Consider the following 50,303-nt stretch of genomic DNA (forward strand, 5'->3'; position numbering starts at 1 on the left):
GGCGCGGGTTCCAGTTCGGCAGGCGGCACACACATGAGGCCGAGCACAGGAATATCGGCGTCGCGTGCGGCAGCGATCAGTGCCGGCGTGTCGGCGATGGCACAGCCGCCCTTCTGCTCCTCCGCGCCGATATTGACCTGAATGAAGCAGGGGATGCGCTTGCCGGTTGCATTCATCGCCTTCGCCAGCGCGGTCAGGAGCGAGGGCCGGTCGAGCCCGTGGATGACGTCGAACAGGGCGACCGCTTCGGTCGCCTTGTTCGATTGCAGCTGACCCACCAGATGCAGTTCCACATCGGGCCATTCGTCCCGAAGCGCGGGCCATTTGTCCTGGCTTTCCTGCACGCGATTTTCGCCGAAGACACGCTGGCCGGCTTCTATGAGCGGGCGGATGGCCGGAGCATCATGCGTCTTGGACACGGCGATGAGGCGGATGTCGTCGCCGCTGCGATCCGTCAGGCGGGCGGCGCGATCCATGGCTTCGCGGACGGCGGCAAGGCGAAGGGCGGCATCGTCAACAGGGGTGTCGGTCGTCATCGGCGCTGCTATAGGCGAGGGTCATGTCCGCCCGCCACCGCAAAAAGCAGCCCATGCTCTGGCTGATGACGGATGAACGCGTGCCCGATGCTGCGCTGCTCGCGACTGCGGCGCGGTTGCCCAAGGGCGCGGCCGGGATCGTCTTTCGCCATCATGCGACGCCTGTGGCACAGCGGCGCGCCCTGTTCGACGCGCTTCGACGGATCGCGCTTGGGCGGCGGCTGATCCTGTTGCTTGGTGGTACGGCGCGGCAGGCGGCGGCATGGCGCGCCGATGGCGTGCATGGGCGCGACCGGCGGCGCGCGGCCCGGCCGCTCTTGCGCAGCGCGCCAGTGCATGATGTGCGGGAAGCCGTCGCGGCGCGCGGCGTCGATCTCTGTTTCGTCTCGCCGCTCTTTCCCACCCGATCGCATCCGGGTCGCTCGACCCTCGGCCGTGTCGGATTTGCGATGATCGCCAGCCGGATCGACCGGCCGGTGATCGCCCTGGGCGGGATGAAAGCCACGCATCGATACATGCTGGGCGGCATCGGCGCTGACGGATGGGCGGCGATCGACGGACTGACCGGCTATTAGGTCCAGTCGACCCGCGTCCAGCCACGCTCGGCTGCCAGCCTGGCCAGCGGCTTGTGCGGATTGGCGGCGAAGGGCAGGTCGGCGAATTCCAGCATCGGCGCGTCCGACACATGGTCGGAATAGGCGCGGATATGCGCCTGTCCGCGGTCGATTGCCTCGGCTGCCATCCATGCCTTGATCATGCGCAGCTTGCCGGTGTCGTAGCAATTTTCCCCGGCGATCTTTGCGCGGACATACCGCAGATCCTGGCTCAGATGATCGGTAGCAATCACGGCGTCGAAGCCCAGGCGGTGCGCGATCGGCTCGACATAGAGGCGGTAGGAAGCGGTGGCGATCACCGAATCGGCATAGCTTTCGACATGCGGCATGAGCTTCGCCCGCTCCACATGATAGCCGATCATCAGCGCCTGGTTGAGTTCCTTGAGCCGCTGGCGCGTGACGAGCTTTAGCACATAGGCCAGCATCAGCAGGATGACGCAGGGGAACAGCAGCAGTCGCCACGGCGCCATGCGGCGCGCCACATGGAGGAGGAAGCCGGTATAGGTGCCGCTGAACGTGACCGTGCGGTCCATATCGTAAATCGCCAGCCGATGCGTCGTCATGCCGTATCCGAAACTTTTGTCCATGCCCTTCGTTCTGGCTTGCGGATGGGCCGTTTCGGCTTGCCGTGCAACCGATAATGGACCACTAAATCCATCGCATGAACAAAGCCGCTGATCTTGCCGAAGACGCGCGCGATGGCGGCAGCGTGCTCCGCCTGTCCGGGTCCATGGCCATTGCCTGTCTGCGCGATCTGCCGAACCGGCTGGACGCGGTGCAAGGACCGGTGCAGGCGATCGACCTGAGTGATGTCGATCATATGGATACGATCGGCGCATGGACGGTCCACCGCACCGCCCGCCGCCTGGGGTGCGAAGTCACCGGCGCCAATGACGATGCCGCGCGTTTGATCGCTGCGGTGGGCGAACTGGACGAACCGGTGTCCATCCGGCCCGACCATATCCATCCCATGCGGCGCGTCGTCGGCCAGATCGGCGAAGCGGTGACGGCGGCAGGATCGACTCTGGTCGGTCTGGTCGGATTTTTCGGCGGGACGCTGGTGGCGAGTTGGAACATCCTGCGCCATCCGCATCGCTTTCGCGTCAATGCCGTGGTGCAGCGGTTCGAAGTGGTGGGCGTTTCGGCGCTGGGCATCATCGGCTTGATGAGCTTTTTGATCGGCATCGTCATCGCGCAGCAGGGTTCAGTGCAGCTGCGCCAGTTCGGCATGGAGATGCTGACCATCAACCTGGTCGGCCGGCTCACCTTTCGCGAACTTGGCGTGCTGATGACCGCGATCATGGTGGCTGGGCGGTCCGGATCGGCCTTCGCGGCGCAACTCGGGACGATGAAGCTGACCGAGGAGATCGACGCGATGCGGACGATCGGCGTTTCTCCGATGGAGGCGCTGGTGCTGCCACGCACGCTGGCTGTCGTCGTGATGATGCCCCTGCTTGGCTTCTATTCCTCCATCGTCGCCATCATCGGCGGCGGTTTTTTGTGCGCGGTATCGCTGGAAATTCCGCCAATCACCTTCGTGCAGCGTCTGCGGGAGGTCGTGCCCATCACTGACTTGTGGGTCGGCCTGATCAAGGCCCCCGTCTTCGGAATCATCATTGCGCTGGCCGGCTGTTTCCAGGGGATGCAGGTCAAGGCCAATGCCGAGGAGGTCGGGCTGCGGACGACCGCCGCGGTGGTGCAGGCGATTTTCCTCGTCATCGTGATCGACGCCTTCTTTGCCGTTTTCTTCACCTGGGTCGGGTGGAATTGATGAGCGAGGAGAATATCCAGGCGGCCGAGGAGCAGCGTGTCGAGCAAGCGTTCGAGCATAGCGACATCGCCATCAAGGTGCGTGGGTTGCGCAACAGCTTCGCTGATCAGGTCGTGCACGAGCATCTCGACCTCGACGTGCGCAAGGGCGAGATATTGGGCGTGGTCGGCGGATCGGGCACCGGCAAGTCGGTGCTCATGCGCTCCATCATCGGCCTGCAGACGCCCGATGAGGGCGAAATCTGCGTCTTTGGCGAATCGATGATCGGGCGTCTGGATGACGAGGCGCTGGCCATACGGAAGCGGTGGGGCGTGCTGTTCCAGGGTGGCGCGCTGTTTTCGACGCTGACGGTGGCGGAAAATGTCGAGGTGCCGATCCGCGAATATTATCCCGACATCGGCCCGCAGCTGCGCGACGAGATCGCCGCCTACAAGATCCGCATGACCGGCCTGCCGACCGAAGCGGGCCCCAAATATCCGGCTGAATTGTCCGGCGGGATGAAGAAGCGCGCTGGCCTCGCCCGTGCGCTGGCGCTTGACCCGGATCTCCTCTTCCTGGACGAGCCGACCGCCGGCCTCGACCCGATCGGAGCGGCGGCGTTCGACGAACAGACGCGCCAGTTGCAGCAGACGCTGGGTCTCACCGTCTTCCTTATCACCCACGATCTCGATACCCTCTATTCGATCTGTGACCGGGTGGCGGTGCTGGCCGACCGGAAGGTGATCGCCGTCGGCAGCATCAAGGAACTGCTGGCGACCGATCATCCGTGGATCCAGGAATATTTCAACGGCCCGCGCGGCCGCGCCGCAACGGCCGCGGTCACGCGCGAAAAGAACAGGGCGGCGGACAGCCCGCCGGACGGAAGGCGATAGGATATGGAAACCCGTTCCAACCATGTACTGGTGGGCACCGTCACGCTGCTGCTGATCGCGGCCATCATGGCCGCCGCCTTCTGGTTTTCCCGCCTGTCGCAGGGCGACAGTCAGGAATATGACATCTTCTTCAAACAGTCGGTGAACGGCCTGGCGAAGGGGTCCGCGGTCAACTATTCAGGCGTGCCGTCCGGACAGGTCGAGAAGATCGAACTGTGGAAGCGCGATCCGAGTTTCGTGAAGGTGCGCATTTCCGTAAAGGATGGCACGCCCGTTCTGCAGGGGACGACAGCCACCATTTCTGGCGTCGGCTTTACCGGCGTGAGCGAAATCGTGCTGGACGGCGCGGTCAAGGGCGCGCCGCCGATCCTGTGCCCGGTCGAAAATGTGCTGGCCGCCTGCCCCGACGGCGTGCCGGTCATCCCCACCAAGCCCGGCGCTCTGGGCGAGCTGCTCAACAATGCGCCCCAGCTGCTGGAGCGGCTGTCCACGCTGACCGAGCGACTGACCGAGCTGCTGAACGACAAGAATCAGCAGTCGATCGCCGGCATATTGGCCAATGTCGAGCGCGTATCCGATGCGCTGGCGGATCGGAGCCCCGAAATCGCCGCCACGCTGGCGGAAGCGCGTATCACGGTACAGCGGACCGGCGTTGCGGTTGAACAGATCGGCAAGCTGGCCGCGACGACCGATTCGTTGCTGAACGACGAGGGCCGGCCCTTGATGGCGGACCTGCGCAAGAGCGTGCAGGCCGCATCGCAAAGCATCGACACGCTCAACAAGACGATCGCAGAGGCGCAGCCGGGCGTGCGCAGTTTCAGCAATCAGACCATGCCGGAGGTCAACCAACTGGTTCGCGATCTGCGCGAGATGTCCCGATCCTTCCGCGGGGTCGCGGAAAAGCTGGACCAGCAGGGTGCCAGCTCGCTGGTCGGATCGCCCAAGCTACCGGATTACAAGCCATGATGAGAGAGATGCGGACCATGATCCATGCGAAACGCCGGGGCTTGAAAGCGTCCGGCCTGTTGGGAGCGGCTGCGGGCGCGCTGCTGTTGTCGGGATGCGTTTCGATCGGCGCGAAGCCGCCGCAACGGTTGCTGACGCTGGATGCCACCCACAAGGTTCCGGCGGGGACGACTCGCGTGGCCGGGGAAGGACGTACGCTCATCGTTGCCGACCCGGAAGCGCCGCGCATGCTGGACACGGTGCGCGTGCCAGTGCAGCTCGGCGCCACGTCGGTCGCTTATGTGACCAAGGTGCAATGGGCGGACACTCCGCGCCATCTGTTCCGTCGCCTGCTGGCGGAAACGATTTCGGCGACGACGGACCGGGTCGTGCTGGATAGCGGTCAATTCTCCGGCGACGGCGGACAGCGCCTGTCCGGGGAATTGGTCGCTTTTCAGATCGACGAACCGAGCGGCAGCGCGATCGTCACCTATGATGCCGTCCTGACCACCCCGGCGGGCAAGGCGCTGGCGCGGCAGCGCTTCACGGCCAGCGTGCCTGTGGGCGGAAAGATCGAGGCGTCCACGGTCGGCGCGCCGCTGAACGCTGCGGCGAACAAGGTGGCGTCCGACGTCGCCGCATGGGCGGCGGCGGTGAAGGACTGAAGCCCGTTGCTTGCTGGGCACCTGATATGCGGGTGCCCGGGCAGCAGGGTCAGGTGAGGCTCTTGCTCGCCTGTTCGGTCACGTCCTTCGACAGGCCCGGTTCCGCCAATATGCGCTGAAGCTCCGCTCGCATCAGTGACGCGCGGCCCTCGTCGAACCGCTTCCACCGGCCAAGCGGTGGCACGAGACGCGCGGCGGTTTGCGGGTTGAGCTTGTCCAGCGCGATGATGCAGTCGGCAACCATGCGGTATCCCTTGCCGGACTTGTGATGGAACGCCCACTGATTGGCCGCGAAGGCCCCGAACAGGGCGCGCACGCGATTGGGATTGGCGAGCGTGAAATCCTTGTGGCGGGACAGCGCGGCGACATGGTCGGCAGTGTCGGGATGGAGCGAAAAGGCCTGTGTCTGGAACCATTTGTCCAGCGTCAGCGCGTCGTCGCAATAGCGGTTGTAGAAGATGTCGAGGGCTGCTTCCCGCTCCGCGCTGCCCCCGTTGGCGAGCGTTCCCAACGCCGCCTGACGTTCCGTCATATTGTCCGCCTCGCTAAACTGCGCGAAGGCGATAGACGCTCCATCTGACGCGCCCGAGGCGACAAGGTAATGAAGCGCCGCGTTGCGGAGCTTGCGCGCGCCTTTCGCGGCGGGCGAGGTCGAAAAGCCGTTGGCTTTGGTTCCGGCGTGGACTTCGCGCCACAGATTTTCGAGATCAACGCCGATGCGCGCCTGAAGCGCCTCCCGAGCCCTATGGATGGCGTCAGGCTCTACCCGCGCCATCTGGTCGCCCAGATAGGCTTCGCTGGGCAGGCGGATGACCTCCGCCACGAAGGCCGGATCGAGCGCAGTGTCGGTCAGGGTGTAGCGGATGGCGTCTACCACGGCCTGCTCGTCCGCTGGCTGCCCCGAGGTCAGGGCGAGGAGCACGTTGACCATCAATTGCTGCATCGCTTCATAGCGGGCGAACGGATCATCATCATGCGCCGACAGGAAGGCGAGATCGGCCTGGCTGCGGTCGGTCTGCACGATCACCGGTGCCGAAAAGCCGCGATTGATCGACAATATGGGCGGCGAGGCAAAGTCGGGAAACACGAAGCTTTCCCGCGCTTCTGTCAGGATCAGCAGTTCGTCGCCATGATGCGTTGCGGTCGCCGGATTGAACAGCGCCACGCGTAAGGGGATCGCCATCGGCTGCTTGACCGGCTGCCCCGGTGTTGAGGGAATGGATTGTTCGAGGACCAGTTCGACGCTCTGGGTGGCGGGGTCATGGGTGAGGGACGCTTGCACCAGGGGCGTTCCTGCCTGCTCATACCATAGACGGAACTGCCCGAGATCCAGACCTGCGCCATCCTCCATGGCCCGGACGAAATCCTCGCAAGTCGCGGCCTGCCCGTCATGGCGATCGAAATAAAGATCCGTGCCCGCCCGGAACCGTTCCGGACCGGCAATCAGCGCCATCATGCGGATAAGTTCGGCACCCTTGTTGTAGATGGTCGCGGTATAGAAATTGCTGATTTCCATGTAGGATTCGGGTCGGACAGGATGGGCGAGCGGCCCATTGTCCTCCGGAAACTGCGCCGCGCGCAGCACGCGCACATCTTCGATCCGCTTGACGGCATGGGAGCCCATGTCAGCCGAGAAATTCTGATCGCGAAATACCGTAAAGCCCTCCTTCAAGGAGAGCTGGAACCAGTCGCGGCACGTGACGCGATTACCCGACCAATTGTGGAAATATTCATGAGCCACCACCCCTTCGACGCCGTCATAATCGACGTCGGTCGCCGTTTCGGGATCGGCCAGGATGTAACGCGAATTGAAGATGTTGAGGCCCTTATTCTCCATCGCCCCGAAATTGAAGTCCGCGACGGCGACGATGTTGAACACATCGAGATCATATTCCCGGCCATAGACGCGTTCATCCCAGGCCATGCTGTTCTTGAGCGCTGTCATCGCATGGCTGGTACGCGGCAGGTCGCTTTCCTTCACCCAAATGCCAAGCCGAACCGTACGCCCGCCAGCGGTGACAAACTGGTCGGCGTTGCAGGCAAGATCGCCCGCCACGAGCGCGAACAGATAACAGGGTTTCGGGAAAGGGTCGTGCCAGACCGCCCAATGCCGTCCGTCATCCAGTTCCCCCGTATCGATCGGATCGCCATTGGCCAGCAATATCGGGAAGCGCGCCTTGTCGGCCGTCATACGCACGCTATAGCGTGACAGCACGTCGGGGCGATCAGGGAAGAAGGTAATGCGGCGAAACCCTTCTGCCTCGCATTGGGTGCAAAGCAGGCCGCCGCTGGCATAGAGTCCCATCAGCTTGCTGTTGCTTTCGGGGACGAGCTCGACCAGCGTTTCGATGTGATGGGCATCGCCGGGCAGCGTCAGGATAAGCGCGCCTGCTTCGAGATACCAGGATTGGGGCGAGAGGGGTTGACCATCCACCCTTATTTCCAGCGGAACAAGGCCGTCGCCGTCCAGCCTGAGCGGCTGATCGTGATCGCCATTGCGCGTCACGGACAATTGCGCGCGAACCCGTGTCAGGACAGGGTCGAGATCAAATTCCAGATCGATCTGCGGGACGAGCCAGTCCGGCGCGCGATAGTCGCTGCGGCGAATGACGGAGGGCGCGGCGGAAGTGGTGGAAAGCATGTCGGCCATGCTTGCAACCTAGGGGCGGCGCCGGAAAAAGCCAGTGGCGCAACGGCATTTATGCGTGGCGCTTGTCCCCTCCCCCGCCTTGTGTCAGATGCGCTCGCCCGACAGACGCTGGCACAGCATGTCGAGCTGATCCAGATTGGAATAGCGGAGCGCCAAGCTGCCGCCCGCGGATGCGCCATCATGCGCAATCTCGACCTTCAGGCCCAATATGTCGGCGAGATGCTGTTCGAGCGCGGCGATGTCGGGGTCCTTTTCCAGCGAGGCTCCTGCTCGTCGACGCGCCGACGGTGCATCCTCGCCAGTCTTCACCCGTCGGACAAGTTGCTCCGTATCGCGAACCGAAAGACCTTTGGATTCAACCTGTTGTGCAAGTCGTTCGCAATCGGGCGCACCAATCAACGCGCGCGCATGACCCATGCTGATCCGGTTGAACATGACCTGTTCCTGCACCGGCTTGGGCAATTCGAGCAATCGCATGAGGTTGGCGACATGGCTGCGCGACTTGCCGACAATGCGGCCGAGCGCTTCCTGGCTATGGTGGAACTCCGCAATCAGCTTGCGATAGGCCTCGGCTTCTTCGATCGGATTTAAATCTTCGCGCTGGATATTTTCGATCAGCGCGATTTCCAGCGTTTCCTGCTCGTCGAAGTCGCGCACGATGGCGGGTATGCGGTGCAGCTGCGCCCTTTGCGCGGCGCGCCAGCGGCGTTCGCCTGCGATGATCTGGAACCCGCCGCCATGAGGGCGGACGATGATGGGTTGGATGACGCCGCGCTTTGCGATGCTGTCGGCCAGTTCCTGAAGCGCGCCATCATCGAAATGACGGCGCGGCTGTTCCGGATGCGGATGGATCAAGGCTACTTCGATACTCTGCACAGCCTTGCCATTGGCCGGAGCAGTGACCGATGCCACAGGCTCTTCCCGCGAGACATCGCCCAGTAGCGCGGAGAGACCGCGACCCAGTCCTTGCGGGCGCTTGGCTGCCTTCGGCTTGTCAGCCATATTCTCGCTCAAGCTGCGACCTCCTGACGGGGCAAGCGGGCAATCAATTCGCGGGCAAGGCGCATGTACGCCTCGGAGCCCGAACAGCGGAAATCGTAGATCAACGCTGGAACGCCATGACTGGGAGCTTCGGACAGGCGCACGTTGCGGGGAATGACGGTCGAAAATACGAGATCGCCAAGGCAGGCCCGCACATCGTCCGCCACCTGATCGGTCAGCCTGTTCCGGCGATCATACATGGTCAGGGCCACACCCATGATCGAGAGGCCGGGATTAAAGCGACCCCGAATGCGCTCGACCGTCTGCAACAATTGCGACAGCCCTTCGAGCGCGAAGAATTCACATTGCAGCGGAACGAGCAGCGATTGCGCGGCAACCATCGCGTTTATGGTCAGAAGGCCGAGAGAGGGTGGGCAGTCGATGAGGCATATATCCCAGCGGCCGGATGGCGCTTCGGACAATACCCTCTCCAGCCTGTGGGTACGCTCTTCATACTCGATCAGCTCGATCTCGGCCCCGGACAGGTCCTGCGTTGCAGGAACAAGGTCGAGCTTTGGTACACGCGTGGTGACGATACTGTCCTCAAGCGCACAGTTGCCGACAAGGAGATCGTAGCTGGAATAGTTACGTTCCGCCTGGCCAACGCCAAGTCCCGTCGACGCGTTGCCCTGCGGATCGAGATCGACAAGCAGGACGCGCAGGCCAGTAGCCGCCAGACCAGTGGCAAGGTTTATCGCGGTCGTCGTCTTGCCCACGCCGCCTTTCTGATTGGCGATAGCGATACGGATCATGGACGATGTTTCCCTTTGCCAATCGGGTGGACACCGCGAGCAACGATGATCGCGCTGTCGCGATCCGTTACGCTGGGTTCCACGTGAAACACACCTTGCCACGACCCGCGCACCGCCTCCAGTTCATTTTCAGCACTTCGGCCTTTCGGCAGCACCCAACAGCTATTTTTGTTCGCCAGATGGGCAGCGGACGCCAGAAGCTTTGGAAGGGGCGCATAGGCTCGGGCGCTGATGACCGCCGCGTTCATGGCCGGCGCAACTTCCACCCTGCCTCCGAACACTTTGGCGTGATCAAGGCCGAGCTGATCAATGACACTATTCAGGAAGTCGACCCGCTTGCGGCGCGTTTCGATCATCAGCATCGGCCGCTGGTCCAGGCAGGCAATGACGAGGGCGGGGAGGCCTGCGCCCGAACCCAGGTCCACCCAGCTTCCATCTCCCGCATCTTTGGCCAGCAATAATAGTTGCGCCGAATCGACAACATGCCTGGCCCATATATGGGGGACAGTCGAAGCGGCGATGAGGTTCTGTTCCTTCGACGCCTCCAGGAGCAGGGAGACATAGTCTTCCAGCCGCTGCCATGTTTCACGTGAAACATCGAATTCGGCCTGCAACCATGCCCGTGCATCGTCTTCGGTCACGCAGCCTCGCGACGGGCATGGACGAGAATGGCTGCCAACGCAGCGGGAGTCACGCCGCGGATACGGGACGCTGCGGCAAGCGTTTCCGGTCGGGCGGCCTCGAAGCGTTCAATCATTTCCAGCGAAAGCCCCCCTATGCTTCGATAGTCGAGGGCCGCAGGCAAAGCGACGCGTTCGTTGCGTCGAAGCTCGGCAACCTCTGCCTCCTGCCGTTGAAGGTACGGCGCGTAGTGGGCGTCTTCCAATATCTCTTGCCGAAGGTCGAAAGGGGCCTTGCGGAGGGCAGGAGCGAGTTCAAGCAGCAGCGAAGGATCGACTTCGGGAAACCGGGCCCATTCAAAAAGGCTGCGACGCGAGCCATCCTGCCGAACGGCCGCGCCGAGTCGTGCAAGCTCGGTGGCGGTCTTTTGGGATGCCAGATCCTGTTGGGCTACAGCACGAAGCTCGTCACGTTCGGCGAAACGCGCGGCGCGTTCCGGGCCGATAATGCCATGCGCCAAAGCCAGCGCGCCGAGGCGCGTTTCGGCGTTATCAGCGCGCAGACGCAACCGATATTCGGCGCGCGCGGTGAGCATGCGATAGGGTTCCGTCACCCCCTGAAGCACCAGGTCGTCGATCATGACACCGATGTAGGAGCTGGTTCGATCAAGGATTATGGCTGGAAGATTTTTGGCAAACGCAGCCGCATTGACGCCAGCCACCAGCCCTTGCGCCGCTGCCTCCTCATAGCCGGTGGTGCCGTTGATCTGGCCGGCGCAAAACAAGCCCGGAAGGGCTTTGACCTGCAACGAGGCATCGAGGGCACGCGGATCGATATGGTCATATTCGACCGCATAGCCCGGCGTCACGATCCTCGCCCGTTCCAGTCCGGCCATGGACCGGATCATCGCAATCTGAACGTCAATCGGAAGGGACGTGCTGATCCCGTTCGGATAGACGAGATGGTCATCGAGCCCTTCCGGCTCCAAAAATATCTGATGGCCGTCACGGTCCCCGAACCGCATCACCTTGTCTTCTATCGAGGGGCAGTAACGGGGGCCCCTGCCCTCGATCGCTCCGCCGAACAAAGGCGAGCGATCGAGGCCGGCCCGAATGATCGCATGCGTTTCTTCATTCGTGCGCGTGATCGCGCAGGCCAGCTGCGGAAGAGTCCGGCCGGGCGACATAGTCGACATCGTCCAGTCGCCCATGTCGGACGGCTGTGTCTCCAGGCGCGCCCAATCGATCGTGCGGCCATCCAGCCGCGGCGGCGTTCCGGTTTTAAGACGGCCGATCGGCAGATCGAGTGCCCGTAACTGCTGGCCTAACAGAGTGGCAGCCTGTTCTCCAACGCGTCCGCCTGTTTCCCGCTCTTCCCCCCGAAACAATTTGCCACCGAGGAAGGTGCCAGTGGCCAGCACGACGGTGGGTGCATGCACGGTGCGGCCGTCCACAAGAGTCAGTCCCGCCACCGTGCCATTGGATAGCAGCAGAGCGCTCGCTTCCCCCTCCAGAATGTCGAGCCCCTCGACCGCGTCGAGCAATTGGTGGATTGCCGCGCGATACCGTTTCCTGTCGGCCTGAATACGGGGACCCTGAACCGCCGCGCCTTTGCTGCTGTTGAGCATCCGATAATGGATAGCGGCTGCGTCGGCTGCCCGCGCCATAAGGCCGTCCAGCGCATCCACTTCCCGGACCAGATGCCCCTTGCCCAAGCCTCCGATTGCCGGGTTGCAGGACATCGCGCCCACCGTTTCGCGGCTGAACGTGAGAAGCGCGACAGAAGCGCCCTTGCGCGCAGCCGCAGCTGCCGCTTCGCAACCGGCATGGCCGCCGCCGACGACGATCACATCATAGCTTGTTCGCATAGGCACGCCCTTACCAGAAAAGGCGGGCTCCGGTCAAAAGCGTTCCACGTGGAACATCGATCATTTTCCGATGCAGAAGCCGGAGAAGAGTTGATCCAGCATGTCTTCGGTGCCGGCCAATCCGGTGAGTTCGTCAATAGCGCTGCGGGCCAATCGCAGCTCCTCCGCGACGAGCAACATGTCTTTCTGGACCGATAGAGCGGCATCCAGATGACTTGCGATCCGGCTGAGATGACGCCGCTGCCGGTCATGCAAGGCATAGTCATCCTCGCCGGGCAGCAACAGGGATGCCCGTTGCAGCAAGAGCGCGACGAGCGCCTTCATCCCCTCCCCTGTAACCGCCGACAGCCGAAGCCCCGGCCTGTCATCCTTGATCCGGTCCGCCTGCGCCGCGATCAGGATCGCGTCGTCGCGAGGAAGATCGCTGGCATTACCGAGCCAGAGGATGAGATCGGCGGCGTCGAGAGCGGCCTTGGCACGGTTGATCCCGATTGCCTCGACCGGGTCATCGGTCTGCTCCCGCAACCCCGCCGTATCCGTCAGGAGGAAGGCCACGCCGCCGAGTGCGGCGGGAACCTCAATGCGGTCCCGCGTCGTCCCGGCGATATCCGACACGATCGCAGCGTCCCGACCTGCGAGGGCATTGAGCAGCGTGGATTTGCCTGCGTTGGGCGGACCAGCCATCACCAGCCGGACGCCATCCCGCAACCGCTCGGCTGACGGAGCATTCAACGCCTGCACGACATCATCCCGGAGGGCGATCACATGCGCCGAAATGTCGGCTTCAATGCCCTCAGCAGGCACATCGTCCTCATCAGAGAAATCAAGGGCTGCTTCCGCCATGGCAGACAATTGTAACAGGCGCGCCCGCCATCCCGCGATCCTCCTGGAAAAATGCCCTTCCGCCATGAGGAGCGCTGATCGGCGCTGGCTTTGCGTTTCCGCCGCCAGCAGATCGGACAAACCTTCCACCGCATTAAGGTCCATGCGGCCGTTCGCAAAAGCGCGCCGTGTAAATTCGCCCGCTTCCGCTCGCCTCAACCCGGCAATTTGGGCCAGGGCGCCCTCCACCGCCGCGATGACGGCGCGCCCGCCATGGCAATGTAGTTCCGCCATGTCCTCGCCCGTAACGGTCGATGGCCCGGGCAACCATAGGATCAGGCCACGGTCGAGGGCTGAGCCGTCCTGCGGATCTTTCAGCAAGGCAAGGCTCGCCACGCGCGGCGGCGGCAGTCTGCCGGCCATGGCCTCAAGTGCCTGCCTGGCGTGGGGGCCGCTGATGCGGAGGACGGCGATGCCAGCGGGCGGTCGCCCGCTCGACAGGGCGAAGATGCTATCGGTCACGCGGCTGCTATTTCTTTTCGTCTTTCGTCGTGCCCATGCCTGCAAGGCCAACGTTCATCATTTGCTGAAACAGGCGCATCCCTGCATCGCCCAGGGGAGAGAAGCTTTTGAACAAGGTCTCCATCTGCTCGACGCTGCCCACGCCGTCGAAGCCGTCCAGCATGGTCTTGATATATTTTTCGTGAATGGGCGTCACGTCGGGAAGGCCCAAAAAGGCACGTGCCTCGGCAGGGGTGCAATCGACGTCTACGGTTACTTTCATGTCCCGCCTTTCAATAGCTTTCCGGCACGATCTTTCAGGGTCATGCCGCAACAGGGCGCGCCGATGCAAATTTAAAAGAAATCGGGCGTTGCGCGGGCCGCGTGATCCGCCAATATGCGCCAATCAAAGCTGCAAAGGACATTGTAATGGGCGAATTCGTGGCGGTGAAGACTCTGGAAGGAGATGCGCAGTTCGACGCCTATGTGGCGGTTCCGGAAGAAAAGGCCAGCGCAGCGATCATCGTGATCCAGGAAATATTTGGCGTGAATGAAGGGATCCGACGCAAGTGCGACAACTGGGCCAAGGCGGGCTACCTTGCCTATGCGCCGGACCTGTTCTGGCGAATTGCGCCCCATATCGAGCTGGATGCCGATGTGCCGGAGCAAATGGAGCAGGCGCTCGGCTATATTCCACGGTTCAATCAGGATCAGGGCATTCGTGACCTGGAAGCGGCGATCAAGGCAGCGCGGGCTGCGCTTGGTGGCACGGGCAAAGTCGGGGTCGTCGGCTACTGCCTTGGCGGCCGTCTCGCCTTCATGTCCGCATGTCGGACCGACGGCGACGCGTTCGTCGGCTATTATGGGGTCGGAATCGACGGTCTGCTGGGTGAGCAGCATGCCATCGGCAAGCCGACCATGCTCCACATCCCGACAGCTGATCATTTCGTTCCCGCGGAAACGCAGCAGGCAATGCATGACGGGCTGGCGGACAACCGGCACGTTACCCTTCATGATTATGAGGGGCTGGATCACGGCTTTGCCGCCGAGATGGGCAATCGCCGCGTGGAAGACGCAGCGCAATTGGCCGATCGCCGGACGGCGGACTTTTTCGCAGAGCATCTCGCGTGAGCGGAGCCGCCTGGCGAATGGTCATTCGCGTCAATGGCGGTCCTGACGTCATGGAGCGAGAATATTTTGACCCCGGTGCGCCGGATCAGGGCGAGGTGCTTATCGAGAACAAGGCGGTCGGCCTCAACTATATCGACACTTATTTCCGAAGCGGGCTCTATCCTGCCGATCTGCCCCTGACGCTGGGATCGGAAGCCGCCGGGGAAATCGTTGCGGTCGGCCCTGGCGTATCCGGGTTTTCAGTGGGCGACAGGGTCGCGTGCGCCACGGCGCGGGGCAGTTATTGCACCCATTGGCGGGTTCCGGCGACGCAGGTGGTGCATCTGCCCGATGATATCAGTTTCGAAGATGCCGCGGCGATGATGCTGAAGGGCATGACCGCCTGTTTCCTGGCGGAGGATGTCTGGCCGCTTAAAGCCGGGCAGACGGCGTTGGTCCATGCCGCCGCTGGCGGGGTCGGCTCAATCCTGGTGCCTTGGCTGCGAGACAAGGGCGTGGTGGTGATTGCCCACAGCGGCTCGGCGGCGAAGGCGGCGTCCGTTGCCGCGGACTTCAGCCTGCACGCACCGATGGATGATCTTGCCGCGCAGGTACGTGAGCGGACCAACGGGGAAGGTGTCGACATTGTCTATGATGGCATCGGGAAGGCGGGCTGGAGTGCGTCGCTTGCATCGGTGAAGCCACGCGGTCTTCTGGTCAGTTACGGCAATGCGTCGGGTCCGGTCCCGCCGGTCAACCTGCTCGACCTCAGCCGGGGAGGATCTCTCTATGTGACGCGGCCGACGCTGTTCAATTATGTCGCGACGCCGGAAGAGTTGGCGCACACCGCGAGACGGTTGTTTGACCGAATGGAAAAGGGTGTGGTGGGGGCGGTGATCGGCCAGCGCTACGCTCTTGCCGATGCGGCGCAAGCACATCGCGCACTGGAATCACGGCAAACGGTGGGGTCGACCCTGCTGATCCCCTGACTTCCCTCGCATCAAAAAAGGGGGGGCCGCCATCATGGCGCCCCCCCTTTGTCTTATTCCGATCAGGCAAAGAGGGACAGCAAGCCGACTTTCTGATCCACGAAGCCGTCGTAGATCATCTTCACCGCGACATAGACGATGACTGCGAGCCCAAGATAGGCGATCCAGCGGAACCGTTCGATATAATGGGCGATGACATTGGCGGCGATGCCCATCAGTGCGACGGATAGAACCAGTCCGATCATCAATATGCCGGGATGATCCCGCGCAGCCCCCGCGACTGCCAGCACATTATCGAGGCTCATCGACACATCGGCCACGGCGACGGCCCATGCCGCGCCGGCGAAGCTTTTCGCCGGACGCAGGCCCGACACATCGTCGTCGCTTGGGTCTGCTGTGTCGGCCCCGCGTTTCGGATGCAGTTCGCGCCACATCTTCCAGCTCACCCAAAGCAGAAGCAAGCCGCCCGCCAGGATCAGGCCGACGATCTGCATCAATTGGCTGACCACCAAGGCGAAGGCGATGCGCAGCACCAGCGCGGCAAGAATGCCGATCAGGATCACTTTCTTGCGCTGATCGGCAGGCAGGCCCGCCGCCAGCGCGCCGACGACGATGGCGTTGTCGCCGGCCAGCAGCACGTCGATCATCAGCACCTGCACAAAGGCTGATAGAGCGGATGGTGACGTTATATCACTGAAATCATTGATGATATGCTGCCAGATTTCGGCGGGAGAGCCGATACCCTGAGCGGCGGACGCAGCAGTGGCAAGAAGGTCCAACATCGTGGCCTAACGTCTCCGTCTCTTACTGGTTCATCGTCGCAAAGAAATCCTCGTTGGTCTTGGAATCCTTCATCTTGTCGAGGAGGAACTCCATGGCATCCACCGTGCCCATCTGCATGAGGATGCGGCGCAAGACCCACATCTTGCTGAGCGTCGGCTTTTCGACCAGCAACTCTTCCTTGCGGGTGCCGGACTTGCCGACATCCAGCGCCGGGAAGATGCGCTTGTCCGCGACCTTGCGATCCAGCACGATTTCGGAGTTACCGGTGCCCTTGAATTCTTCGAAGATGACTTCGTCCATGCGGCTGCCCGTGTCGATCAGCGCGGTGGCGATGATGGAGAGGGATCCGCCTTCCTCGATGTTGCGCGCCGCGCCGAAGAAGCGCTTGGGCCGCTGGAGCGCGTTGGCGTCGACACCGCCGGTCAGAACCTTGCCCGAGGAAGGGACGACCGTGTTGTAGGCGCGGCCGAGGCGGGTGATCGAATCGAGCAGGATCACCACGTCCTTTTTATGTTCCACCAGGCGTTTGGCCTTTTCGATGACCATTTCGGCGACCTGGACGTGGCGCGTGGCGGGTTCGTCGAAGGTCGACGACACGACTTCGCCCTTCACGCTGCGCTGCATGTCGGTGACTTCTTCCGGCCGTTCGTCGATCAGCAGGACGATCAGGAAGACCTCCGGGTGATTGTCGGTGATCGCCTTGGCGATGTTCTGGAGCATCACCGTCTTGCCGACACGGGGCGGCGCGACGATCAGCGTGCGCTGGCCCTTGCCCTGGGGCGAGACGATGTCGATGACGCGGGCCGACTTGTCCTTGATCGTTGGGTCGAGCGTGTCGAGGCGCAGTTTCTGCTCGGGATAGAGCGGCGTCAGATTGTCGAAATTCACGCGGTGGCGCACGGCATCGGGATCGTCGAAATTGACCGTGGTGAGCTTCGTCAGCGCGAAATAGCGCTCACCATCCTTGGGTGCGCGGATTTCGCCTTCCACCGTGTCGCCGGTACGCAGCCCGAACTTGCGGACCTGGTTGGGAGAGACGTAGATGTCGTCGGGGCCGGCGAGGAAATTCGCCTCGGGACTGCGCAGGAAGCCAAAGCCGTCAGGCAGCACTTCGATGGTGCCCTCGCCCATGATCTGTTCGCCATTTTCGGCCTCGGCCTTCAGAATCGCAAACATCAGGTCCTGCTTGCGCAGCGTCGACGCGCCTTCCACGCCGAGTTCCTCGGCCATGGTGACGAGGTCTGCGGGCACTGTTTTCTTGAGGTCCTTGAGATGCATGTGCGAGTCGGTCCGATGCGGAGGGTGGGAAAATGGGCCGGAAAGGAGGGAAATAGTCTGGCCGAGAGCCAAGGATCCTCGTTCCGGACGGACAAGGATGAGACAGAACTGCGTTTAGCGACAGGCCGCCCATGTCGTCAAGGCGGGATCGTGGCGGTGAAGGACGGAATTGCGCCTGTTTCCAACCGCGGCGCCGAGCGGTGGCGCTGGCGCGATGGCCTGTCGGCGTGATATAGTGTGCCAGGAGAGGATGGAAAGACCATGACGCGGTTCCCTGTGCTTGTGGGCGTGGCGCTGGCGGTCGCCGGGCCGTCGGTGGGGCAGGTCGCGCCAACGCTGGATCCCGATGTTCCGCCTGCGGTGGTTCGCACTGGTCCGCCCGCCGATGATCGGGTGACCGTGCCGATCCGGATCGATGGCAAGGGGCCATGGAACTTCGTCATCGACACAGGATCGCAGCGTACAGTCATAGCGCGTGAACTGGCGCAACGTCTGGCCCTGCCGCCCCGTAGCAATGTGACCATCCTGAGCATGACTGGTCGGTCCGAAGCCAGCACGGTCGCGGTACCCAGGCTGGACTTCGCCGGGGGGACACTGGACGACATAGAGGCGCCGGTGCTGGAAGGCGAACATCTGGGCGCGCCGGGGCTGCTGGGGCTGGACAGCCTCCACGCCAAGCGCGTGACAATGAACTTCCGCACGGGCCAGATGGAGATCGCGCGCAGCAGCCGGCGCGCGCAAGCGGCGGACCCGGACACCATCGTCGTGGAAGCGCGCCGCAGGCGCGGGCAGTTGATCCTGCTCGATTCCGAAGTGAATGGCATGCGGGTGAACATCATGCTCGACACGGGCTCGCGCTATAGCGTTGGCAATCTGGCGCTCCGCGACAAGCTGGTCGCGAAGAAGCGCGCGCCCGAGATGCTGACGGCCGTGCTCACCAGCGTCACCGGCGGCACGCTGACGGGGCAGATCGGGCAGATCCAGTCCGTCCGGCTTGGCCGCGTCAACCTTGTCCGCGTGCCGGTGATATTCGCTGACGCCAGTCCATTTGCCGAACTGGGGCTGCAGGACAAGCCGGCCCTGATGCTGGGCATCAGCGCACTGCGCATCTTCGATCGGGTGGCGATCGATTTCGGCCGCGGCAAGGTCGATTTCCTGCTGCCTGACGCAAGTGCAGCGCAAAGCATGAAGATGGCTGCCAACGATCAGCGAAGACGGTGAACCGCGTGAGCGGTCGGGCGCGTCAGGGGGTAGGCGGAGGCCGTTGCTGCTGACGCTGGCGATCGCGTCCAAGCACATTATCGATCCACTGCTGGTCTATGCGCGGTGGTTGCGGCCGATCCTGCGGGTCGACCTCCATCTGTGGCTCGTCCGACTCGTCCCCGGATTCACGGGGCTGCAGCCGTTCGATGGGCAAGCCATTCTCATCGACCATCATGCCGGGATCGGGGGTGTTGTAATAGGCCTCCTCGTCGGGCTCCAGCTGCCATTCCGGAAGCGTGACTTCCGTTTCGAATTGTTCGACGGGGCGCTTGGCGACGGCGACCTTCATGTAGGCGGCGAAAGCGCGAGCCGGGGCGCGGCCACCCTGCAGCACGCCGACGGCCCGGGCATCGTCGCGGCCCATCCAGACACCAGTGGTGATGCCGCTGGAAAAGCCGAGGAACCAGCCATCCTTGTTGCTGGTCGTGGTGCCGGTCTTGCCCGCCACCGGCCGGCCGATCTGTGCCGCGCGGCCGGTACCGGTGCTGACCGCGGTCTGCATGAGGTCGGTCATGCCTGCGGCGACCCAGGGGGCGACGAGAACGCGGCTGGTATCGTCCTGATGCTGGTAGAGGAGACGTCCATCGGCGGTGGTCACCTTCGTGATGCCGTAGGGCGCGACTGCGATCCCCTTTCGCGCGATCGAGGCGAAGGCGCGCGTCATATCGATCAGCCGCACGTCCGACGTGCCGAGCACCATCGAGGGATGCGTGTTGATCGGCGTCGATATGCCGAAGCGGCGCGCCATATCCGCGACGGTCGGGAAGCCCACCTCGACGCCCAGCTTGGCCGCCACGGTGTTGATCGAATAGGCAAAGGCCGTGCGAATATCGATGTCGCCGGCGAACTTGCCGTTGGCATTGCGCGGGCTCCATCCATTGATCGTCACAGGTTCGTCGGTGATGCCGGTGTCGGGTGTGTAGCCCGCCTCAAGCGCGGCCATGTAGACAAAGATCTTCCACGCCGATCCGGGCTGGCGGGTGGCGGTGGTCGCGCGGTTGTAGTTGGATGTTACATAGTCAAGCCCGCCGACCATCGCCCGTACCGCGCCGTCCCGGTCGAGGCTGACCAGCGCACCCTGCGTACCGGACGGCACGTTGGCCTTGATCGCCGCCGTCGCCGCATTTTGCGTGGCCGGATCGATGGTGGTATAGACTTCCAGCGGTTCGTTGGGTTCGTCGATCAGCACGTCCAACTGCGGCAAGGCCCAGTCGGTGAAATAGCGTACGCTGTTCTGCGGCGGTTCTGGCGCCATCTTCACGCCACCTAAGTCGGCGGCCGCCCGTTCAGATGCCGAAATCTTCTCATTTTCCTGCATCAGGTCGAGCACGACGCCCGCGCGACCGATCGCGGCGTCGGCATCAGCCGTCGGTGAATAGCTGGACGGAGCCTTCACCAGCCCTGCGATGATGGCGGCTTCGGGAAGGTCGAGGCTGGAGGCGGGATGGCCGAAGAATTTGCGGCTGGCGGCATCGATCCCATACGCGCCTCCGCCGAAATAGACCTTGTTAAGGTAGAGTTCGAGGATCTGCCGCTTGGAGAATTTACGCTCCAGCGCAAGGGCAAGCACGATTTCCCGGACCTTGCGACCGAAGCTGTAGCTGTTGTTGAGGAAGATGTTTCGCGTGACCTGCTGCGTGATGGTCGATGCGCCCTGCCAGCGTCGCCCGGTCCCGCGCCGTTCGATCGCCACCCATGCGGCGCGCGCCATGCCGACCGGATCGACGCCGGGATGCAGGTAGAAGCGCTTGTCCTCGGTGGAGATCATCGCATCCACCATGACCTGCGGGATCTGGTCGTAATTCATCCAGCGGCCGAAACTCGGCCCCAGCGACACGATCACGCTGCCGTCCGCCGCATGGACGCGGATCATCTGGCCATTGGGAGAGGATTTCAGGCTGTCATAGCTGGGCAGCGACTGCATGGCGATAACGACGGCGATGACAAGCGCCAGCAGGCCTGCCACTGCGGCCGCCAGGCCGACCTTCAGCCCGCGCATCAGCCACTTTCTTGCGCCCGTGGGCGCTGCCCTGCTCTTACCTGATCCTGCCATCTATGCCGCCCCGAATAGGCGCTAATCCCCACGTCTGCCAGCGCAAATGCTGCAATCACGCATGAAAGCTGCGCATGCGCTCTTCATGCGAAGAGCGGATTTATCAGCGATGAACGCAGGACAGGCGGATCATTTCGATTCGGCGCGGGATTTGAAGTCGAGGCTGGCGCTGTTCATGCAGTAACGCAGGCCGTTGACGCCAGGACCATCGGGGAAGACATGGCCCAGATGGCCCTCGCATTTGGCGCAGCGCACTTCGGTACGGAGCATGCCGTGGCTTGAATCGCGGACCTCTTCGACCGCATCGATGTCGACGGGCGCGGTAAAGCTGGGCCAGCCTGACCCGCTGTCATATTTCTCCTCCGCATCGAACAGTTCTGCGCCGCAGCCGGCGCAATAATAGACGCCATCCGCTTTGTTGCCATTATATTTGCCGGTGAAGGCGCGTTCCGTGCCGGCCTCCCGCAAGACATGATATTGTTCAGGCGAAAGGCGCGCGCGCCATTCGGCGTCGGAAAGAGTGAGCTTGTCCATGCCGGCAATATGGTGCCAGCGGGAAATGCGATCAAGCCCGCTCCCGCGCCGCCTGGCGGGCGATGGTCAGCAATTCCTGCCTGACCATCAGGTCGCCCGTTCCCCTGCCCGACCGGGTCGCGCGTTCCGCGTCCAGCAGCCGCTGGATCACGCGAGCGACGCCGGCTGCGTCCCATTGCCGCACCTGGCGGGTCACCAGGCCCTTCTCCTTCCAGAACACCGCCTTGCCCGCCGCCTCCACCGCGCCTTCCAGGCGCCCGCTGGCGTCGAAATCGGCGCGGATGTGGGCGATCAGCACCGCGCGCGTGAGCAACGGGCGGATGACCGACGCCATCGCCGCCCCCGTTTCGGCAAGGCGCTGCAGTTCCTTGTGCATCGCCTTCAGATCGCCGCCCAGCACCGCGTTGACCAACGGCCCGATCTCCGTGTCGGGATTGTCGGCGGACAGGGCCTCCAGCGCTTCGGCGGTCGCTTCGCATGGTCGCTCCGGCGCCGCGTCGAGATAGAGGATCAGTTTTTCGACCTCGCCCGCCATCAACGCCCGGTCGCCGTTGGCGAGATCGACGATGCGGCGCGCCAGTTCGGTCGGCAGGCGCAGTCCGCCTTCCCGCGCGATGCCGATCGCGATCTGCTCCGCTTCCCGCGCGTCGGGCTGATAGGAGATGAGCGCCAGCGCCGCCTTGTGGTCGAGCGCCAGTTTCAGCAGCTTCGATGTTGGCTTGAGCGCGCCCGCCAAAGCGATCACGGGATTTCCGGCAGCCTCCGCTTCCAGCAGGGCGGCCAGTGCTGGCGCGGATTCGTCGCCCATCCCGGTTATGCGGACCCAGCGCCGGTCGCCGAACATGGAGAAGGATGCCGCTTCATCCGCAAGCCGGGCCGGATCGTCCTTCAGCGTGGCGCCGTCCAGGTCCACCCGCTCCGCCTGCGGTCCCATTCCGCGCTCCAGCCGCTTCGCCAGGGCAGCGCTTCCAGCCTCGTCGGGACCGTAAAGCAGGAAGAAGCGGATGTCGGCGGGCGGCGTATCCAGCGCCCGCTCCATCTGACCGCGATTGGCCTTCAAGGATTGCCGGCCTTGCGCGAAAAAAGGGCGAGCCGGGTGACGATCTGGTCCGCGACCGTCTGGGACAGGCGCTCGAGCGCGGTATCTTCGGCCGCGATGGTCGCATATTCGCTGGACGTCACGTCGATGCCAGCGTCCGATCCCGCCGTCGCGTCCAGAACCTGCGTGCCTGTCGCTTCGTCCACCAGCTGGTAGCGGGCGCGCAGCGTGCGGCGTTCACGCGTGACGGCGGCGTCCGCGCGCAAACCAAAGCCGCTGATCTGATCGTCGAGCTTCACGACCAGCCGATAGCGCGGGCCGCTGCCGCTGTGCATGGCGGCCAGCCGGTCGTTGAGCGCATTGCGGACAAGCCAGCCACCTTTTCCGTCGATCGGCGCAACCTCCACATTGCCCAATGCCTGCGCAACGGTACCGTGACTGCCGCCGCCATAGACAGGACGCAGGCCGCAGCCGCTGAGGGTGGCAAGGGCGATGGGGAGCAGGAGCCAGGACTTCATGCCAATCTCCATAACCGTTCGCAGCTGACCTGTCGAAGGGCTTCGACAGGTCAGCGACTGATGGCGTTCAGATGACCAGATTGACCAGCCGGTCGGGAACGACGATCACCTTCTTGGGCGTTGCCCCGTCCAGGATGCGCGCGACATTGGGCGCCGCGATGGCGAGCCGTTCCAGCTCCTCCTTCGACGTCCCCTTGGGCACCGTGATGGTGTCGCGCAGCTTGCCCATGACCTGACAGGCAATCGTGACCTCATCCTCGACCAGCAGCGCTGGATCGACGGCGGGCCAGGCGGCGTCGGCGATCAGTCCCCAATCCTCATTGAAGGCGTCGCCCATTTCCGCCCAGCCTTCCTCGGCCAGATGCGGCGTCATGGGCGCAACCAGCAGCGCGAGCGCACGGATCGCGGCGGTACGCGACGCGGAGGGCTTCGCTTTTTCGATGGCGTTCACCAGCTCATAGATCTTGGCCACGGCCTTGTTGAAGCCCAGCGCCTCGATATCCTTGGCCACGCCGTCGATCGTCTGGTGCAGCTTGCGGTCGAGCGGCTTGTCCTGTCTTTGCGCCGACAGGTCCGCTTCGCCGAACAGCCGCCAGACGCGATTGACGAAGCGCCAACTGCCCTCGATTCCGGCCTCGGTCCAGGGCAGGTCGCGTTCCGGCGGGCTATCGGACAGCATGAACCAGCGCACCGCGTCCGCGCCATATTGGGCGATGATGTCGTCTGGATCGACGACATTCTTCTTGGACTTGGACATCTTCTCGACGCGGCCGACCGTCACCGGCGCGCCGCTCTCGATATGGGTATAGTCGTCGCCCGACTTCTTCACTTCACCCGGCGACAGCCAGCTCCCGTCGCCGGCCTTGTAGGTTTCGTGCGTCACCATACCCTGCGTGAACAGGCCGGTGAAGGGTTCAGCAAAGTCGAGCTGCCCCATATGCCGCAGAGCGCGGGTCCAGAAACGGGCGTAGAGCAGATGCAGGATCGCATGTTCCACGCCGCCGATATATTGCCCGACGGGCAGCCATTGCTCGACCGTCGCACGGTCGAACGGCTTGTCCTTGGGCTGGCTGGCGAAACGGATGAAATACCAGCTGGAATCGGCAAATGTGTCGAGCGTGTCGGTTTCGCGCACGGCCGGCTTGCCGCACTGGGGACAAGCGACATGCTTCCAGGTCGGATGGCGATCCAGCGGATTGCCGGGAATGTCGAAGCTGACGTCTTCGGGGAGGACGACCGGCAACTGATCCTTGGGCACGCCGACGGGGCCGCAGCTGTCGCAATGGATAACCGGTATCGGCGTCCCCCAATAGCGCTGGCGCGAGACGCCCCAGTCGCGCAGGCGAAACACCGTCTTACCCTCGCCCCAGCCTTCGCCTTCCGCGCGAGCGATGACGGCGGCCTTGGCCTCCTCCACGCTCATGCCGTCGAGGAAGCGCGAATTCACGAGGCGGCCGGGACCGACATAGGCTTCGTCGTGGATAGGCTTGCCCGCTTCGCCATCGGCTGCGACCACCCGTTCCACGGCGAGCATATATTTGCGCGCGAAATCGAGGTCGCGCTGGTCATGCGCCGGCACACCCATCACCGCCCCGGTGCCATAGTCCATCAACACGAAGTTGGCGATGAAGACAGGCAGCTGCCAATCAGGATCGAAAGGATGCGTGACTGAAAGGCCGGTGTCGAAGCCCAGCTTCTCCGCCGTTTCCAGCTCGGCGGCGGTGGTGCCCCCTTCCTTGCACTTCTCGACGAAGGCGGCGGCATCCGCGTTGTTCGCTGCCACGGCTTGGGCAACCGGGTGGTCGGCCGCGATCGCGACGAAGCTGGCGCCGAAGATTGTGTCGGGCCGGGTCGAATAGACCTCGATTCCCGCACCCGCATCCAGTCCTTCCAGCTCTTCCCTTTCCGGAAAGGGCGCGAAGTCGAAACGGAATTGCAGGCCGACCGACTTGCCGATCCAGTTTTCCTGCATCAGCTTCACCTTTTCGGGCCATTGGTCGAGGCTCTTGAGCCCCTCCAGCAGATCGTCGGCGAAGGCGGTGATCTTGAGGAACCACTGGGAAAGCTTGCGCTTTTCGACAAGCGCGCCAGACCGCCAGCCACGACCGTCGATCACCTGTTCGTTCGCCAGCACGGTCATGTCGACCGGGTCCCAGTTGACCGCGCTTTCCTTGCGATAGACCAGGCCCGCCTTCAGCATGTCCAGGAACAAGGCCTGTTCATGGCCGTAATAGTCCGGCTCGCACGTTGCCAGTTCGCGGCTCCAGTCAATCGCGAAGCCCAGCTTCTTCAATTGCGCGCGCATGTTGGCGATATTGTCGCGGGTCCAGCTGCCCGGATGGACCTTCTTTTCCATGGCGGCATTTTCCGCGGGCATTCCGAAGGCATCCCAGCCCATCGGGTGGAGCACTTCATGCCCCGTCATGCGGCGGAAGCGCGCCAGCACGTCACCCATGGAATAGTTGCGGACATGGCCGATATGGATGCGCCCGGACGGGTAAGGGAACATCTCCAGCACATAGCTGCGAGGCTTCGGGGACGCGTCATCCGCCTTGAAGCTCTGCTTCTCATCCCAGGTCGCCTGCCAACGGGCGTCGGCCTCAAGCGGGTTGAAGCGCCTTTGCATGTCTCGTCCTTACAAATGCAATCGGGCTGGGCCTTGCAAAAGCCCAGCCCCTCGTGATCGGATGGTGTAATCGGATCGCGGGGCCGCCTGTGCTCCCGAACGGGGCAGGGTTAGCCAGCGATCGCCATGCGGCGCAGGTCCCGCGCCTTGGTGAGGATGATCTCCTCCAGCTTCTGCGTGGTGGCGGCCTTGACCGGCGCATCGACCCACTGCCCGCCCTGATTGACCTGCCGGCTCGCCGCGACGCGCACGGCGTCGGCGCGCAGATCCTGATCCAGGATGGACACGGTCAGCTTCATCCGTTCGCCCGGCGAGTTGGGATTAGCATACCAGTCGGTCACGATCACGCCGCCGTTCGAATCGGTTTGCACCATGGGCATGAAGGACAGGGTGTCGAGCGACGCGCGCCAGAGATAGGCGTTGACGCCGATGGTCGTGACCTTAGAGGCAGCGAGATCCGCCTTGGGACGGTCCTTGGCCCCGCCGCCGCAGGCTGCAAGGGGCAGGCTCGCGGCCAGCAGCAGGCCAGCGGAAAAGGGAGCGGAAAGGCGGCGGACCATCAGGCATGTCCTAGCTTGAAAAAGACGAAAAACTGCCCGCTTCTATAGTGGCCGTGCCGCGCGGGGCAAGGGGGACGGTGCATGGCCGTGATACAGGCGCCAGGCATCATGATCATCTTCTGTGTATTCGATGCAACAGCTCCGACAAAAAGGCGTTACGGCACTAGCCAGTGGCGTCTTTGTGGGTGTAGTGCGTCTTGAAATATATATCGGCGGGGACAGATTCGGGTCATGGGCATGCGTAGGGGACATTTGGCAGTGGCAGGCGCGGCGGTGGCCGTGGCCGGCTTCATGCTGTCTCCCGCTTTCGGTGCCGTGGCCGACATGGTCCACATGCGTGGCGATAGTCCGGTATCGCTGGGCGCGCTGGGCAGCATTTCCTCCTTTACGCCGACCATCAAGGATCCACGGCTGGCGGCGGCCTATGCGAAGATCGCAGCCAAGGCGAGCGGGCAGGGCTTCCGTTTCACGCCGACCAGCGGATCGCTCAGCGGTCAGCGGTCGATTACCGTCATGGTGCGCGCAAGCGACGATCGCGTCGCGGTGAACCGTACGATCGATCCGATCAATATCACGCCGGTCGCATTCAGCCTGAACGGGGCGCATAGCTGGCGCAAGTTCGCGCTGCCTGAAGCAGTGGGCCGCAAGGCTCTGGACCCTGTTCCGGTCGAAACGATGGTCGACGCCAAGAATTTCGCGCTGGAGGACGGCAAGAAGGACCGGTTCAGCACGAAGGTGCTGCTGGAGACCCGGCGTGAGCCGGCAGCGACGGTTCGCAATCCGTCAGCTGACAAGGATTATTCGCTGGATCTTGCCAGTTCCTACTCGCTCACTCGCAACCTGAACGTCACGGCCGGCGTACGCTACAACAATAGCGTGGCGGGTCGTTTGACACCGATGACGGATGAGCGGCAGGACAGCCAGGCCGTCTATCTGGGCACGATCTTCAAATTCTGATCCCGCTCGGCTTTGGCCAGCGCTTTCTGATGTCGCTTGATGAGCAATCGCGTCGATCCCGCGCGCCCGTCCTGCCCTCTCCGATCTGCGCCGCGACGGAAGCCACTAGCCGGCTTGGCGCGGTTCAAGCCATCTCCCGCACCAGCGAGGGCATTGGGGTGCCGGCGAAATGGCATGTCAGATTGCTCATCAGCGTCTCTGCCATACGCGCGACCGCTTCGTGCGTCGCCCCGCCGGTATGCGGCGTTAGCACTATATTGGGCACGTCGATCCAGCGCAGGGGGTCAGTAGGTTCGGGATCGAACACGTCCAGCGCCGCGCCACCGAGCCGGCCCGCCTTCAACGCGTCGACAAGCGCCATTTCATCCACCAGCTGACCGCGCGCGACATTGACCAGCAAGCCACTGGGACCGAGCGCCGCCATGATGTCCGCATCGATCATCCCGCGATTGCTTTGGTCGGCTCGCGCCGCGACCAGCAATATGTCGCTGTCGCGCGCCAGGGCGTCGAGCGCTGCGGCACGCGGCCAGGGGAGGCCCGGCTTGTCGCGCGGTCCCCACCAGGCGATCGACATCCTCATCGCCTGCGCGCGCTCGGCCACGGCGGCCCCGATCGCGCCCATGCCGACGATGCCCAAGCGCGCGCTGCCCATCGAATGGGTGCGGGTCTTCGCCTCGATCGTCCATTCGCCCGCCCGCAAATGCCTGTCGCCGCCCACGATCCAGCGGCGGTGGGCGATCATCAGACCGATGGCGTGATCGGCGACATCCTCCGCATTGGCATTGCCCGCATGCGCGACCGCGACGCCCCGCCGGCGGGCGAGATCGAGATCGACGCCATCATAGCCTACAGTGAAGCAGGCGATCAGCCCCAACCGGGGCATCGCATCCATCAGCGTCACCGGGAACGAAAATTCCCCTGCCCAAACGGCCGCATCGACTTTCGCAAGCGCGTCGGGCGCAGGCGATTCCCATAGCACTATGACGTCATAATTGGCCCGCAGCAGCGGCAACAGGGGCGCCAGCAGGGGCTGGCCCACCAGCAGCATCGGTCGGCCCATGGATCAGCCGATCTGCCGAAGCGCCTGGGCGAAGTCGGCGATCAGGTCGTCCGCATCCTCGCAGCCGATCGATATCCGCACCATATTGTCGCTGATCGCCAGCGCCTTCTTTCGCTCGGCCGGCACCGAGAGATGCGTCATCGCCGCGGGGTGACTGGCCAGCGTCTCCGTGCCGCCCAGGCTGACCGCCAGCTTGGCGATCTTGAGCGCGTCGAGGAAGGCGAAGGCTTCCGCTTCCCCGCCCTTCAGATAGAGAGAAAAGGTCGATCCCGCGCCGGTGCAATGGCGACGATAAATGTCCGCCTGCCGCGCCGTTTCCGGAAAGCCCAGATACACGACTTTCTCCACTTGTGGCTGCTCCTTCAGCCAGGCGCAGACCTTCGCGGCATTTTCGCCTGCCCGGCTCATGCGCAACTCCAATGTTTCGAGGCTGCGCAGCAGCATCCAGGCGCTGTGCGGGTCGAGGATGGTGCCGATGGTGTTGCGCATCAGGCGGATCGCGTTGATGAGCGCGTTGCTGCCCAGCACCCCGCCAGCGACCAGGTCGCTGTGGCCGCCCGCATATTTGGTGAGGCTGTAGATGACGAGATCCGCGCCATGAGCGATCGGCTTGTGCCACAGCGGCCCGAGGAACGTGTTGTCGATGGCGATTGGGGGAACAAGGTCTTCGCCGGCGAATAGCGAGTCGCGCTGCGCGACTACCGCCTCCAAGTCGACCAGGACGTTGGTCGGGTTGGCGGGGCTTTCGAGGTAAAGCAGCGCCACCCTGCCCAGCCCCTTCGCCTTTTCGATGACCGCGCCAATCTCTTTCTCAGTCGCCCCGGCCGGGAAATCGAGCCACTGAACGCCGAACTTGCCGAGGATGCGGCCAATCAGGGATTCGGTCGCGGCATAGAGTGGCGCGCTATGGACGATCACGTCGCCCGGCTGCACCAGCGCCAGCAATGTCGTTGCAATCGCTGACATGCCGCTGGAAAAGAGCAGCGCATCCTCCGCCTCTTCCCATACAGACAGGCGATCCTCGCAAATTTCCTGGTTGGGACCGTTGAATCGGGAATAGACGAGGCCCTCCGCACCGCCGGGACGGATGCCCGTCACGCCCTCGAAATGGCGCTTGCCAGCGGCAGCGCTGTCGAAGGCGAAGGTGGATGTCAGGAAGATCGGGGGCTTGAGCGATCCTTCGGATAGGGTCGGGTCATAGCCATGGCCCATCATCAGCGTCGCCGGCTTCAGGCGGCGTCCATCGATCTCCATGATCGGGGCCTTGGGACGGCGGCGGTTGCGGCTGGGTTCTGCGCCGGACAGGTCGGCTTCGGTTTCGCCGGTCATGCTCAAATCTCCTGCTTCGTACGGCGTCTGATGCGCCGTTCATCCTGATGCGAAGCATAAGCATGGAGTGCGGCAAGGGCCAGAGGAGTTTGAAATAAACTGTCGCCGTTGGGTATCTATATTTCGAGCATGACGAGGCGCTTTCCTGCCGGGCCGGTCGTTCTTACATGCTTCTCATGCCGTCTTCCCTTCCTCAGATCCTCGACCAGTGGTTCGCGTCGCGCGGGTGGCGGCCGCGTCGCCACCAGCTGGAGATGCTGGGGGCCGCCGATGCCGGTGCCCACGCCCTGCTCGTCGCTCCGACTGGTGCGGGCAAGACGCTCGCGGGATTTCTGCCGACGCTGTGCGACCTGATCCTGAATCCTGTTGATCGGCTGCACACGCTATATGTTTCGCCGCTGAAGGCGCTTGCCGTGGATGTCCAACGCAATCTGCTGACGCCGATCGCGGAGATGGACCTGCCGATCCGGGTAGAGACGCGCACAGGCGACACGCCATCCGACCGGAAGGCACGCCAGCGGGTGAAGCCGCCGCAAATCCTGCTGACGACGCCCGAGTCGCTGTCGCTGCTGCTCAGCTATCCCGATGCCGCCCTGCTGTTCGCGGACCTTAAGACGGTGATCGTGGATGAAGTCCATGCCTTTGCCACGCAGAAGCGCGGCGACCTGCTCAGCCTGTCCATGGCGCGCCTGCAGGCGATCAATCCCGGCCTGCGCCGTGTCGCCCTGTCCGCCACCGTCGCGGACGTGGACGCTTACCGCGCCTGGCTCGCGCCGGATGGCGACATCGACGCTGTAACGGCGGTGCTGGGGGAGGAAGGGGTCGATCCCAATGTTACCATATTGATCCCCGAAGGCCGGATCCCCTGGTCAGGCCATTCGGGCAAATATGCGGCAAATCAGGTAATGGCGGAAATTGCGGCGCGGCAGACGACGCTCGTCTTCTGCAATACGCGCGGCCTTGCGGAGTTGATCTTTCAGGAACTCTGGTCTGCCAACGAGGCGAACCTGCCCATCGCCATCCATCATGGCAGCCTGTCCATTGAAGCGCGGCGCAAGGTCGAATCGGCCATGGCGGCTGGCAAGCTGCGGGCCTTGGTGGCGACTGCTTCGCTCGATCTCGGGGTCGACTGGGGCAATGTCGATTGCGTCATCCAGATGGGGGCGCCCAAGGGCAGCTCCCGTTTGCTGCAGCGGATCGGGCGCGCCAATCACAGGCTGGACGAAGCGAGCGAGGCGATCCTGATCCCTGGCAACCGGTTCGAATATCTGGAGGCCCGTGCCGCTCTGGACGCGGTGGAGGCAGGGGAGCGGGACGCCGACGATTTCCGGGCGGGCAGCCTGGACGTGCTGGCCCAGCATGTGATGGGCCTCGCCTGCGCCGGTCCGTTCCGGGCGGAAGAATTGTTGGACGAAGTCCGATCCGCCACTCCCTACAGCGCTCTTGGTCGAGAAGCCTTCGATCATGTCCTCCATTTCATCGAGGGGGGCGGCTATGCCCTGCGCGCCTATGATCGCTTCAAGCGGCTGACGCATGATGCGGATGGCATGTGGCGCGTATCCCATCCGCGTTTCGTGCAGCAGCATCGCCTGAATGCCGGTATCATCGTCGATCAGCCCGCCCTGGCTGTGCGGTTCGCCAACGGCCGCAAGCTTGGCACGGTCGAAGAAGGGTTCGCCGCCCAACTGCGCGTCGGCGACAGCTTCTTCTTTTCCGGCATGGCGCTGGAGGTGGTTCGGATGGATACGACCGACCTTGTCGTGCGCGCCACGTCCAAGCAGGCGCGCATTCCGAGTTGGGGTGGCACCCGCATGGCGATGTCGACCCGGCTGGCCGACCGGGTGCGGCATTTTCTGGCGGAGCCGGAAGAATGGCCCCGTTTTCCGCCCGATGTGCGCGAGTGGCTGGAAATGCAGAAGCTGCGCTCTGCCCTGCCCGAGCCCGGACAGTTGCTGGTCGAGACTTTCCCGCACGAAGGCCGGCATTATCTGGTCTGTTACAGTTTCGAAGGCTGGAATGCGCATCAGTCGCTGGGGATGCTGCTCACTCGAAGAATGGAAAGCCAAGGGCTGATGCCGCTTGGCTTTGTATCCAATGACTATGCGCTGGCTGTGTATGGGATGAAACCGGTGCTCGATCCGCAGAGCCTGTTTTCCGCCGACATACTGGATCATGAATTTGTCGACTGGGTCGAACAGTCGAGCCTGTTGAAGCGCGCGTTCCGCGACGTGGCGGTGATTTCCGGCCTGATCGAGCGACAGCATCCCGGCAAGCGCAAGACAGGCCGGCAGGTTACGTTCTCGACCGACCTGATCTACGACGTGCTGCGCAAATATCAGCCCGATCATTTGCTGCTCAAGGCCGCCTGGGCGGACGCGCGTGCGCGCATGACCGATGTGGGGCGTCTTGGCGACCTCATTGACAGGGCGAGTCAGACGATGCTGCACGTCACGCTCGACCGGGTGAGCCCGCTCGCGGTGCCGGTGCTGATTCTGATCGGGCGCGAGCAGGTGGCGCAATCGGCGGCGGAAGATGCGCTGCTGATGGAGGCCGAGGCGCTGGTGGCGGAAGCGATGCGCGCGGACTGATTACTTGCCGAGGCCGTTCAACGCGGCGAAGGGATCGTCGCCGGCATCTTCATTCCAGCGATATTCGGCACGGTGCGCGACCCAATGCGCCATGTCCTTCCCGTAGAGTTTGGCGATCAGGGCGAGCGCCATGTCGGTCCCCGCCGACACGCCGGAGGAGGAGATATATTTGCCATCCTCGACCCACCGGGCGCGCGGCACCCAAAGCACCCGTGCGCCCTGCGACGTCGCCCATTTCCAGGCCATCTTGTTGCTGGTCGCCTTGACCCCGTCGATCAGGCCGGTCTTTGCAAGAACCCCCGACCCGGTGCAGATGGTCGCCACCTGCGGTGTCGCCTGCGCTATCGCACTGATCGAAGCCAGGAACTCGACATTGTTGACCTCGCGCCTTGTGCCGATGCCGCCCGGAATCATCACGATGTCGAGCTTGGGCGCATCGGCGAATCCGACATCGGCAATGGCGGCCGGCCCGGCACCACTCTTCACCGGACCCGCCCTTGGGCCGATCATGACGATCTCCACCCGGTCCTTGAGCATTCCGAACATTTCCAGTGGCCCGAACACGTCGAGCAGTTCGAAGCCGTCGAAAAGGACCATGCCGAGCGTCTTCTTCGGTCCGCTGGGCGGAACAGGCGGCTGCGTCGATATCTGCGCGGCGGCGGTTGCAGCCATCGACAAGCTAGGGACGATGGTGGCCGCAGCGATCAGCATGTCGCGACGGGTGGAATCGGCGGTCATGGCATCGTCCCTTTCTTCAGGCGGTCCGATCCGCATAACGATCAGCGGGGCTCTTCCCGCATGTCTTCACGAACGCCGCCGCATCCTTTCAATGTCCCCTCGCCAAAGGCGATCTGTACGCGATCGGACCAGATGGCATCGCTCATCCCGTCGCTACAGGGGCCTTGGGTCGCGGTGAGGGTGAAGCCGTCGCCGCGGTAGCGGATCGCCCGATCATTGCTCTCCTGCACGATCGCAAAGCGCAGGGGCGGATGGTCCGGCCGCTCGAGCATGGCCGTGGAATCCTGTATCGTCACGGCCCAAAAAGGCTCGGTGCCGATCGCACGATAACGCATTACCTTGCCTGCGCTTGTCCGCGTGTCAGCGGATGTTTCACGTGAAACCAAAGGCTTGGATGTCGGGCGAGGCGGCGCTTTTGGGTGAACGTCACGGGTCTCGCCACTATGGTCGATCGGCGGGACGACCCTGTCCGCCGGTGTTGCCTTTTCCGACCGATTGTTGTCGGCGGGCTGCTGCCCACTGCCGCAGGCACCCAGCAAAATGAGGCATGCCAGCGCGGACAGGTGCCTCACGCGCTCAGCGCCTCCCGCCGGAAGCAAGTGGAGGCGTGATCATTCACCAGCCCGACTGCCTGCATCCAGGCGAAGACGATGGTTGGGCCCACAAATTTGAACCCGCGCTTCTTCAGATCCTTGGAGACCACAACGGACAAAGGCGTCTGCGTTGCGACGGTTACTCCATCGCCCTGTAACGGAACGCCACCCACGAAGGACCAGATATAGGTGGAGAAATCCTCGCCAGCGTCCCGCATCGCGCAGAAAATGCGCGCGCCTGTAATCGTCGCCTCGATCTTCGCGCGTGCCCGCACGATGCCGGCATCGCCCATCAGCCGCTCGACATCGGCGGGACCGAAAGCGGCCACCCGGTCCGGATCGAAACCGGCGAAGGCGGCGCGAAAGCCCTCACGTTTGCGCAGGATGGTGATCCAGGCCAACCCCGCCTGGAATCCCTCCAGCATCAGCGTCTCCCAGAGCATGCGCGAATCGCGCTGGGGCACCCCCCATTCCTCGTCATGATAGGCGCAGTACAGCGGGTCGGTTCCGGCCCAGCCGCAACGGACCCGCTCCATCGCATCAGACATCCAGATTGGCGACGTTCAGGGCATTGTCCTGAATGAATTCGCGTCGCGATTCGACGACATCGCCCATGAGTTGCGAGAAGATTTCGTCGGCCACGTCCGCCTGCTCAACCTCGACCCGCAGCATGGAGCGATTATCGGGGTCCAGCGTGGTTTCCCAGAGCTGTTCGGCATTCATCTCGCCCAGACCCTTGTAGCGCTGGATCGCGAGGCCCTTGCGCCCGGCGGCAAGGATAGCATCCAGCAATGTGCTCGGGGAGATGACCGTCACGCCCTTCGTCGAGACGGGCAGTTCATCCTCGCCCGCTTCTTCCGCCGCGGCGGCCGCCTTGGCGGTGACGAGGCGGCTGGCGCTGCCATAGCTTCCCGCATCTTCGCCCGCGATGGTGTGCAGCTTGCGTGCCTCGGCCGATCCGATGAAGCCGCCCTCCACCACATGATGATCGGTGACGCCGCGCCACAGCCGCTCGAAATGGAAACCGCCCTCCTCGGCGATGCGTCCCGACCAGCGACCCTCGGCATCCCGCGTGTCCATCCAGGCTACGGTCGCGGCCAGACGCTCCGCCTGCGCGTCGTTCGACAGTTCGGGTTCCAGCGCGCCATTGAGGCTCAGCGCCTCGATGATTTGCGGATTGTAGCGGCGCGGGACATAGCGCATCACCGCCCGCATCCGCCGCGCATGCTCGATCAGCCCGCGCAGATCGTCGCCGCTGCGTGCACCGCCGCTGGTTTCCAGCACCATCGTATCGACGCCATTGTCCACCAGATATTGCTCGAGCGCCGCTTCGTTCTTGAGATAGACTTCGGACCGGCCACGCGTCGCCTTGTAGAGCGGCGGTTGCGCAATATACAGGTGCCCGGCTTCGATGATCTGCGGCATCTGGCGATAAAAGAAGGTCAGCAGCAGCGTGCGGATGTGCGCGCCATCCACGTCGGCGTCGGTCATGATGACGATCTTGTGGTAGCGCAGCTTTTCCAGGTTGAAATCGTCGCGGATGCCCGTGCCCATCGCCTGGATGAGCGTACCCACCTCCTTGGACGAGAGCATGCGGTCGAACCGCGCGCGCTCGACGTTCAGGATCTTCCCCTTGAGCGGCAGGATCGCCTGATTATGGCGATTACGGCCCTGCTTGGCGGAGCCTCCCGCCGAATCGCCCTCGACCAGGAAGAGTTCGGACTTGGCCGGATCGCGCTCCTGACAGTCGGCGAGCTTGCCGGGCAGCGAAGCGATATCCATCGCGCCCTTGCGCCGGGTCAGTTCGCGCGCCTTCTTGGCCGCCTCGCGCGCGGCCGCCGCGTCGATCACCTTCTGCACGATCATACGACCATGCGCCGGATTTTCCTCCAGCCACTCCGCCATCTTGTCGGCCATCAGGCTTTCCAGCGGCTGGCGCACTTCTGAGGAGACGAGCTTGTCCTTGGTCTGGGAAGAGAATTTGGGATCGGGCAGCTTGACCGAGACGATCGCGGTCAGCCCTTCACGCATATCCTCGCCGGTGAGGGACACCTTCTCTTTCTTGAGCGCGCCGGACTTCTCGGCATAATTGTTGAGCGTGCGGGTCAGCGCCGCGCGGAAGGCGGCCAGGTGCGTGCCGCCGTCCCGCTGCGGGATGTTGTTCGTGAAACACAGCACATTTTCATAATAGCTGTCGTTCCATTCCAGCGCGACGTCGATCGTCACATCGTCGCGCGTGCCCGCGATGGCGATCGGATCGGGCATCAACGCATTCTTGTTTCGGTCGAGATATTTGACGAAGGCCGCGATCCCGCCCTCGTAGAACAGCTCGACTTCCTTCTTTTCCTCATGTCGCGCATCGATCAGGAACAGCCGCACGCCGCTGTTGAGGAAGGCCAGTTCGCGATAGCGATGCTCCAGCTTGTCGAAGTCGTATTCGGTCTGGTTCTTGAAGGTGCCCCCATCGCCGGGCACCTTCTCGGTCGAGGCGAGGAAGGTGACGCGGGTGCCCTTCTTTCCTTCTGGCGCCTTGCCGATCACCTTCAGCGGCGCGACCGCGTCGCCATAGGCGAAGCGCATATAATGCTCCTCGCCGTCCCGCCAGATATTGAGGTCCAGCCATTCGGACAAGGCGTTGACCACCGACACGCCCACCCCATGCAGGCCGCCCGACACCTTGTAGGCATTGTCGTCCGATGTATTCTCGAACTTTCCGCCTGCGTGGAGCTGGGTCATGATGACCTCGGCGGCGGACACGCCCTCTTCCTTGTGGATCCCAGTCGGGATGCCGCGGCCATTATCTTCCACGCTCACCGATCCGTCAGGGTTGAGCGTGATGACGATCCGGTCGCAATGGCCGGCCAGCGCTTCATCGATCGCATTGTCGCTGACCTCGAACACCATATGGTGCAGGCCGCTGCCATCGTCGGTGTCGCCGATATACATGCCGGGCCGCTTGCGAACAGCGTCCAGTCCTTTCAGCACCTTGATGCTGTCGGCGCCATAATCATTGCTGTTGGGAGAGTTCACGGGTTCTTCGCTCATGGTCGAGCATATAGGGAAGGCGGCCGTGAAACTAAAGCGAAACATGGCGTCTTCCGCCCTTGCCCGCCCCCGTCTATCACTGCGATCATGCGCTTTGCCCCTGCCTTGATCCTGCCCATCCTCTTGCTTGCGCCGGGCTGTTCCCGCAGCAACGACATCTATGAGGAATTGCCAAACAGCTCGCTCGCCGGCGCGCCGCGTGATGAGGTGCCCGAAAGCCGCATGGATGCGCCTGTCTCCCGCCCCGTGACGATTGGTGAGGATGGCCCGCGACTGGACGCCTGCGGCGCGCTGGGGCAGATTACGCGCGTCGGTGGTCAAGGGCTTAGCCTGCGCAGCGCCCCTTTCGCGGACGCCAAGGAACTGGCCCGTCTCGAAGAAGGGCGGCGGACCTGGATCTGCACGCGCAGCCTCGACCAGAAATGGCTGGGTGTCGTGGTGCAGCCGGTGCCGAGAGTTGGTCCGACCGACGACGCGGCGGATTGCGGCGTGTCCACACCCGTGGATCGGAAGCAGCCTTATGCCGGTCCCTGCCCCAGCGGTTGGGTGTCGAGCGCCTATGTCCGGCTGATCGCCGGCTGACGGTCCTCTATTCGATACCGGTAAAGACCAGCTTCTGTATGCGCCGGCCTGTGTTCACTTCCGTGGCGTAGATATTGCCCTCGCTGTCGGTGTCGATGCTGTGGAGCCAGGTGAACTGCCCGGCCTGCCGTCCCACCCGGCCGATGGCACCAAGCACTTCATGCGTTTTGCGGCGGAGGATCCAGATCCGGCCGTTCATCATGTCGGCAACGTAGAGATAGGTCTGTTCGGGATCGGGCGAGAAGGCGATGTCGGTGACGGTGTGGGTGCCGCCGGTTTCTCCCGCGATCACGAGATCGCGTACGAACGTCAGGCTGCCATCCTTCCCCCGCTTGAACAGCTGCGCGCGATTGTTGTTGCGGTCGCAGACATAGAGATGGCCGTCCTTTGTTGGCACGACGCAATGGACGATGCTGTTGAAATGCGCAGCCTTTGGATCGGCTGCGCGGTTTGGATCGACGGCATGGCTCTGGTCGAAATCGCCCTGCAGAACGGGCCCGGCCGGCGGCTTGCCATAGGCGCCCCAGCGTCCCTTGTAAGCGCCTGTCTTTCCGTCGAAGACGATTACCCGGCGATTTACATAGCCGTCCGAAATCAGCACCATGCCATCCGAATGATTGACGTCCGACGGGTTGCCGAGCTGGTCGGTGGCGTCGTTGCCGCCGGTCATGTCCCGACGACCGAAGCTGCGGATATATGTGCCGTCCGCGCTATAGTTCATGACGACATGGTCGCCCTTGCCATTGCCGCCGAACCAGACTGTGCCGCCCTTGTCGACGAATACGCCATGCAGGCTGGCAGGCCATTGGTTGACGCCGTCGATGGTGGGCGCGCTGGCCGGGCCGCCCCAGCCGACAATATAGCGCCCCTCTTTGCTGAAACGTACCACCGGCGGCGCGGGCTTGCAGCAGACAGCGATCGCCGGATTCTGCGCAAGGCCAGTATCCGTGTTGGTGAGAGAATGAGGACGGTGCACGATCCAGACCGAATCGTCCGGCCCCACAGCCACGCCACTGACTTGCCCCAGCAGCAGGTCGCCGGGCATGGCCGGCCAGGCGGCATCGACCTTGAACCGCGGCATCTTCGTCCCAGCCGGCGCGATCTGCTCGAACGCCAGCGGTGCAAGCGCCGGCTGCGGCGGATCGGCCGCGACGGCGGATGTCGACAGGAACAAGGCGGCAGGCATGAGGGCGCGCATGCGGGATTCCCTATGAAAACTGGGAGACGGACAGGGGGATCATGCCCGACCGACAGCGACGGTCAATGCGCCTTCGCGCGCAATCCGCTTGCCTCGACGGTGCAGTGACGCGCGGCATGGAAGCGGATAATGCAGGTTCGGCAGAATTGGCCTTTTTTACCGAGGCCAATTCTGGCTAGATGGACGCCGCCTACAGTTATGCGGGAAGTCTGCCATGTCCACTTCGCTGTTGCGTCCCCCTTCCCTCCTTCGCCTGCTGGGCGCGTGGCGTGCGCTGGACAGCGCCGAGCCTGCCTATCGCCAGCTTGCCCAAGCGCTGCGGATGCTGGTGCTGGACGGGCGGATCGGCCTCAACGTGCGCCTGCCGGGCGAGCGCGAACTGGCAGCGGCGCTGGGCCTGTCCCGCACGACAGTGGCGGCCGCGTTCGACCGGCTGCGCGATGAGGGCTTTCTCGAAAGCCGGCAGGGGTCGGGCAGCGTCACGCGCTTGCCGACCGCACGCGCGGAAGCGGTGCCGGTCGAGTCGGAAAGCGCCCCTGGCGCCAATCTGCTCAACTGGACGCATGCCGCCCTTCCCGCCGCGCCGGGTGTGGCGCGCGCCTATGCGCATGCCGTGGAGGCCTTGCCGGCCTATCTTGGCGATCTTGGCTATGACGCGCTTGGCCTCAAGGTGCTGCGGTGCGCGATTGCGGGGCATTATGAAAGGCGCGGTTGCCCGACGTCCCCGGACCAGATCATGGTGACCAATGGTGCGCAGCAGGGGTTTTCCCTGCTGCTCAAGTGGTTGGCGGGACCGGGAGACCGGGCGGTGATCGATCATCCGACCTACCATAACGCCATCCAGGCACTGCAGCGCGCCCATGTGGTGCCGGTGCCGGTGGGGCTCCCCGACCATGGGTGGGACATCGACGCAATGGAAGCGGCGTTCCGTCAGACATCGCCTCGGTTCGCCTATGTGATCGCGGACTTCCACAACCCCACGGGGCGCAGCATGGACCCGGCTACGCGGCGCGCTTTGGTCGCTGCCGCGGCGCGCAGCCACACGCCGCTCATCATCGACGAAACGATGGTAGCGATTGGCCTGGATTTCGCGCCGCCGCCGCCCGTGGCGATCCACGATCCATCCGGGCGGCAAGTCATCACGCTGGGATCGGCCAGCAAGATTTTCTGGGGCGGGTTGCGGGTCGGATGGATCAGGGCCGATGCGCAAACGGTCGCGGCGTTGGGCCGCCTGCGCACGACGATGGACATGGCGAGCCCGGTGGTCGAGCAGATCGCGGCCGCGCAACTGATCGATGCCGATGTGGGCTTGGGCGAACGCGCCGATATATTGCGAAACCGGCGCGATCATCTGTTGCGGCTGATCGAACAACGGTTGCCGCAGTGGCGCGTGGAGTCCCCGTCAGGAGGTCTGTCGCTCTGGGCCGAACTGCCGCGCGGGGAAGCGACGGCACTCGCCGCGCTTGCGGAAAGCATGGGGGTACGGGTGGCGGCCGGTCCCCGTTTCGGGGTGGGCGGTGCGTTCGAACGCTTCTTGCGCCTGCCTTTCACACTGGACGAAGCGCAGCTCGAGGCGGGCGTGGACCGGCTGGTGGAGGCTGACGCCCGGCTGCATGCCCGGATGCCGCGCATGCGGGATTCGCTCGCCATGGCTTTGGAGGCGGATCGCCTGATCTAGCGCGCCGCCCTAAAAGCCATATGAACGGAAAGGCCGCGCGGATTGCTCCGCGCGGCCTTTCTTTGTCCGTCAGAAAAGCGGCTCAGCCGGCCTTCTTGCTTTCCTTGTAGCGATCGATCGCTTCCAGCGTGATGCGCTTGGCATCTTCGGCCCCGCCCCAGGTGCCGACGCGGACCCACTTCTTCTTCTCCAGATCCTTATAGTGGGTGAAGAAATGCTCGATCTGCTCCATCACGATGCCGGGCAGGTCGTCCTTTTCCGACACGTTGGAATAATAGGGGAAAACCGAGTCGGCCGGCACGCAGACCAGCTTCTCGTCGCCGCCCGCTTCATCCTCGAGATTGAGCACCGCGATCGGTCGCGCTGCCACGACGGCTCCAGGAATGAAGGGCGAGCGGGCGATGACCAGGGCGTCCAGCGGATCGCCGTCTGGCGACAGCGTATGCGGCACGAAGCCATAATTGGCCGGATAGCGCATCGGCGTGTGCAGGATGCGGTCCACGAACAGCGCGCCCGACGCCTTGTCGAACTCATATTTCACCGGCTCCCCGCCGGTCGGCACCTCTATGATGACATTGAGGCTGTTGGGCGGATCGTCGCCGACCGGGATCAGTTCGATATTCATGGGTAACGCCTTATCCTACCTGTTGGGTTACGGGTGATTATGTTCTCGGTTTCAGCAGCCGGTCCAGGCTGCCTTCACCCCCTCCTGTCTTTTCGAGGCGCGGATAGCGCAAGCCGCCCGAATAATCGAGCGTCAAAGTGCGAAAATACTTGTCCTGCTTTAGGATGATCTGGATCGGTGACTTTGCCTTGATCGCCGCTTTCCAGACGTCACCAGAAAACTCGTCGCCATTGACCGCGAGTATCTTGGCGCCGACCGTCAAACCCGCCTTGAATGCCGCGCTGTCCCAGATGACGCCGGTCACCTCGCCGTCATTCTTGACGATCGCGCCGATGCCGAAGCTCTGATCGACCATCTTGTTCGCGCCTTCCGACGCCTTGGTGATGCTGTTGGGCTCTTCTCCATAGACGAGATTGTAGCCGCCAAGGATGAAGCCTCCCTTGGGCGTTTCGCGCGTTGGCTGATCCACATATTTCTGGAAGAAGCCGGCCCAGTCATAAGGCGCGATGTCGTTGAGCGTCCGGATGACGTCGCCGCGATTATAGACGACCTGGCCCCAGTCGCCGGGCTTGATGCCGAAGAAGGCCTTGGCGAAATCGTCGAGTCCCTTCTTGCCGCGGGTCGCCTTCGCGATGATCGCGTCAGCCTCCAGCCAGATCATCAGCCCTTCATTATAATAGTCTTCCGACCGCTGCCAGCTGACCCAGCCCTTGGGTCGACGGGCCGAGATGATCGGATCGTGCGTGGTATCCTCCATCGGACGCCATTGGCGACCCACCGCCGTGTCGAGTTTCGCGGCGATCTGGGCATAGGCGTCCAGCGTTTCCTGCTTGGAGAAAAGGCCGGACCGCGCGCCCAGCACATAGCCCCAGAATTGCGTCTGTCCTTCATAGACCCAAAGCAGATTGTCCTGCATCGGCACGTTGAAGTCGGGCGTCCACAAAAGGTCGGGGCGGCGGAACTTGCCATCCCAGCTATGGGTAAATTCATGGGGCAGCAGGTTTCGGTCGAGCAGCGCCTCACCCGAATCCCATTTCTTGAAATAGCCCGGCTCGACCTGGTTCTCGGACGACCGGTGATGCTCCAGGCCGATACCGCCCATCTCGTCGGTGATGGCGAGCAGGAAGTCATAATGGTTGAAATGATAGGTACCGAACAGCGCACCAGCCTCGTCCACCAGCTTCCTGTGCTTGGCCATCTGCTCCGGCTTGAAGTCCAGTTCGTCAGCATCGTCCGCGACGATGTTCAGCGTGACGTCATGGCCAAGGTCCACCGGTTTGAAATAGCGGCCGGCAAAGACCGGCGAATCCTGCAGCGCTTCATAATCGATCGTTTCATAGGCAATGCTGTTGCCGTTCCGCGTACCGCGCAGCGCGGTCGCGGCCTGCCAGCCTGCCGGATAGGTAACGGTCGCCTGGATCGGGATCTGCCGGGTGTAGTAGCCCGCTGGGTAGAGCGAGACACTCTCCCACTGGATGTTCAGCATCTTTGGTGTCACCACGACGCGGCCCTGATTGCCTGCGGTCGCGGACAGGAACTGGAACTGCGCCACGACTTCGGTCGCGCCCTGCGGCACATCGATCTGAAAGGCAAAGACGTTGAGCGGATCGCGCTTCCATGCGACGGGCTGGCCATTGGCGGTGAAGGTAATGCCGGTCAGCTTCTCGATCTGCCCGCGCGGGGCATGGTTGCCAGGCAGCCATTCGGGCATGCGCAGCGTCATCAGCCCGGCCTGGGCCACCGGGATGGTTTCCTTGATACGGAAAATGCGCTGGGTGGTGTCGCTCGCGTCGACCTCCAGCCGGATCGTACCGCCGGGATAGGCTATGTCCTTTGGTTCAGCTTTACCGCTGTCCACCGGCAGCGCTGTGGGCTTCGAACGGATGGTCTCCTGCGCCAGGAGCGGGCTGGCAATCGCTGTGGAAAGGCAGAATGCGGCAGCAAGGCTGCGGATCATGGATGTCTCCAGAAAAGATGAGAAGGCCGGACGGCCTCATTGTCCCTAGCATGGCCTGCCCGTCCGTTGCCGTCCACCCCTGTTCCACGGTCGCAAAAAGCGCGTTTCCTTGGGCCGCATTTACGGTTAAAGGCGCTGCCCCATGGCGAAAACAGAAACGCCGCGTCCAGTACGCGGCACGCAGGACATGCTGGGCGGCACAGCCGAGGCGTTTCAGGAGCGGTTCGCGCATGTCGTCGCGACCTTCGACCGGGTGCGCCGTCTTTACGGCTTCCAGCGAGTCGAAGTGCCGGTGTTCGAGCAGACCGCTGTTTTCGCCCGGTCGCTGGGCGAAAGCACGGATGTCGTCTCGAAGGAGATGTATACGTTCCAGGATCGCGGCGGCGATTCCATCACGCTGCGGCCGGAGTTCACCGCTGGCATCAGCCGCGCCTATATTACCGAAGGATGGCAGCAATATGCGCCGCTGAAGGTGGCGACCCATGGCCCCCTGTTCCGCTACGAGCGCCCGCAAAAGGGCCGCTTCCGCCAGTTCCACCAGCTTGACGCCGAAATCATCGGCGCGGCCGAGCCGGGCGCGGACGTGGAGCTGCTGGTCATGGGCGACCAGCTACTGCGCGAATTGAAGATCGAGGGGGTAACCCTAACCCTCAATACGCTGGGCGACGCCGCCAGCCGCGAAGCCTGGCGCGCCGCGCTGATCGCGCATTTCGAGGCGCATCGCGACCAGCTTTCGGAGGAAAGCGTAGAGCGCCTCGCCAAGAATCCGTTGCGCATCCTCGACAGCAAGGACCCGCGCGACCGGCCGGTGGCGGACAGCGCGCCGGATATAGACGCTTATCTAACCGAGGAAGCGCGCGGCTTCTTCGAGAAGGTGACCAGCGGGCTCGACGCGGCCGGTGTCGCCTATGAACGCAACCCGCGCCTGGTGCGCGGCCTCGACTATTATCGCCACACGGCCTTCGAGTTCGTGACGGATCGCCTCGGCGCACAAGGCACGGTGCTGGGCGGCGGCCGCTATGACGGGCTGATCGAGAATCTGGGTGGTCCGAGCACGCCGGCGGTCGGCTGGGCGGCGGGGATCGAGCGGTTGGCGATGCTGGTGGATATGCCGGATATCGAGCGCCCAGATGTTTCCATTATTCCCGAAAATACGGCCGCTGAACATTATGCGACAGAGATTGTCGCCAAACTCCGCCGCGCGGGGGTTAAAGTAGACATGGCCTTTCGGGGTGCCGCGAAAAGAAGGTTTGAATTAGCATCCAAGGCTAGGTCTAAAAGCCGCATTATCGTGACCGGTGAACGGCAGCTTGGGGACGGCGGAAGGAATGTCGGCATTTCGATCAGGGCAAGCCATGATCATGAAGCCGGTGACGAAATGGTGCTCAAACTTCTACAAGCGTTGAAAGCTGACTTCACCATCGACAGCCATATGTTGGCTCCGCTGGGGAGTCAGTTTGATGCTGTGATCCGGCTATCCGCCGACTAATGCACATCTCCGCCGAACGCATCGCGCAGATCGAGGCGCGCCGGGATGAGGTGCAGGCGTCGATGACGCGCGCCGATCTGCCCGCCGATGCGTTCGTCAAACTCTCCAAGGAATATGCCGAGATCGAGCCGGTCGCCGCCGCCGCGCGCGAATTGCGTCGTTTGCGGCAGGAACTGGCCGCGCTGGAAACCATGACCGGAGGCGAAGAGGCCGATCCGCTGATGCGGGAAATGGCGCAGGAGGAGATGCAGCTGCTGAAAAGCCAGCTCCCCGCCGCAGAGCGCGCGCTGGCATTGCAGCTCCTGCCCCGCGACGCCGCCGACGCCCGTCCCGCCATGCTGGAAATCCGCGCCGGCACCGGCGGCGATGAGGCCGCGCTGTTCGCCGGCGACCTGTTTCGGATGTATCAGCGCTATGCCGATACGCAGGGGTGGAAGATGGAGATGATCTCCGCCAACGCCTCCGAACAGGGCGGCTTCAAGGAAGTGGTCGCCAGTATCAACGGCGCGGGCGTGTTCGCCAGGCTGAAGTTCGAAAGCGGCGTCCACCGCGTCCAACGGGTGCCCGTGACCGAAAGCGGCGGACGCATCCACACCAGCGCAGCGACCGTGGCCGTCCTGCCCGAACCGGAGGAGGTGGATGTCCAGATCGCTGACTCCGATCTGAAGATCGACATCTATCGTGCGTCGGGTGCCGGCGGACAGCACGTCAACACGACCGATTCCGCGGTGCGGATCACGCACCTGCCTAGCGGCATCGTCGTGACGCAGCAGGACGAACGGTCGCAGCACAAGAACAAGGCCAAGGCGATGCAGGTGCTGCGCGCGCGCCTTTACGAGGCCGAGCGGGAACGCACCCATAGCGAACAGGCCGGCGCGCGCAAGGCGATGGTGGGGTCGGGCGACCGGTCGGAACGCATCCGCACCTATAATTTCCCGCAAGGGCGCGTGACCGACCACCGCATCAACCTGACGCTGCACCGGCTTCCGGAGATATTGGAAGGCCCCGGCCTCGCGGAGGTCATAGACGCCTTGATTGCGGAGGATGAAGCCGCGCGGTTGGCGCAGTTGGACGGGGCGGGGTGACCCTTACCCACGCGCTTCGCGCAGCGACCGTCCAGCTCGCGGCTTCCAGCGATACGCCCCGGCTCGACGCTGAACTGCTGATGGCGCACGCCCTTGGCCTGTCCCGGTCGGACATGCTGCTGCGCCAGCGCGATCTGACGGTCCCTCGGGATTTTGCAGCCTTGCTTGGCCGTCGCAAGGCAGGCGAACCCGTCGCCCATATCACCGGCATCCGCCATTTCTGGACGATCAGCCTGGCAGTGACGCCCGACGTGCTGATCCCCCGGCCCGACAGCGAAACGCTGATCGAGGCGGCGGTGGATCATTTTGCGAGCCGTGCGCCATCGACCATTCTGGACCTTGGCACCGGGTCGGGCGCGCTGTTGCTGGCGGCGCTCGATCAATGGCCGCGGGCGCTGGGCGTTGGCATCGATGCGTCCCAGGCCGCCTTGGGAATCGCGCAGGAAAATGCGCGTCTCCTGGGCGTGGACGATCGCGCAATATTCCGGCTGGGCGACTGGGCCGAGGGAGTGGACGGTCCGTTCGATCTCCTGCTCGTCAACCCGCCCTATATCGGCCTCGACGAACCCTTGTCGGGTGACGTGCTCCATGATCCCGCCGCAGCCTTGTTCGCCGGCGTGGACGGGCTGGACGATTACCGCCGGATCGCGCCCGCGCTGCCCCGCCTGATCGGTCCGGGCGGCATGGCCGCGATCGAGATCGGCTATCGACAGGCGGACAGCGTTTGCACGCTCATTCGGCCCCATGGGCTGCACGTTCGGGTCAGGCGCGATCTAGCCGGACACGACCGTTGCCTCATTGTGACGCGCGATTGACATGGATTTGCGCCTGTCCGGGCGAAAATGGCTTGGTTTATGCCGTAAAAGGCACTACATCAGCGTCAGGGGCGGCTCCATCTTGTGACATGGCCTGTTAGGCCATTGATACAAAAAGTCGTTTCCCCGCTCCTGAAAGTCATGACGGCGCTCGCTGCGCAAGCGCCGCTGGCAGCTGGGGTGATGATCCGGGCAGGATCATGCCCGGCGGAGCCGTATACGGCCTGAAGGACAGGCTGTACTTGGAGATGGCGACTGAACAGTGTTGTCAGTGAAATTTGACACAGCGAACGCAAGGATCATGTCTTGATCAACAACCGGCAGGCCGGCCGCCGCAATCGCGGCCGGAATAATAATGGTCGCCCCAACGGCAACAATCGGGGCGGCGGCGACAACGGCAACCGGATCGACAACCGCGCACGCGGCAATGCGGCCCAGCTTCTTGAGAAATACAAGAATATGGCGCGTGACGCGCAGATGGCGGGCGATCGGGTGAACGCCGAATATTATCTGCAGTTCGCTGACCATTATTTTCGCGTACTGGCCGACAATCGCGCCCGTCAGGAAGAGCAGCAGCAGCGCTTCCGACCGCGCGAAGACAGTTTCGACGAAGATGGCGACGATTTCGACGGCGCGGATGAAGGCATGGAAGATTTCCGTGGCGAGCAGCCGGCCTACGACCGCGCGCCCCGCCATCAGGAGCGCCGGCCAGAAGAAGGGCGCGACAATCGCGACGGGAATCGCAACAATCGCCGCGATCGCAATCGCCGCGACCGCTTCTCGCCACAGGAAGATGGCGGTTCGCAGCCCGAGATAGGCTTTGAAGGTCCGGCCGGCACGCCAGCGGACTCGCTATCCGCTGCCCAGGCGGTAGAAGCGCCGGCCGCGGACACGCCGGAGCAGGCTGTCGAGGCTGTCCGTCCCCGCCGCGGCCGACCGCGCAAGGCAGCCGCGCCTGCGGAATCGGCGGAAAGCTTTGACGCGGCGGTCCTCCCGCCCTCGATTGCCCGTAACGAAGACGCGGCGACGGAGGAAGGGGACGCGCCTCGCAAGCGCGTTCGCCGCCCCCGCGCCACCACCGCCGAAGCGGCCGAATAAGGCCACTGCAGCGAATCAGGAAGGGGACGGCGTCCATGGCGCCGTCCCCTTCCTTGCGTCTGCTTAAGTAATAGGCATTGACCGTATCCGCGCGCCTTACTCCGGCAGCGCGCGGGGGCGATGATTGGCGTCCAGCGCGACGAAGGTGTATACGCCGCTGGTGACATTCACCTCGGTCTGCGCGATGCCGCGCGTTGCCACCACATCGATGTGAATGGCCAGCGACGTTCGCCCGCGCCGTCTTTCCCGTGCGTAGACCGAAACGACGTCGCCCAGCAGGATAGGGCTGATGAACTTCATTCCCTCGATCGCCACGGTGGCGACGGGGCCTTGCGCTATCCGGGCCGCCATGATGCCACCGGCAATGTCCATCTGGCTGAGCACCCAACCGCCAAAAATATGCCCGTTGGCGTTAATGTCCCTCGGGCCTGGCACGACCCGCAATGCTGGTTCGCCTCGTTGCTCAGTCATCCAATGGCACCTCGTCCTTCAATCTATCCATCACTTGTTCGTCATGGCCCGTCCCGCTCGACAGGAATGCGAGCGCCATCAGGGCCGTTCCAAGCATGAAGGTCAGCCAGACACCCAGAACGGTTGCAATCACCATGTGTATGGGCAACTGACCGACGCGCCAATACAAGAACAGCAGGGCCAGTCCCACGCAAAGCGTGGCGCCCCCCGCCATCCATGCCATGATTCGCCGGAACCGTTTCCAAGCGGTCGCGGCGATCTGGGGATCGTCCAGGGCCTGTCTGCGCGTCATCTCTTTTCATTGGGCCGCGAAAGTGGGATCATCAAGCCCTGACAGGAGCCTTTGTGGCAACATAGGAGAGCAGCCATGACAATCGCGGCGATATTGCAACGTAAGGGAAGCGACGTCATTCAGGTTGGGCCGTCCGACAGCGTGCTTTTCGCCGTGCAGTTGCTGGCCGATCGCAAGATCGGCTGCGTCCCGGTGGTGAAGGATGGACAGGTGGTCGGTATCTTCTCCGAACGGGACCTGGTGCACCTGGTCGCTCGGGACGGTGCTGCGGCGCTGGATCACGATGTGGGAGAGATCATGACCGCGCCGGCGATCACCATCGATGATCGGACACCGGTGCTGAATGGCCTGTCTTTGATGACAAAGCGCCGCATCCGCCACTTGCCCGTGGTGATCGATGGCGCGCTCGTCGGCATGGTTTCCATCGGGGATCTGGTCAAATTCCGAATCGACAGTATCGAATCGGAGGCCGCGGCGCTGCGCGATTATATTCAGACCGCCTGATCGGTTGGATTATCCCGCCTGAACGGGCGGAGTCCGCCGGACGACCAGCGCCACCAGTTCTTTCAGCGTTTCGCCCGCCAACAGGGATACCGCGCCCAGGAAGGCCAGTCCGCCGGCGGGAACCAATATGCCCAGTCTGGCAGGCGCGGGCAGGGGAGGCAGCATCGAGTCCACCGCCATGACAATGGCCGCCATGACGATGGCGCAGCCAAGCCCCGGCGCGGCGGCGCGCACGACATCCGCGATGCGCAATCCCATGGGCCTGCCGGCCATGATGGCGGTGATCGCGGTCAGCACGGGAAACGCTGCCAGCCATGCCCATGCCAGCCCGATCGCGCCCCCCTGATGTATCCCGATCAGAAAGGCGAGGGGCATCAGTACCGCCCCGGCCGCGGCGATTCGCGCGGTCGTGCCCGGTCGCCCCAATGCATTGCTGACCGGCGCGAACATCACTTGCAGCGTCATGAACGGCATCGCCAGCGCCAGAATCGACACGAAAGGCGCCATGTCCAGCCATTTGCGCCCGAACAATGTCTCTACCAGCGGCTCCGCGGTCACGGCCATTCCTAGGTAAATCGGGCATGTCAGCAGCAGCAGCAGCTTCACCGCCTTGCAGAAGGACCATGCGACGCGGCTGAGATCTTTTTGCATCCGCGCATAGGCGGGAAAGGCGACATCGTTGAGCGGCGGCACGAACTTGCTGACGAAAATCTGCGTGAGGAACAGCGCTTCGGCATAGAGGCCGAGTATATGCGGCTTCAGCATACGGCCGCCGATAAAGATGTCGGCCTGGCTCTGGACAATCCAGAACAACTGACCGCCCAGCAGGGACGCGCCATAGGCGACCATGGCGCCCGTTCCGCGGAAGTCGAAGGTCGGAATAGGGCGGAAACCTGTCGCGATGACATAACCCGCCGCCTTGATCCAGAAGCCTGCGATCGGCGCGAACACGAGAGTCCACACACCCCAGCCCGACAAGGCGCCCACCAGCGCCGTGGCTGCCGACGTGATCGCCGCGATCAGGTTGACGATGGCAGGCCGCTTGAAATCGAGCGCGCGTCCCATGATCGCCTCGGGAACGGAGATGAAAGGTGTCGACAGATAAAGCAGCGCCTGCACCCGCAGCAAATCCGCCACCATGGGCTGGTCGTAATAATCGGCGGCCAAGGGCGCGATCAGCAGTTGCGTCAGCGCCAGTCCGCCGTTTAGCAGCAGCATGATGGTGAAGGCCTGGCGCAGCCTGTGGGTTTCGACCGTGGCGGACTGAACCAGCGCGCTGACCAAGCCATATCCATTAAGGAAGGTGGCGAAGTTCAGGATCACCTGAGTCATCGCGAACAGACCGTAATCGGCCGGATCGAGCAGGCGAATGACGGCCAACGTCACCACCCAACTCACCATCTGCGAGACGATCTGACTCCCGGAACGCCAGAAGATGGCGCTGCGTATGCGGGAGCCGAACCCTGCATCTTCGGCGTCGGCATCCTGCAGGGTCATCCGCGCGGCTTTCCATAAGGGCAATGAATCATGGGGGAGGATGTAGCGCGGAACTTCCGAAAAATTTCTGAAATAAAATTGCAAAAAGGGTTTGACGGGTCGGATTGCCGTCCATATATGCCCCCTCACCGGACGGGACGAGGCCTTCAGCGGCATCGAACGGCTGGTCGCCAACAGGAACGGGACGAAACTCCCTCGAAAGAATTTTCGAGGGAGGCTAGCTGTCCTCCTAAAGGTGCTGGTTCTTTGACATTGTTGAGAGATGAAGGGACATGTGGGCGGCGGCTCGTGT

Annotated in this window: 46 protein-coding genes; 17 read left to right on the forward strand and 29 right to left on the reverse strand. The window is 63.4% G+C overall.

Going from position 1 to position 50,303, the window contains the following annotated elements:
- The coding region (locus tag AX724_RS12625) for a YggS family pyridoxal phosphate-dependent enzyme (protein WP_066767019.1) at nucleotides 1-536 on the reverse strand (536 nt) is incomplete at its 3' end.
- Nucleotides 537-559: 23 nt separating this feature from the next.
- On the opposite strand from AX724_RS12625, the gene AX724_RS12630 reads away from it, so the two are divergent.
- Nucleotides 560-1,111, forward strand: a complete 552-nt coding sequence (locus tag AX724_RS12630; protein ID WP_066767022.1) for a thiamine phosphate synthase — start codon at nucleotides 560-562, stop codon at nucleotides 1,109-1,111.
- Here the strand turns inward: AX724_RS12630 and AX724_RS12635 are convergent.
- Complete coding sequence (locus tag AX724_RS12635; protein ID WP_269454156.1) at nucleotides 1,108-1,737, reverse strand: HAD family hydrolase; 630 nt, start codon at nucleotides 1,735-1,737, stop codon at nucleotides 1,108-1,110. The genes AX724_RS12630 and AX724_RS12635 overlap by 4 nt on opposite strands.
- 74 nt (nucleotides 1,738-1,811) lie before the next feature.
- On the opposite strand from AX724_RS12635, the gene AX724_RS12640 reads away from it, so the two are divergent.
- Genes AX724_RS12640 through AX724_RS12655 form a run of 4 tightly spaced genes read left to right on the forward strand, consistent with a single transcriptional unit; the run spans nucleotide 1,812 to nucleotide 5,403 of the window.
- Nucleotides 1,812-2,921, forward strand: a complete 1,110-nt coding sequence (locus AX724_RS12640; protein ID WP_066767026.1) for an ABC transporter permease — start codon at nucleotides 1,812-1,814, stop codon at nucleotides 2,919-2,921.
- The gene (locus AX724_RS12645; RefSeq protein ID WP_066767028.1) at nucleotides 2,921-3,793 is read left to right on the forward strand and encodes an ABC transporter ATP-binding protein; all 873 of its coding nucleotides are present in this window, start codon (nucleotides 2,921-2,923) and stop codon (nucleotides 3,791-3,793) included. Before AX724_RS12640 ends, AX724_RS12645 begins: the two co-directional genes overlap by 1 nt.
- 3 nt (nucleotides 3,794-3,796) lie before the next feature.
- Complete coding sequence (locus AX724_RS12650; protein ID WP_066767031.1) at nucleotides 3,797-4,759, forward strand: MlaD family protein; 963 nt, start codon at nucleotides 3,797-3,799, stop codon at nucleotides 4,757-4,759.
- Nucleotides 4,760-4,776: 17 nt separating this feature from the next.
- Nucleotides 4,777-5,403 (forward strand): ABC-type transport auxiliary lipoprotein family protein, encoded by a 627-nt coding sequence (locus AX724_RS12655; protein ID WP_066767110.1) that lies wholly within the window; start codon nucleotides 4,777-4,779, stop codon nucleotides 5,401-5,403.
- Nucleotides 5,404-5,452: 49 nt separating this feature from the next.
- On the opposite strand, the gene pepN is transcribed toward AX724_RS12655, so the two are convergent.
- From pepN to AX724_RS12690, 7 genes are all read right to left on the reverse strand, one after another.
- A complete protein-coding gene (gene pepN / locus AX724_RS12660; protein WP_066767034.1) occupies nucleotides 5,453-8,053 on the reverse strand; it encodes an aminopeptidase N in 2,601 nt (866 codons plus the stop codon).
- Between the two features lie 84 nt (nucleotides 8,054-8,137).
- Complete coding sequence (locus tag AX724_RS12665) at nucleotides 8,138-9,055, reverse strand: ParB/RepB/Spo0J family partition protein (protein ID WP_443018712.1); 918 nt, start codon at nucleotides 9,053-9,055, stop codon at nucleotides 8,138-8,140.
- An 8-nt stretch (nucleotides 9,056-9,063) separates the two neighbouring features.
- Nucleotides 9,064-9,846, reverse strand: coding sequence for a ParA family protein (locus AX724_RS12670; RefSeq protein ID WP_066767037.1), 783 nt, complete (start codon nucleotides 9,844-9,846; stop codon nucleotides 9,064-9,066).
- A complete protein-coding gene (gene rsmG, locus AX724_RS12675) occupies nucleotides 9,843-10,487 on the reverse strand; it encodes a 16S rRNA (guanine(527)-N(7))-methyltransferase RsmG (RefSeq protein WP_066767039.1) in 645 nt (214 codons plus the stop codon). Before rsmG ends, AX724_RS12670 begins: the two co-directional genes overlap by 4 nt.
- Nucleotides 10,484-12,334 (reverse strand): tRNA uridine-5-carboxymethylaminomethyl(34) synthesis enzyme MnmG, encoded by a 1,851-nt coding sequence (gene mnmG / locus AX724_RS12680; protein WP_066767042.1) that lies wholly within the window; start codon nucleotides 12,332-12,334, stop codon nucleotides 10,484-10,486. The genes rsmG and mnmG overlap by 4 nt, the downstream gene beginning before the upstream one ends.
- Before the next feature lie 60 nt (nucleotides 12,335-12,394).
- Complete coding sequence (gene mnmE / locus AX724_RS12685; RefSeq protein WP_066767044.1) at nucleotides 12,395-13,678, reverse strand: tRNA uridine-5-carboxymethylaminomethyl(34) synthesis GTPase MnmE; 1,284 nt, start codon at nucleotides 13,676-13,678, stop codon at nucleotides 12,395-12,397.
- A gap of 7 nt (nucleotides 13,679-13,685) precedes the next feature.
- Nucleotides 13,686-13,940 carry a DUF6489 family protein gene (locus AX724_RS12690; protein ID WP_066767046.1) on the reverse strand — a complete coding sequence of 85 codons (255 nt, stop codon included), beginning with the start codon at nucleotides 13,938-13,940 and terminating at the stop codon, nucleotides 13,686-13,688.
- Nucleotides 13,941-14,086: 146 nt separating this feature from the next.
- On the opposite strand from AX724_RS12690, the gene AX724_RS12695 reads away from it, so the two are divergent.
- Together AX724_RS12695 and AX724_RS12700 are read left to right on the forward strand one after the other, a co-directional pair.
- Nucleotides 14,087-14,788 carry a dienelactone hydrolase family protein gene (locus AX724_RS12695; RefSeq protein ID WP_066767049.1) on the forward strand — a complete coding sequence of 234 codons (702 nt, stop codon included), beginning with the start codon at nucleotides 14,087-14,089 and terminating at the stop codon, nucleotides 14,786-14,788.
- Nucleotides 14,789-14,805: 17 nt separating this feature from the next.
- Nucleotides 14,806-15,756 (forward strand): quinone oxidoreductase family protein, encoded by a 951-nt coding sequence (locus tag AX724_RS12700; protein ID WP_066767051.1) that lies wholly within the window; start codon nucleotides 14,806-14,808, stop codon nucleotides 15,754-15,756.
- A gap of 62 nt (nucleotides 15,757-15,818) precedes the next feature.
- Here AX724_RS12700 and AX724_RS12705 read toward each other — a convergent pair whose 3' ends face one another.
- Together AX724_RS12705 and rho are read right to left on the reverse strand one after the other, a co-directional pair.
- A complete protein-coding gene (locus tag AX724_RS12705; protein WP_066767056.1) occupies nucleotides 15,819-16,538 on the reverse strand; it encodes a YjbE family putative metal transport protein in 720 nt (239 codons plus the stop codon).
- Nucleotides 16,539-16,560: 22 nt separating this feature from the next.
- Nucleotides 16,561-17,817, reverse strand: a complete 1,257-nt coding sequence (gene rho / locus AX724_RS12710) for a transcription termination factor Rho (RefSeq protein ID WP_066767058.1) — start codon at nucleotides 17,815-17,817, stop codon at nucleotides 16,561-16,563.
- Nucleotides 17,818-18,078: 261 nt separating this feature from the next.
- On the opposite strand from rho, the gene AX724_RS12715 reads away from it, so the two are divergent.
- Nucleotides 18,079-19,038, forward strand: coding sequence for a retroviral-like aspartic protease family protein (locus AX724_RS12715; protein ID WP_066767060.1), 960 nt, complete (start codon nucleotides 18,079-18,081; stop codon nucleotides 19,036-19,038).
- A 22-nt stretch (nucleotides 19,039-19,060) separates the two neighbouring features.
- Here AX724_RS12715 and AX724_RS12720 read toward each other — a convergent pair whose 3' ends face one another.
- The 6 genes from AX724_RS12720 to AX724_RS12745 form a co-directional block, all read right to left on the reverse strand.
- Complete coding sequence (locus tag AX724_RS12720) at nucleotides 19,061-21,133, reverse strand: transglycosylase domain-containing protein (RefSeq protein ID WP_066767062.1); 2,073 nt, start codon at nucleotides 21,131-21,133, stop codon at nucleotides 19,061-19,063.
- Nucleotides 21,134-21,262: 129 nt separating this feature from the next.
- Entirely contained in the window at nucleotides 21,263-21,667 is a 405-nt protein-coding gene (msrB, locus tag AX724_RS12725; RefSeq protein WP_066767066.1) for a peptide-methionine (R)-S-oxide reductase MsrB, read from the reverse strand.
- Nucleotides 21,668-21,698: 31 nt separating this feature from the next.
- Nucleotides 21,699-22,727 (reverse strand): DNA polymerase III subunit delta, encoded by a 1,029-nt coding sequence (gene holA, locus AX724_RS12730; RefSeq protein ID WP_066767068.1) that lies wholly within the window; start codon nucleotides 22,725-22,727, stop codon nucleotides 21,699-21,701.
- A complete protein-coding gene (gene lptE, locus AX724_RS12735; RefSeq protein ID WP_066767069.1) occupies nucleotides 22,724-23,224 on the reverse strand; it encodes an LPS assembly lipoprotein LptE in 501 nt (166 codons plus the stop codon). Before lptE ends, holA begins: the two co-directional genes overlap by 4 nt.
- Nucleotides 23,225-23,291: 67 nt before the next feature.
- A complete protein-coding gene (gene leuS, locus AX724_RS12740; RefSeq protein WP_066767070.1) occupies nucleotides 23,292-25,850 on the reverse strand; it encodes a leucine--tRNA ligase in 2,559 nt (852 codons plus the stop codon).
- A gap of 110 nt (nucleotides 25,851-25,960) precedes the next feature.
- Nucleotides 25,961-26,410 (reverse strand): DUF3576 domain-containing protein, encoded by a 450-nt coding sequence (locus AX724_RS12745; protein ID WP_066767072.1) that lies wholly within the window; start codon nucleotides 26,408-26,410, stop codon nucleotides 25,961-25,963.
- Between the two features lie 231 nt (nucleotides 26,411-26,641).
- Between AX724_RS12745 and AX724_RS12750 the strand changes: the two genes are divergently transcribed.
- Nucleotides 26,642-27,367, forward strand: coding sequence for a hypothetical protein (locus AX724_RS12750; protein ID WP_066767074.1), 726 nt, complete (start codon nucleotides 26,642-26,644; stop codon nucleotides 27,365-27,367).
- A gap of 124 nt (nucleotides 27,368-27,491) precedes the next feature.
- Here the strand turns inward: AX724_RS12750 and AX724_RS12755 are convergent, their stop codons facing one another.
- Both AX724_RS12755 and AX724_RS12760 read right to left on the reverse strand, forming a co-directional pair.
- Nucleotides 27,492-28,427, reverse strand: coding sequence for a 2-hydroxyacid dehydrogenase (locus AX724_RS12755; RefSeq protein WP_066767075.1), 936 nt, complete (start codon nucleotides 28,425-28,427; stop codon nucleotides 27,492-27,494).
- 3 nt (nucleotides 28,428-28,430) lie between these two features.
- On the reverse strand, nucleotides 28,431-29,756 hold the full coding sequence (locus tag AX724_RS12760; RefSeq protein WP_066767076.1) for a cystathionine gamma-synthase family protein: 1,326 nt from the start codon (nucleotides 29,754-29,756) through the stop codon (nucleotides 28,431-28,433).
- Between the two features lie 176 nt (nucleotides 29,757-29,932).
- Between AX724_RS12760 and AX724_RS12765 the strand changes: the two genes are divergently transcribed.
- A complete protein-coding gene (locus AX724_RS12765) occupies nucleotides 29,933-32,344 on the forward strand; it encodes a ligase-associated DNA damage response DEXH box helicase (protein ID WP_066767116.1) in 2,412 nt (803 codons plus the stop codon).
- Here AX724_RS12765 and AX724_RS12770 read toward each other — a convergent pair whose 3' ends face one another.
- From AX724_RS12770 to gyrB, 4 genes are all read right to left on the reverse strand, one after another.
- Nucleotides 32,345-33,082, reverse strand: a complete 738-nt coding sequence (locus AX724_RS12770) for a DJ-1/PfpI family protein (protein ID WP_066767118.1) — start codon at nucleotides 33,080-33,082, stop codon at nucleotides 32,345-32,347. It lies immediately after the preceding gene.
- 41 nt (nucleotides 33,083-33,123) lie between these two features.
- A complete protein-coding gene (locus AX724_RS12775) occupies nucleotides 33,124-33,354 on the reverse strand; it encodes a hypothetical protein (RefSeq protein WP_197421576.1) in 231 nt (76 codons plus the stop codon).
- A 296-nt stretch (nucleotides 33,355-33,650) separates the two neighbouring features.
- Nucleotides 33,651-34,211 (reverse strand): DNA-3-methyladenine glycosylase I, encoded by a 561-nt coding sequence (locus AX724_RS12780; RefSeq protein WP_082733526.1) that lies wholly within the window; start codon nucleotides 34,209-34,211, stop codon nucleotides 33,651-33,653.
- A gap of 4 nt (nucleotides 34,212-34,215) precedes the next feature.
- Nucleotides 34,216-36,720 carry a DNA topoisomerase (ATP-hydrolyzing) subunit B gene (gyrB, locus tag AX724_RS12785; protein ID WP_066767120.1) on the reverse strand — a complete coding sequence of 835 codons (2,505 nt, stop codon included), beginning with the start codon at nucleotides 36,718-36,720 and terminating at the stop codon, nucleotides 34,216-34,218.
- Nucleotides 36,721-36,807: 87 nt separating this feature from the next.
- Here gyrB and AX724_RS12790 point away from each other — a divergent pair, with 87 nt between their 5' ends.
- Complete coding sequence (locus AX724_RS12790; RefSeq protein ID WP_066767079.1) at nucleotides 36,808-37,302, forward strand: hypothetical protein; 495 nt, start codon at nucleotides 36,808-36,810, stop codon at nucleotides 37,300-37,302.
- Nucleotides 37,303-37,309: 7 nt separating this feature from the next.
- Here the strand turns inward: AX724_RS12790 and AX724_RS12795 are convergent, their stop codons facing one another.
- The gene (locus tag AX724_RS12795) at nucleotides 37,310-38,500 is read right to left on the reverse strand and encodes a hypothetical protein (RefSeq protein ID WP_066767081.1); all 1,191 of its coding nucleotides are present in this window, start codon (nucleotides 38,498-38,500) and stop codon (nucleotides 37,310-37,312) included.
- 214 nt (nucleotides 38,501-38,714) lie between these two features.
- Between AX724_RS12795 and yczR the strand changes: the two genes are divergently transcribed.
- Nucleotides 38,715-40,178, forward strand: a complete 1,464-nt coding sequence (yczR, locus tag AX724_RS12800; RefSeq protein ID WP_066767083.1) for a MocR-like transcription factor YczR — start codon at nucleotides 38,715-38,717, stop codon at nucleotides 40,176-40,178.
- 82 nt (nucleotides 40,179-40,260) lie between these two features.
- Here the strand turns inward: yczR and ppa are convergent, their stop codons facing one another.
- Both ppa and AX724_RS12810 read right to left on the reverse strand, forming a co-directional pair.
- A complete protein-coding gene (gene ppa / locus AX724_RS12805) occupies nucleotides 40,261-40,803 on the reverse strand; it encodes an inorganic diphosphatase (RefSeq protein WP_066767088.1) in 543 nt (180 codons plus the stop codon).
- A gap of 37 nt (nucleotides 40,804-40,840) precedes the next feature.
- Entirely contained in the window at nucleotides 40,841-42,760 is a 1,920-nt protein-coding gene (locus AX724_RS12810; protein WP_066767090.1) for a M61 family metallopeptidase, read from the reverse strand.
- 142 nt (nucleotides 42,761-42,902) lie between these two features.
- Here AX724_RS12810 and hisS point away from each other — a divergent pair, with 142 nt between their 5' ends.
- From hisS to AX724_RS12830, 4 genes are all read left to right on the forward strand, one after another.
- On the forward strand, nucleotides 42,903-44,249 hold the full coding sequence (gene hisS / locus AX724_RS12815) for a histidine--tRNA ligase (protein ID WP_082733525.1): 1,347 nt from the start codon (nucleotides 42,903-42,905) through the stop codon (nucleotides 44,247-44,249).
- Complete coding sequence (gene prfA, locus AX724_RS12820) at nucleotides 44,249-45,334, forward strand: peptide chain release factor 1 (protein WP_066767091.1); 1,086 nt, start codon at nucleotides 44,249-44,251, stop codon at nucleotides 45,332-45,334. The genes hisS and prfA overlap by 1 nt, the downstream gene beginning before the upstream one ends.
- On the forward strand, nucleotides 45,331-46,149 hold the full coding sequence (prmC, locus tag AX724_RS12825) for a peptide chain release factor N(5)-glutamine methyltransferase (protein WP_066767093.1): 819 nt from the start codon (nucleotides 45,331-45,333) through the stop codon (nucleotides 46,147-46,149). The genes prfA and prmC overlap by 4 nt, the downstream gene beginning before the upstream one ends.
- A 306-nt stretch (nucleotides 46,150-46,455) precedes the next feature.
- Complete coding sequence (locus AX724_RS12830; RefSeq protein WP_066767094.1) at nucleotides 46,456-47,247, forward strand: DUF4167 domain-containing protein; 792 nt, start codon at nucleotides 46,456-46,458, stop codon at nucleotides 47,245-47,247.
- Between the two features lie 96 nt (nucleotides 47,248-47,343).
- Here AX724_RS12830 and AX724_RS12835 read toward each other — a convergent pair whose 3' ends face one another.
- Both AX724_RS12835 and AX724_RS12840 read right to left on the reverse strand, forming a co-directional pair.
- A complete protein-coding gene (locus AX724_RS12835) occupies nucleotides 47,344-47,718 on the reverse strand; it encodes an acyl-CoA thioesterase (protein ID WP_066767096.1) in 375 nt (124 codons plus the stop codon).
- On the reverse strand, nucleotides 47,711-48,010 hold the full coding sequence (locus tag AX724_RS12840; RefSeq protein ID WP_066767098.1) for a hypothetical protein: 300 nt from the start codon (nucleotides 48,008-48,010) through the stop codon (nucleotides 47,711-47,713). Before AX724_RS12840 ends, AX724_RS12835 begins: the two co-directional genes overlap by 8 nt.
- A 75-nt stretch (nucleotides 48,011-48,085) precedes the next feature.
- Between AX724_RS12840 and AX724_RS12845 the strand changes: the two genes are divergently transcribed.
- A complete protein-coding gene (locus tag AX724_RS12845) occupies nucleotides 48,086-48,514 on the forward strand; it encodes a CBS domain-containing protein (protein WP_066767103.1) in 429 nt (142 codons plus the stop codon).
- Between the two features lie 9 nt (nucleotides 48,515-48,523).
- Here AX724_RS12845 and AX724_RS12850 read toward each other — a convergent pair whose 3' ends face one another.
- The gene (locus tag AX724_RS12850) at nucleotides 48,524-50,011 is read right to left on the reverse strand and encodes a lipopolysaccharide biosynthesis protein (RefSeq protein ID WP_066767104.1); all 1,488 of its coding nucleotides are present in this window, start codon (nucleotides 50,009-50,011) and stop codon (nucleotides 48,524-48,526) included.
- Nucleotides 50,012-50,303: the final 292 nt, after the last annotated feature.

It is taken from the genome of Sphingobium sp. CCH11-B1, assembly GCF_001556865.1.
In the GTDB taxonomy this organism is placed as follows: Bacteria; Pseudomonadota; Alphaproteobacteria; order Sphingomonadales; family Sphingomonadaceae; genus Sphingobium.

Bases quoted from the DNA above. Each gene is read 5' to 3' on its own strand.
- AX724_RS12630 (WP_066767022.1), top strand. From the start codon at position 560: ATGTCCGCCCGCCACCGCAAAAAGCAGCCCATGCTCTGGCTGATGACG.
- AX724_RS12635 (WP_269454156.1), bottom strand. From the start codon at position 1,737: ATGGACAAAAGTTTCGGATACGGCATGACGACGCATCGGCTGGCGATT.
- AX724_RS12640 (WP_066767026.1), top strand. From the start codon at position 1,812: ATGAACAAAGCCGCTGATCTTGCCGAAGACGCGCGCGATGGCGGCAGC.
- AX724_RS12645 (WP_066767028.1), top strand. From the start codon at position 2,921: ATGAGCGAGGAGAATATCCAGGCGGCCGAGGAGCAGCGTGTCGAGCAA.
- AX724_RS12650 (WP_066767031.1), top strand. From the start codon at position 3,797: ATGGAAACCCGTTCCAACCATGTACTGGTGGGCACCGTCACGCTGCTG.
- AX724_RS12655 (WP_066767110.1), top strand. From the start codon at position 4,777: ATGATCCATGCGAAACGCCGGGGCTTGAAAGCGTCCGGCCTGTTGGGA.
- pepN (WP_066767034.1), bottom strand. From the start codon at position 8,053: ATGGCCGACATGCTTTCCACCACTTCCGCCGCGCCCTCCGTCATTCGC.
- AX724_RS12665 (WP_443018712.1), bottom strand. From the start codon at position 9,055: ATGGCTGACAAGCCGAAGGCAGCCAAGCGCCCGCAAGGACTGGGTCGC.
- AX724_RS12670 (WP_066767037.1), bottom strand. From the start codon at position 9,846: ATGATCCGTATCGCTATCGCCAATCAGAAAGGCGGCGTGGGCAAGACG.
- mnmG (WP_066767042.1), bottom strand. From the start codon at position 12,334: ATGCGAACAAGCTATGATGTGATCGTCGTCGGCGGCGGCCATGCCGGT.
- AX724_RS12690 (WP_066767046.1), bottom strand. From the start codon at position 13,940: ATGAAAGTAACCGTAGACGTCGATTGCACCCCTGCCGAGGCACGTGCC.
- AX724_RS12695 (WP_066767049.1), top strand. From the start codon at position 14,087: ATGGGCGAATTCGTGGCGGTGAAGACTCTGGAAGGAGATGCGCAGTTC.
- AX724_RS12700 (WP_066767051.1), top strand. From the start codon at position 14,806: ATGGTCATTCGCGTCAATGGCGGTCCTGACGTCATGGAGCGAGAATAT.
- AX724_RS12705 (WP_066767056.1), bottom strand. From the start codon at position 16,538: ATGTTGGACCTTCTTGCCACTGCTGCGTCCGCCGCTCAGGGTATCGGC.
- rho (WP_066767058.1), bottom strand. From the start codon at position 17,817: ATGCATCTCAAGGACCTCAAGAAAACAGTGCCCGCAGACCTCGTCACC.
- AX724_RS12715 (WP_066767060.1), top strand. From the start codon at position 18,079: ATGACGCGGTTCCCTGTGCTTGTGGGCGTGGCGCTGGCGGTCGCCGGG.
- AX724_RS12720 (WP_066767062.1), bottom strand. From the start codon at position 21,133: ATGGCAGGATCAGGTAAGAGCAGGGCAGCGCCCACGGGCGCAAGAAAG.
- msrB (WP_066767066.1), bottom strand. From the start codon at position 21,667: ATGGACAAGCTCACTCTTTCCGACGCCGAATGGCGCGCGCGCCTTTCG.
- lptE (WP_066767069.1), bottom strand. From the start codon at position 23,224: ATGAAGTCCTGGCTCCTGCTCCCCATCGCCCTTGCCACCCTCAGCGGC.
- leuS (WP_066767070.1), bottom strand. From the start codon at position 25,850: ATGCAAAGGCGCTTCAACCCGCTTGAGGCCGACGCCCGTTGGCAGGCG.
- AX724_RS12745 (WP_066767072.1), bottom strand. From the start codon at position 26,410: ATGGTCCGCCGCCTTTCCGCTCCCTTTTCCGCTGGCCTGCTGCTGGCC.
- AX724_RS12750 (WP_066767074.1), top strand. From the start codon at position 26,642: ATGGGCATGCGTAGGGGACATTTGGCAGTGGCAGGCGCGGCGGTGGCC.
- AX724_RS12755 (WP_066767075.1), bottom strand. From the start codon at position 28,427: ATGGGCCGACCGATGCTGCTGGTGGGCCAGCCCCTGCTGGCGCCCCTG.
- AX724_RS12760 (WP_066767076.1), bottom strand. From the start codon at position 29,756: ATGACCGGCGAAACCGAAGCCGACCTGTCCGGCGCAGAACCCAGCCGC.
- AX724_RS12765 (WP_066767116.1), top strand. From the start codon at position 29,933: ATGCCGTCTTCCCTTCCTCAGATCCTCGACCAGTGGTTCGCGTCGCGC.
- AX724_RS12770 (WP_066767118.1), bottom strand. From the start codon at position 33,082: ATGACCGCCGATTCCACCCGTCGCGACATGCTGATCGCTGCGGCCACC.
- AX724_RS12775 (WP_197421576.1), bottom strand. From the start codon at position 33,354: ATGCTCGAGCGGCCGGACCATCCGCCCCTGCGCTTTGCGATCGTGCAG.
- AX724_RS12780 (WP_082733526.1), bottom strand. From the start codon at position 34,211: ATGGAGCGGGTCCGTTGCGGCTGGGCCGGAACCGACCCGCTGTACTGC.
- gyrB (WP_066767120.1), bottom strand. From the start codon at position 36,720: ATGAGCGAAGAACCCGTGAACTCTCCCAACAGCAATGATTATGGCGCC.
- AX724_RS12790 (WP_066767079.1), top strand. From the start codon at position 36,808: ATGCGCTTTGCCCCTGCCTTGATCCTGCCCATCCTCTTGCTTGCGCCG.
- AX724_RS12795 (WP_066767081.1), bottom strand. From the start codon at position 38,500: ATGCGCGCCCTCATGCCTGCCGCCTTGTTCCTGTCGACATCCGCCGTC.
- yczR (WP_066767083.1), top strand. From the start codon at position 38,715: ATGTCCACTTCGCTGTTGCGTCCCCCTTCCCTCCTTCGCCTGCTGGGC.
- ppa (WP_066767088.1), bottom strand. From the start codon at position 40,803: ATGAATATCGAACTGATCCCGGTCGGCGACGATCCGCCCAACAGCCTC.
- AX724_RS12810 (WP_066767090.1), bottom strand. From the start codon at position 42,760: ATGATCCGCAGCCTTGCTGCCGCATTCTGCCTTTCCACAGCGATTGCC.
- hisS (WP_082733525.1), top strand. From the start codon at position 42,903: ATGGCGAAAACAGAAACGCCGCGTCCAGTACGCGGCACGCAGGACATG.
- prfA (WP_066767091.1), top strand. From the start codon at position 44,249: ATGCACATCTCCGCCGAACGCATCGCGCAGATCGAGGCGCGCCGGGAT.
- AX724_RS12835 (WP_066767096.1), bottom strand. From the start codon at position 47,718: ATGACTGAGCAACGAGGCGAACCAGCATTGCGGGTCGTGCCAGGCCCG.
- AX724_RS12840 (WP_066767098.1), bottom strand. From the start codon at position 48,010: ATGACGCGCAGACAGGCCCTGGACGATCCCCAGATCGCCGCGACCGCT.
- AX724_RS12845 (WP_066767103.1), top strand. From the start codon at position 48,086: ATGACAATCGCGGCGATATTGCAACGTAAGGGAAGCGACGTCATTCAG.
- AX724_RS12850 (WP_066767104.1), bottom strand. From the start codon at position 50,011: ATGACCCTGCAGGATGCCGACGCCGAAGATGCAGGGTTCGGCTCCCGC.